General features: G+C 70.7%; 48 protein-coding genes, 9 tRNA genes and 1 riboswitch (1 of these 58 only partly in view). Of the genes, 31 read left to right on the forward strand and 26 right to left on the reverse strand.

Annotated elements, in window-relative coordinates; translation table 11 throughout:
* Positions 1-683 precede the first annotated feature (683 nt).
* Positions 684-1,049, forward strand: a complete 366-nt coding sequence (locus C8250_RS21030; RefSeq protein WP_138355794.1) for a hypothetical protein — start codon at positions 684-686, stop codon at positions 1,047-1,049.
* 148 nt (positions 1,050-1,197) lie between these two features.
* On the opposite strand, the gene C8250_RS21035 is transcribed toward C8250_RS21030, so the two are convergent.
* Entirely contained in the window at positions 1,198-2,217 is a 1,020-nt protein-coding gene (locus tag C8250_RS21035) for a M23 family metallopeptidase (protein WP_138355795.1), read from the reverse strand.
* A 12-nt stretch (positions 2,218-2,229) separates the two neighbouring features.
* A riboswitch (cyclic di-AMP (ydaO/yuaA leader) is annotated at positions 2,230-2,366 on the reverse strand.
* A gap of 283 nt (positions 2,367-2,649) precedes the next feature.
* Positions 2,650-3,882: an LPXTG cell wall anchor domain-containing protein gene (locus C8250_RS21040; RefSeq protein WP_187144930.1), complete on the reverse strand. Its 1,233-nt coding sequence runs from the start codon at positions 3,880-3,882 to the stop codon at positions 2,650-2,652.
* Between the two features lie 380 nt (positions 3,883-4,262).
* On the opposite strand from C8250_RS21040, the gene C8250_RS21045 reads away from it, so the two are divergent.
* The 11 genes from C8250_RS21045 (at position 4,263) to C8250_RS21095 (ending at position 17,675) form a co-directional block, all read left to right on the forward strand.
* Positions 4,263-4,904 carry a peptidoglycan recognition family protein gene (locus tag C8250_RS21045; protein ID WP_138355797.1) on the forward strand — a complete coding sequence of 214 codons (642 nt, stop codon included), beginning with the start codon at positions 4,263-4,265 and terminating at the stop codon, positions 4,902-4,904.
* A gap of 566 nt (positions 4,905-5,470) precedes the next feature.
* The gene (locus C8250_RS21050; protein WP_138355798.1) at positions 5,471-7,714 is read left to right on the forward strand and encodes a hypothetical protein; all 2,244 of its coding nucleotides are present in this window, start codon (positions 5,471-5,473) and stop codon (positions 7,712-7,714) included.
* A gap of 217 nt (positions 7,715-7,931) precedes the next feature.
* Complete coding sequence (locus C8250_RS21055; protein WP_138355799.1) at positions 7,932-9,455, forward strand: DUF3492 domain-containing protein; 1,524 nt, start codon at positions 7,932-7,934, stop codon at positions 9,453-9,455.
* The gene (locus tag C8250_RS21060; RefSeq protein WP_138355800.1) at positions 9,452-10,873 is read left to right on the forward strand and encodes a hypothetical protein; all 1,422 of its coding nucleotides are present in this window, start codon (positions 9,452-9,454) and stop codon (positions 10,871-10,873) included. Before C8250_RS21055 ends, C8250_RS21060 begins: the two co-directional genes overlap by 4 nt.
* 62 nt (positions 10,874-10,935) lie before the next feature.
* On the forward strand, positions 10,936-11,928 hold the full coding sequence (locus C8250_RS21065; protein ID WP_138355801.1) for an SDR family NAD(P)-dependent oxidoreductase: 993 nt from the start codon (positions 10,936-10,938) through the stop codon (positions 11,926-11,928).
* A gap of 104 nt (positions 11,929-12,032) precedes the next feature.
* Complete coding sequence (locus C8250_RS21070) at positions 12,033-12,746, forward strand: sugar phosphate nucleotidyltransferase (RefSeq protein ID WP_138355802.1); 714 nt, start codon at positions 12,033-12,035, stop codon at positions 12,744-12,746.
* A gap of 9 nt (positions 12,747-12,755) precedes the next feature.
* Positions 12,756-13,754, forward strand: a complete 999-nt coding sequence (locus tag C8250_RS21075) for an NAD-dependent epimerase/dehydratase family protein (protein ID WP_138355803.1) — start codon at positions 12,756-12,758, stop codon at positions 13,752-13,754.
* Positions 13,751-14,515: a spherulation-specific family 4 protein gene (locus C8250_RS21080; protein WP_138355804.1), complete on the forward strand. Its 765-nt coding sequence runs from the start codon at positions 13,751-13,753 to the stop codon at positions 14,513-14,515. The genes C8250_RS21075 and C8250_RS21080 overlap by 4 nt, the downstream gene beginning before the upstream one ends.
* Complete coding sequence (locus C8250_RS21085; RefSeq protein ID WP_138355805.1) at positions 14,512-15,411, forward strand: endo alpha-1,4 polygalactosaminidase; 900 nt, start codon at positions 14,512-14,514, stop codon at positions 15,409-15,411. Before C8250_RS21080 ends, C8250_RS21085 begins: the two co-directional genes overlap by 4 nt.
* 148 nt (positions 15,412-15,559) lie before the next feature.
* A complete protein-coding gene (locus C8250_RS21090; RefSeq protein WP_138355806.1) occupies positions 15,560-16,075 on the forward strand; it encodes a MarR family winged helix-turn-helix transcriptional regulator in 516 nt (171 codons plus the stop codon).
* A 247-nt stretch (positions 16,076-16,322) separates the two neighbouring features.
* Positions 16,323-17,675, forward strand: coding sequence for an MFS transporter (locus C8250_RS21095; RefSeq protein ID WP_244809836.1), 1,353 nt, complete (start codon positions 16,323-16,325; stop codon positions 17,673-17,675).
* Positions 17,676-17,680: 5 nt separating this feature from the next.
* Here C8250_RS21095 and C8250_RS21100 read toward each other — a convergent pair whose 3' ends face one another.
* The 8 genes from C8250_RS21100 to C8250_RS21135 form a co-directional block, all read right to left on the reverse strand.
* The gene (locus C8250_RS21100; protein ID WP_187144931.1) at positions 17,681-18,175 is read right to left on the reverse strand and encodes a GtrA family protein; all 495 of its coding nucleotides are present in this window, start codon (positions 18,173-18,175) and stop codon (positions 17,681-17,683) included.
* 166 nt (positions 18,176-18,341) lie between these two features.
* Entirely contained in the window at positions 18,342-18,632 is a 291-nt protein-coding gene (locus tag C8250_RS21105; protein WP_244809254.1) for a ribosomal protein L7/L12, read from the reverse strand.
* 159 nt (positions 18,633-18,791) lie between these two features.
* Positions 18,792-18,864: transfer RNA gene (locus tag C8250_RS21110), tRNA-Lys, on the reverse strand.
* A gap of 190 nt (positions 18,865-19,054) precedes the next feature.
* Positions 19,055-19,127 (reverse strand) — tRNA-Lys (locus tag C8250_RS21115).
* Between the two features lie 83 nt (positions 19,128-19,210).
* Complete coding sequence (locus C8250_RS21120; RefSeq protein ID WP_138355808.1) at positions 19,211-20,770, reverse strand: amino acid permease; 1,560 nt, start codon at positions 20,768-20,770, stop codon at positions 19,211-19,213.
* Positions 20,771-20,876: 106 nt separating this feature from the next.
* On the reverse strand, positions 20,877-23,246 hold the full coding sequence (locus C8250_RS21125) for a DEAD/DEAH box helicase (RefSeq protein ID WP_138355809.1): 2,370 nt from the start codon (positions 23,244-23,246) through the stop codon (positions 20,877-20,879).
* A 304-nt stretch (positions 23,247-23,550) separates the two neighbouring features.
* Positions 23,551-24,021, reverse strand: a complete 471-nt coding sequence (locus C8250_RS21130) for a hypothetical protein (RefSeq protein WP_138355810.1) — start codon at positions 24,019-24,021, stop codon at positions 23,551-23,553.
* A 130-nt stretch (positions 24,022-24,151) separates the two neighbouring features.
* The gene (locus C8250_RS21135) at positions 24,152-24,502 is read right to left on the reverse strand and encodes a metallopeptidase family protein (RefSeq protein ID WP_187145304.1); all 351 of its coding nucleotides are present in this window, start codon (positions 24,500-24,502) and stop codon (positions 24,152-24,154) included.
* A 209-nt stretch (positions 24,503-24,711) separates the two neighbouring features.
* On the opposite strand from C8250_RS21135, the gene C8250_RS21140 reads away from it, so the two are divergent.
* The 6 genes from C8250_RS21140 to C8250_RS43595 all read left to right on the forward strand — a co-directional run bounded on the left by C8250_RS21140 (position 24,712) and on the right by C8250_RS43595 (position 29,807).
* A tRNA-Glu gene (locus C8250_RS21140) sits at positions 24,712-24,784 on the forward strand.
* Between the two features lie 38 nt (positions 24,785-24,822).
* Positions 24,823-24,897 (forward strand) — tRNA-Asp (locus C8250_RS21145).
* 4 nt (positions 24,898-24,901) lie between these two features.
* A tRNA-Phe gene (locus tag C8250_RS21150) sits at positions 24,902-24,975 on the forward strand.
* A 313-nt stretch (positions 24,976-25,288) separates the two neighbouring features.
* Positions 25,289-29,248: an ATP-dependent RNA helicase HrpA gene (hrpA, locus tag C8250_RS21155; RefSeq protein ID WP_138355812.1), complete on the forward strand. Its 3,960-nt coding sequence runs from the start codon at positions 25,289-25,291 to the stop codon at positions 29,246-29,248.
* A gap of 161 nt (positions 29,249-29,409) precedes the next feature.
* A tRNA-Asp gene (locus tag C8250_RS21160) sits at positions 29,410-29,484 on the forward strand.
* Positions 29,485-29,624: 140 nt separating this feature from the next.
* Positions 29,625-29,807: a DUF6274 family protein gene (locus C8250_RS43595; protein WP_138355813.1), complete on the forward strand. Its 183-nt coding sequence runs from the start codon at positions 29,625-29,627 to the stop codon at positions 29,805-29,807.
* Between the two features lie 438 nt (positions 29,808-30,245).
* On the opposite strand, the gene bldC is transcribed toward C8250_RS43595, so the two are convergent.
* Both bldC and C8250_RS21170 read right to left on the reverse strand, forming a co-directional pair.
* Positions 30,246-30,452, reverse strand: a complete 207-nt coding sequence (gene bldC, locus C8250_RS21165; protein WP_003949541.1) for a developmental transcriptional regulator BldC — start codon at positions 30,450-30,452, stop codon at positions 30,246-30,248.
* Between the two features lie 480 nt (positions 30,453-30,932).
* The gene (locus C8250_RS21170) at positions 30,933-31,778 is read right to left on the reverse strand and encodes a hypothetical protein (protein WP_138355814.1); all 846 of its coding nucleotides are present in this window, start codon (positions 31,776-31,778) and stop codon (positions 30,933-30,935) included.
* Between the two features lie 386 nt (positions 31,779-32,164).
* On the opposite strand from C8250_RS21170, the gene C8250_RS21175 reads away from it, so the two are divergent.
* Complete coding sequence (locus tag C8250_RS21175; RefSeq protein ID WP_138355815.1) at positions 32,165-33,277, forward strand: Glu/Leu/Phe/Val dehydrogenase dimerization domain-containing protein; 1,113 nt, start codon at positions 32,165-32,167, stop codon at positions 33,275-33,277.
* Positions 33,278-33,655: 378 nt separating this feature from the next.
* Positions 33,656-33,913, forward strand: a complete 258-nt coding sequence (locus C8250_RS21180) for a DUF3073 domain-containing protein (protein WP_138355816.1) — start codon at positions 33,656-33,658, stop codon at positions 33,911-33,913.
* Positions 33,914-34,022: 109 nt separating this feature from the next.
* Here the strand turns inward: C8250_RS21180 and purM are convergent, their stop codons facing one another.
* The 6 genes from purM to C8250_RS21210 form a co-directional block, all read right to left on the reverse strand.
* Positions 34,023-35,090 carry a phosphoribosylformylglycinamidine cyclo-ligase gene (gene purM, locus C8250_RS21185; RefSeq protein WP_138355817.1) on the reverse strand — a complete coding sequence of 356 codons (1,068 nt, stop codon included), beginning with the start codon at positions 35,088-35,090 and terminating at the stop codon, positions 34,023-34,025.
* Positions 35,091-35,215: 125 nt separating this feature from the next.
* Positions 35,216-36,733: an amidophosphoribosyltransferase gene (gene purF, locus C8250_RS21190; RefSeq protein WP_138355818.1), complete on the reverse strand. Its 1,518-nt coding sequence runs from the start codon at positions 36,731-36,733 to the stop codon at positions 35,216-35,218.
* Between the two features lie 306 nt (positions 36,734-37,039).
* Entirely contained in the window at positions 37,040-37,843 is an 804-nt protein-coding gene (locus C8250_RS21195; protein ID WP_138355819.1) for a maleylpyruvate isomerase family mycothiol-dependent enzyme, read from the reverse strand.
* 69 nt (positions 37,844-37,912) lie between these two features.
* Entirely contained in the window at positions 37,913-38,116 is a 204-nt protein-coding gene (locus tag C8250_RS21200) for a DUF4177 domain-containing protein (RefSeq protein WP_138355820.1), read from the reverse strand.
* Positions 38,117-38,180: 64 nt separating this feature from the next.
* Positions 38,181-38,381: a DUF397 domain-containing protein gene (locus tag C8250_RS21205; protein ID WP_138355821.1), complete on the reverse strand. Its 201-nt coding sequence runs from the start codon at positions 38,379-38,381 to the stop codon at positions 38,181-38,183.
* Positions 38,382-38,392: 11 nt separating this feature from the next.
* Positions 38,393-39,271 (reverse strand): helix-turn-helix transcriptional regulator, encoded by an 879-nt coding sequence (locus C8250_RS21210; RefSeq protein WP_138355822.1) that lies wholly within the window; start codon positions 39,269-39,271, stop codon positions 38,393-38,395.
* Positions 39,272-39,505: 234 nt separating this feature from the next.
* Here C8250_RS21210 and C8250_RS21215 point away from each other — a divergent pair, with 234 nt between their 5' ends.
* Together C8250_RS21215 and C8250_RS21220 are read left to right on the forward strand one after the other, a co-directional pair.
* The gene (locus tag C8250_RS21215) at positions 39,506-39,967 is read left to right on the forward strand and encodes an ATP-binding protein (protein ID WP_138355823.1); all 462 of its coding nucleotides are present in this window, start codon (positions 39,506-39,508) and stop codon (positions 39,965-39,967) included.
* 1,047 nt (positions 39,968-41,014) lie between these two features.
* A complete protein-coding gene (locus C8250_RS21220; protein WP_138355824.1) occupies positions 41,015-41,371 on the forward strand; it encodes a hypothetical protein in 357 nt (118 codons plus the stop codon).
* Positions 41,372-41,471: 100 nt separating this feature from the next.
* On the opposite strand, the gene C8250_RS21225 is transcribed toward C8250_RS21220, so the two are convergent.
* The 4 genes from C8250_RS21225 to purS form a co-directional block, all read right to left on the reverse strand.
* Positions 41,472-42,272 carry a PIG-L family deacetylase gene (locus C8250_RS21225; protein WP_138355825.1) on the reverse strand — a complete coding sequence of 267 codons (801 nt, stop codon included), beginning with the start codon at positions 42,270-42,272 and terminating at the stop codon, positions 41,472-41,474.
* A 100-nt stretch (positions 42,273-42,372) separates the two neighbouring features.
* Positions 42,373-44,622 carry a phosphoribosylformylglycinamidine synthase subunit PurL gene (gene purL / locus C8250_RS21230; protein ID WP_138355826.1) on the reverse strand — a complete coding sequence of 750 codons (2,250 nt, stop codon included), beginning with the start codon at positions 44,620-44,622 and terminating at the stop codon, positions 42,373-42,375.
* Complete coding sequence (purQ, locus tag C8250_RS21235; RefSeq protein ID WP_138355827.1) at positions 44,619-45,299, reverse strand: phosphoribosylformylglycinamidine synthase subunit PurQ; 681 nt, start codon at positions 45,297-45,299, stop codon at positions 44,619-44,621. The genes purL and purQ overlap by 4 nt, the downstream gene beginning before the upstream one ends.
* Positions 45,296-45,541 (reverse strand): phosphoribosylformylglycinamidine synthase subunit PurS, encoded by a 246-nt coding sequence (gene purS / locus C8250_RS21240; RefSeq protein WP_138355828.1) that lies wholly within the window; start codon positions 45,539-45,541, stop codon positions 45,296-45,298. The genes purQ and purS overlap by 4 nt, the downstream gene beginning before the upstream one ends.
* Positions 45,542-45,896: 355 nt before the next feature.
* On the opposite strand from purS, the gene C8250_RS21245 reads away from it, so the two are divergent.
* The 8 genes from C8250_RS21245 (at position 45,897) to C8250_RS21280 (ending at position 50,486) form a co-directional block, all read left to right on the forward strand.
* Entirely contained in the window at positions 45,897-46,214 is a 318-nt protein-coding gene (locus tag C8250_RS21245) for an Lsr2 family protein (RefSeq protein ID WP_138355829.1), read from the forward strand.
* Between the two features lie 119 nt (positions 46,215-46,333).
* Positions 46,334-46,405, forward strand: a tRNA-Gly gene (locus C8250_RS21250).
* 58 nt (positions 46,406-46,463) lie between these two features.
* A tRNA-Gly gene (locus C8250_RS21255) sits at positions 46,464-46,536 on the forward strand.
* A gap of 154 nt (positions 46,537-46,690) precedes the next feature.
* On the forward strand, positions 46,691-47,617 hold the full coding sequence (locus tag C8250_RS21260; RefSeq protein WP_138355830.1) for an ABC transporter ATP-binding protein: 927 nt from the start codon (positions 46,691-46,693) through the stop codon (positions 47,615-47,617).
* Positions 47,614-48,438, forward strand: coding sequence for an ABC transporter permease (locus C8250_RS21265; protein ID WP_138355831.1), 825 nt, complete (start codon positions 47,614-47,616; stop codon positions 48,436-48,438). Before C8250_RS21260 ends, C8250_RS21265 begins: the two co-directional genes overlap by 4 nt.
* A gap of 20 nt (positions 48,439-48,458) precedes the next feature.
* Positions 48,459-49,739 carry a histidine kinase gene (locus C8250_RS21270; protein WP_138355832.1) on the forward strand — a complete coding sequence of 427 codons (1,281 nt, stop codon included), beginning with the start codon at positions 48,459-48,461 and terminating at the stop codon, positions 49,737-49,739.
* On the forward strand, positions 49,736-50,380 hold the full coding sequence (locus tag C8250_RS21275) for a response regulator transcription factor (RefSeq protein WP_138355833.1): 645 nt from the start codon (positions 49,736-49,738) through the stop codon (positions 50,378-50,380). Before C8250_RS21270 ends, C8250_RS21275 begins: the two co-directional genes overlap by 4 nt.
* A 33-nt stretch (positions 50,381-50,413) precedes the next feature.
* Positions 50,414-50,486, forward strand: a tRNA-Gly gene (locus C8250_RS21280).
* 125 nt (positions 50,487-50,611) lie between these two features.
* Here C8250_RS21280 and C8250_RS21285 read toward each other — a convergent pair.
* From C8250_RS21285 to purD, 4 genes are all read right to left on the reverse strand, one after another.
* The gene (locus C8250_RS21285; protein WP_138355834.1) at positions 50,612-51,511 is read right to left on the reverse strand and encodes a phosphoribosylaminoimidazolesuccinocarboxamide synthase; all 900 of its coding nucleotides are present in this window, start codon (positions 51,509-51,511) and stop codon (positions 50,612-50,614) included.
* 102 nt (positions 51,512-51,613) lie between these two features.
* Positions 51,614-53,152, reverse strand: a complete 1,539-nt coding sequence (locus C8250_RS21290; protein WP_138355835.1) for a N,N-dimethylformamidase beta subunit family domain-containing protein — start codon at positions 53,150-53,152, stop codon at positions 51,614-51,616.
* Between the two features lie 166 nt (positions 53,153-53,318).
* Positions 53,319-55,043 (reverse strand): hypothetical protein, encoded by a 1,725-nt coding sequence (locus tag C8250_RS21295; protein WP_138355836.1) that lies wholly within the window; start codon positions 55,041-55,043, stop codon positions 53,319-53,321.
* 417 nt (positions 55,044-55,460) lie between these two features.
* The gene (purD, locus tag C8250_RS21300) at positions 55,461-56,720 is read right to left on the reverse strand and encodes a phosphoribosylamine--glycine ligase (RefSeq protein ID WP_138355837.1); all 1,260 of its coding nucleotides are present in this window, start codon (positions 56,718-56,720) and stop codon (positions 55,461-55,463) included.
* Between the two features lie 208 nt (positions 56,721-56,928).
* On the opposite strand from purD, the gene C8250_RS21305 reads away from it, so the two are divergent.
* A protein-coding gene (locus tag C8250_RS21305; RefSeq protein ID WP_244809256.1) for an SLATT domain-containing protein crosses the window boundary here: on the forward strand, positions 56,929-57,671 show its 5' portion. The gene runs 1 nt beyond the window's last position; 743 of the gene's 744 nt are visible here — the first part of the coding sequence; the start codon lies at positions 56,929-56,931; only part of the stop codon is in view: it crosses the right edge, with 2 bases visible at positions 57,670-57,671.

Genomic DNA, 57,671 nt, shown 5'->3' on the forward strand with positions numbered 1-57,671 from the left:
AGCGGCGGCACGCGGAGCGCGTACAGAGGGGATGCCGTCAAGGTACGTACCACCCGGCCAGCGCCGGGTGCGGACGATCCGTACGTACGAGGCGCCCGCGATCCGGCGGGTGTTCTCGACCAGGACGGAGACGGCGGCGTGCCGCCCCGCCGTCTCCGGCACAGCGGCGGGGATCCCGTGGAGGGCGAGGGCCGCGCGGCCGGTGAGCAGGGCCGTTGGCGGGCGGCGGTTCTCGTCACCCCGCGCCGACGCATACAGAACCGCGGCCAGCAGTCGCTGGTGCGGGTCGGCTGCTCCGGTCTGGAGAAGGTGGACGTGTGGAAGGATCCGCTGCCACGGGCCGTCGGCGCGGCTGCGCTTGGACGCGGTGGTCCCGGATACGCCCACCGTAGCCAGTTGGCACAGGGTGGCGAGGTTTCGCTGACGGCGGGCGAGGGCGCGGAGGGCGGCTGCGTCGCAGGAGCTGGGATTCGGCATGCGGGCGGCGTACCCCGAGCCCACGTTTCTCCTGCGGCCAGCGCTCCGCCTGCAGCGCAATGGTGACAACTTCGCGGAGTTTCCCGGTCCGTCACGGACCTTTTTGCTCCACGGCCCCCTACGGCGGCGCCAGGGATGACAACTACGATGCAACCTCACGCCACACGAGGTGCGAGCGTGCAAGCGGAGGATGGGGGCGGTCGGTCGTGGGCTGGTACGTGTGGGCCATTGCGTGGGTCGTCCTGTCGGGCGGTGGCTGGTGGGGCAATCGGTTCCGGCACGCCATGCGCACCCGGCATGAGCGGAAGGTCGAGCTGATCTCCGCGGAGGGCGAGAAGCAGCGCGCGCTGCAGGCGGCGAACCGGCCGCCGGAGGCGATCTGCGGCTGCACGCACCATCTGGCCAAGCACGACAAGCAGGGCAAGTGCCACGAAGTGGTCCAGACGCCGACCGCGTGGGATGCCGAGAAGAAGCCCGTCTCGTACGAGGCCTGGCCGTGCAACTGCCAGCAGTACATCGGTCCGCGGCCCCTGGAGACGCTCTACGCGGAGGACATCGTCGACCTGTCATAGGCCCGAGAGTTCGTCGGACGGTCGGACGGTCGGACATGCCGACGGCCCTGGAGCGGGGGGTCACCACGGCCGTCAGGGTTTGCGGTTGGACTGTTGGGCGGCTGGACCGTTGGGCGGTTGGGCCAGTCCGCGCTGCCTGCGCCTTCGGTCAGACGTCGATGCCGCGGGCGCGCAGCCACGGCATCGGGTCGATCGGGTCGCCCGCTCCCGGGCGGACCTCGATGTGGAGGTGCGGCCCGGTGACGTTGCCGGTGGCGCCGACCCGGCCGATGGTCTCGCCCGTGGTGACCTTGCCCGAGGTCTGCACCATGGAGGAGAGGTGGCAGTACCAGATCTCGGTGCCGTCATCGAGGGTCAGGATGATGCGGTAGCCGTACGAGCCCGCCCAGGCGGCCGAGGTGATGGTGCCGCTGTGGATCGCGGACACCGGCGTACCGGTGGGCGCCGCGAAGTCCTGGCCGGTGTGGGTGTTGGCCCAGAGGGAGCTGGACTCCCCGAAGCTCGCGGTGAGCGAGTACGAGGCGACCGGCTTGGTGTACGAGGCCGCGAGTGCGGCGAGGCGGGCAGCCTCGGCCTTCGCGGCGGCGACCTCCGCGGCCTTCTTCTTGGCGGCGACCTCCGCCTTCGCCGCGGCGGCCGTGTCCCGCACCTTCTGCGCGGCGGCCTCCTTGGCGGCCGTTGCCGCCGCCTGTCCGGCGGCCGCGTCGCGCACCACCTGGTCCGCCGCGTCGCGCTGCTGGGCGACGTGTTCGAGGATGCGGGTGCGGAGCGCCTCGCCGGCGTCCGTCGCCCATGAGGTCGTGGCCGCTCCGGGCGCGGCGGTGGATGCCGTGGCCACCGGGGCGTCGTCCGCGCCCACGAGGGTGCTGATCCCCGGCATCTCGGAGAGCTTCGGAAGGTCCGGCGCGTCCGGCAGCCCGGAAAGGTCCGGGAGCGAGATCGGCACCGGCGACTTGTCGGCGGCCGCCGCCATTCCGCCCGCGCCCATCGCGGCCACGGCCGCGACGCTCAATACGGTCGAACCACGGGCTATGGAACGCGGCTTGGGGAGCCGGTGCTTGTTGCCCCTATCCGGGGCGACGGACTCCGCGGTGGGGTTCCATTCGTCCCATTCCCCGGCTTCCGGAGCCTCGGGTGATGGGGCGTAGGCAGACTGGTTCGACGCCACGGGTGGCGCTCTCCTTTCCTTCCTTCTCGCCTACCGGGTTAGCTGACGGGTTCGGAGCAGGAAGGTCTCCTACGGGCCAAAGTGCAGCCCGATTCACCCCAATGAGTGGGTCCCCGGTTCCCGCGGACGGGATTCGGCAAGCGCACGGTGCCGCCTCAACGGCGGCAGTGACGACCGCGCTGCGTTATCGAACGGTAATTGAGCCGGGGGTCTTTTCCAAGCCGAAAGGAGGAGTTGGCAGTGGCGACTAATCGGGCGGACGGGATGCTATCGGACGAAGAGGGGTGATCGGAGTGATACGACGGTGATGTGAGCGTGTGTCAGTTGTTATGCGGAGTGGGGTGGACCCACTACGGAACGTGATGAACGACGAGACCCCGGCCGGAGGATTCCGGCCGGGGTCTCGTCATACGGGGGCGTCACACCGGAGCGTCAGCCCTGCTGGCGCCGACGGCGGAGGCCGATGAAGGCCATGGCCGCGCCCAGGGCGACCAGGGCGCCCGCGCCGGCGACGAGGGTGCCGTTGCTGCCGTTGGCACCGGTGTGCGCGAGGGAGGCCTTGGTGTTGACGACGGGCGCGTCCGTGGCGGCCGGGGCCGACGGGGCGGGGCTGTTCGTGGTCGAGGACGGCGACGGGGTCGGGGTGGCCGACGGGGTGCCGGTCGGAGTGGTGACCGGGGCCGTGGGGAGAACGGTGATCTTCTCGTCGGTCTCGGCGATGATGCTGGTGTTGCCGCTGCTCAGCCCGGTCTGGGCGTTCAGCTCGAGGACCTTGGCCGTCTTGGGGGCTTTGCCCGCGGGCAGCGTGAACATGAGCTTGTAGTGGTACGTCCCCTCGGCGAAGCCGGTGGGGATGTCGGGCAGCAGCCACGTGTTGACGTGGTCCGGAGCCGCGACCTCGACCCAGCGGCCTTCGAGCCACACGAACAGGTCCAGCGCCGGGTCGCCGCCGGCGCCGAACGCGGTGAGCTGGGTGCGCAGAGGCTTGCTGAAGTGACCGCCCGCCTCGTTGACGACATCGAGCGAGAACACCGCCGACTTCGCGGCCGACACCTTGGTGGCGCCGCCGAAGTGATCCTTGATCGTGCCGATCCTGATCGAGGGGCTGGCCTGGAAGGAGATCGACGGGATCGAGTGCGAGGGATTGTCCTCGTAGTTGCCGGTGTCGAAGGTCAGGGTGAGATTTCCGTCGTTGGCGGGGAAGTCGGCATTGAGCCCGACAGTGATCTTCCAGGTGTAGGTGGTGTTGGCCGGGATCGAGAAGGGGGCGGACTTCGTGCCGTGCGGGTGGAGGTGCACCACCATCGCCATGTCCTGGCGCCCCACCTCGATGTCCGTGGCCGGCGCCGAGACCGGCACGACCGCGAGCTTCACCTCGGAGCCGTCGAGCGGGCTCGCGCCGCTGGGGATGCCGAAGACGTTCGCGTTGAACTCGACAGCCTTGTCGTTGTTGTTCGTCGCACTGACCGTGTAGGACTCGGTCGCCCCTCCCCGGGCGAGCGGGCCGGCCGGCGAAGGGGTGCCGAACTCGATGTGCAGCGGCTTGGTGGCCGGGGCGTCGGCGTACGCGGCGGCCGGCATGAGCGCGGTACCGCAGACGGCGGCCACGGCGACAGCAGCGGCGGCGGCGAGGCGTGGACGGCGCGACAAGGTGCGAGCAGACATGGTGATCCCCCCAGGGAACGTGAACGTGGATGGTGGAGCTGGATTCTGCGCCCCGCGCGGCGTTCCGTTCAGCGTTCCTGCTCGGTCCCTGCGGCTTGCGGTAGGGAGATCGTCACACGCGACCGATCCCTGGATCATGCGGGAAGCGTCACCTCCGTGTAACAGCGGAAAGCAGTGGTCCAGGACGTGCCGGGAACGATGGCGGAACGGCCTCGGAAGGGCACGTCGGCGTACTCTTCACCGGTCTGGACCACTGCCAATTCCCCTGCCCCTTGGCAGCGTTCGCGCGCGGGGCCCACGATGGTCACGCCCCACCCGATGGTCACGCCCCACCCGATGGTCATGCACCCGACCTCACCATGACGTCCCAGGGAGCCTCCATGGACCGCAGGCCCGGCACCTCCAGCACGCCCGGCAGCGCCGGCACGCCCGGCAGCCCCGCGACCTCCCGGCGCGCCCTGCTGCGCGGCGGCCTCGCCCTCGGCGCCGTGGCGGCAGCAGGCCTCGTCGGCTCGAAGCATGCCGACGCCGCGACCGTCGATTACCCGTCGGCCGTCTGGTCCCCCGCGAGCACGAGCAACTACACGGCGTCGAACCGGATCACGAGCTACCCGGTCAACCTGGTGGTCATCCACGTCACGCAGGAGACCTACGCCGACACCATCCGGGTCTTCCAGGACCCGGCGCACGCGGCGAGCGCGCATTACGTCGTCAAGTCGTCGGACGGATCGATCGGGCAGTGCGTGCGCGAGCACGACATCGCCTGGCACGCGGGCAACTGGGACTACAACACGCGCAGCATCGGCATCGAGCACGAGGGGTGGGTGGACCAGCCGGCGTACTTCACGGCCGCGATGTACCACTCCTCCGCCGCGCTCACCGCCGCGATCTGCGACAAGTACGGCATCCCCAAGGACCGCAACCACATCATCGGCCACGTCCAGGTCCCGGGCACCGACCACACCGACCCCGGGCCCAACTGGGACTGGGTGCGGTACATCCGGCTCGTCAACGGAGTCTGACGCCCCGAAGCGCAGCGCAGCGAACCCGTACCCGAACCCCGCACCCCGCACCCCGCACCCCGCACCCGCAATCGCGATTCGGCGCCGCGCCCTAAACTCCGTCCAGAACTCCGCCGCCCCCCGCTGTTACGAAATCAGAACACAGCGGAGACAAATCCTGGACAGTAACTTATCCCTGAATTCCCGCCGCCTCCCGGCGCGCACATTTATGCATCCCGATACCCCCGACCTCGGGATATTGCTTTAACATTTCCGCTGATTACTATTCGCTCACACGTACGTCAACCAGCGGAAACCCATCCCCCATCCGGTTCGCTCCCGCCCCACCAGCTGCCCCGAGAGCCAAGAACCCGCTTTCGGAAATGAACAATGCTGTGCCTTTTTCACCGCCTTCACGATTCCCCTCCACAAACCCTGCCCTTTGCTCCACGATGTGACACGGGCGACCTCAAGACGGGGAGATCTGACGGTCGCACCTATCCCACTGCAACCCAGTTCATTGGAATAGGGAGGGCCGGGGGCGCCTGAGAGGGCTGCCTTGGCGTGCCCTCCCGGGGGAGGAATCCATGGGTCGAACGACCCGCCTTGCCACCGCGTGTACTGCCGCGGCGATGCTCACCCTCACTTGGCCCGCAGCCGGCCCGAGTTCCGCGGATGCGACCGCCGCGGCCGTCACACCCAGGATCGATCTGCGGGTGCTCGTCGTCGACGACGGCGGGCCGGCCACCCAGGCCATCACCGCCGAACTCGACAGCGCGGGCACGCCGTACACCACGCTCGACCTGAACAGCGCCGCACGGCCGCAGATCACCGCGGCCTATCTGAGCGACACGGTCAGCGGACGGCCGCGCGCCAAGTTCCAGGCCGTCGTCCTGCCGAACGACAACCCGTTCGGCGCCGGATCCGCCGAGATGGCGGCACTGGCCGCGTACGAGACGGCCTTCGGCATCCCGCAGGTCGACGCGTACACCTACGCCCGGCCCGAGGTCGGGCTGAACTACGCGCAGGACCCCGGCTACATCGGCTCGCTGGACGGCGTCACCGCCGCGGTGACCGCCACCGCCGGGCCGTTCGGCTACCTCCAGGGGAACGTTCCCTTCGAGGACAACTCACCCACCGTCGGCGAGAGTTACGCCTTCCTCGCCACGCCGCTCGCGACCCAGGCCGCCGGAGCCACGTTCACCAGTTACGTGGACGCGCCGATCCAGGGAAGCACCGCCCGCGGTTCGCTCGTCGGGGAGTACAGCCACGAAGGCCGGCGCGAACTGGTCGTGACGTTCGTCTACAACCAGTACCAGCAGCAGTTCCGGCTGCTCGCCCGCGGCATGGTCGAGTGGATGACCCAGGGCATCCACCTCGGCGCCGACCGGAACTACTTCGCCCTGCACATGGACGACGTACTCCTCGGCGACGACCGCTGGAACCCCACGCTCAACTGCACCCCGGGCGACGTGGACTGCGCGGTCGGCACCGACCAGTCGGACCCGGACCCCATCCGGATGACGCCCGCGGACGCCACGTACCTCAAGCAGTGGTCGGCGGCGAACGGCTTCACGCCGGACCTGATGTACAACGGCGGCGGCAGCGAGGGCTACAAGGCGGAGCACGGCGGGACGGACCCGCTCGCGACGCAGCTCATCGCCGACAAGAACGCCTACCGCTGGGTCAACCACACCTACACCCACCCGTACCTCGGCTGCGTCCAGGACGTCTCCGTGGTGCCGTGGAAGTGCTCGACGACCGCCACCGGCGCGGTGGTGTGGACCTCCAAGGCGGACATCACCGCGCAGATCAAGGACAACACGACCTGGGCCACGCAGCACGGCCTCACCGTCAACAAGCAGGAGCTGCTCACCGGTGAGCACTCCGGCCTGAAGATCCTGCCGCAGCAGCCGCTCGACAACCCGAACCTCGCCACGTCGCTGAGCGCGACCGGGGTGACGGTGCTGGGCAGCGACAACTCGCGCGACCCGCAGCAGCGCAAGGTCGGACCGGCACTGACGGTGCCGCGCTTCCCGATGAACGTCTTCTACAACGCGGGCAAGGCGAGCGAAGAGGTCGACGAGTACAACTGGATCTACACCAGGGCGGCCGACGGCGGCAGCGGCATCTGCGAGGGCTCCGCGACGTCCACCTGCCTGGACACGCCGCTGGACACGGCGACCGGCTACGCCTCGTACATCGTTCCGCTGGAGGCGCGGACGGACCTCGGGCACGTGCTGTCCAACAACCCGCGGCCGCACTACGTGCACCAGTCGAACTTCGCCGAGGACCGGATCGCCTATCCGGTCATGGAGAAGATCCTCGGCGACTACAAGAACCTGTACGCCGCCAGCACGCCCATCGTGAACCTGCGGATGGCCGACATCTCCGCCGAGCTGGCCAGGCGCGCCGCCTGGGACACGGCCGTCAAGGCCAACAAGGTCACCGCCTACCGGATCGGTGACACCGTCACCGTCACCGGGCCGAGCGGCCTTCAGTCGACCGCGAGCATGCCCGTCGGCACCCGCCAGGCACAGCTCATCGGCACCACGGCCTTCGGCGGCGCCTACGCCGGACAGCTGTCCGGCTGGGTGGCCCCTGGATCGCTGCAGAGCTCGGTGACGCTCAAACTCACCGCCGCCGTCACACCCGCCGTCGTCACCGCGACGCCGGCCAAGGCCGCGCAGAGTGCCCAGGTCGCCAAGGCGAAGGCCCCGGCACAGGCACTGCCCGTGCCGACGGGTGCGACCGACCCGGTTCCGTACGGCCCCGGTGACACCGGCAAGCAGAAGCAGCACCGCAAGAACACCAGGGCAGCACGGCGCTAGCGCCGGCTCGGCGCCTGCTCGGCGACGGCTTCGCACCACAGCTGAGCAGCACAGGCACCACGCGCAGCACCACCGAGCAGGACCGAGCACGACCGAACGATCACGTGGAAAGGCGCTGGAGCCGCCGGCACACAGCCGGCGCTCCAGCGCCCTCCAGTGCCGCGAAGGACCGTACGCGGCGCATTCACCGACGGACCCGTGGGGGGACCGATTCGCCATGCAGACCCAGGTGACCTTGCTGACCGAGGGCACATATCCGCACAGCCACGGCGGAGTGAGCGTGTGGTGCGACCAACTCGTCCGGGGAATACCGGACTTCGACTTCCGTCTGATAGCCGTGACCGGCACGGGGCGGGAGTCCCTCGCCTGGGATCTTCCGGGCAACGTACGGGACTTCACCGAGATACCGCTGTGGGGCAAGCCGCCGACCGGCCGCGCACCCCGCGGCCGCCAGGCGCAGCTGTTCCGCGCCGGCTACGAACGCTTCCTGTTGGCCCTGCTCGACCCGGCGGCGGAAGCGGAGTTCGCTCCCCAGCTGTACGCGCTGGCGGCGCTGGCACGCGCGGGATCGCTCTCCGCGGCGCTCCGCTCCGAGGACGCCCTGCGCGTCCTCACCGACGTCTGGAACCGGCCGCATGTCGCCGCCGCGGCGGCCCGGCCCACCCTGCACGACGCGCTCACCGCCACTGACCTGCTGGAACACGCGCTGCGTCCGCTCTCCGCCGAACCCGTGCCGGGAAGCATCACGCACGCCGTCAGCGGCGGCCTGGCGACCCTTCCCGGGCTGCTGGCGCACCACGAACACGGCACACCGTTCCTGCTCACCGAGCACGGCGTCTATCTGCGCGAGCGGTATCTCGGCTACCGGACCGGCCCGTACGGCTGGCCCGTCAAGGCCGTCATGCTCGGCTTCTACCGGCTGCTCGCCGAGGAGTCGTACCGCCGCGCCGCGCTCGTCACCCCCGGCAGCCGCTACAACCGGCGCTGGGAGGAACGCGGCGGGACCGCGCCCGACCGGATCCGCACCGTGTACAACGGCGTCGACCCCGGCGCCTTCCCGATGGCCGGGCCGGAACCCGCGGTGCCCACCCTCAGCTGGGCCGGGCGCGTCGACCCGATCAAGGACCTGGAGACCCTGATCCGCGCCTTCGCCCTCGTACGGGCCGAACTCCCGCAGGCGCTGCTCCGGCTCTTCGGCGGAACGCCGAGGGGCGGCGAGGGATACCGCGACCAATGCGTCGCGCTGGCGGCCGAGTTGGGTGTCGGCGACGCGGTGACGTTCGAGGGGCGCGTCGAGGACATCCGCGACGCGTACGCGGCCGGGAACGTCGTGATGCTCTCCAGCATCAGCGAGGGCTTCCCGTTCACCCTCATCGAAGCCATGTCCTGCGCACGCGCCACCGTCTCCACGGATGTCGGGGGTGTGCGGGAGGCGGTCGGCGAAGCGGGTCTGGTGGTCCCGCCCCGCGATCCCGCCGCGATGGCGAAGGCCGCGCTCGCGCTGCTGCGCGACCCGGCGACCCGGGCGTCCATGGGATGGGACGCGCGGCTCCGGGTGATCGACCAGTTCACGCTGCGTCGGACGATCGAGACCTTCCGCGGCATCTACAGCGAACTGTCCGCCCGGAAGCCGTGGCTCGTCCTCACCCCCGTCGGGGTGGAGTGGCAGTCCCGCGACCAGTACGGCCACCACGGCCCGGCCGTCGTCGACGACACCACCGTCACGGAGGTCGCCCAGTGAGCGGCCCGCTGCGGCTCGTGCCGCACGACGGGGGTGCGCTGCCGACGGTGCCGCGGCAGCGGCAGCGCCGCCGGCCCTCCTGGGCCGAGGACCCGCTGGAGGAACTCGCCGAGCGCCTCGACGAGGTCTGCGCGGCCGCGGTGCACGCGGACGAGATCGCCGCCGTCCTGGAGTCCGACGGGCTGACGCACGAGCTCATCGTGCACCGGTACGGGCGGTCCGATCTCTTCGAGCTGGCCGAGGAGTTGCACGCCCGGGGCGCGGGCAAGCGCTGCTACCCGGCACCGGAGCCGGGCCCCGATCCCTGGGGGATCAACCCCTGGCGGTGTCTGCTGCGGGGCATCGTCTTCGGCCTGCCGGGGCTGGCGTACGTCCTGGGCGGGACGCTGCTCTCCGGTCCGCCGGACGCGTTCGGGCTGCCGGCCGGGACGGTGGCGCTGTCCGCCGCCGCGCTCGCCGGCTGGGCCTGGAACCAGGCCCTGGCGCACCGCGCCTATCTGCGGCTCGGCTCGGACGGGCGGCGGGCGACCGCCCGCTGTCTGCTCCGCGGCGCGCCGGCGGGGGCGCTGCTCGCGTCGGCGTTCGCGGTCGCCTTCGCGTCGCGGGGCAGTGAAGCCGCCTTCGCGGTGGGGCAGTCCAGCTACCTGGCAGCGGCGACGGCACTGCTGGTGCTGGGCCGGGAACGGGATCTGCTGCTCGCCCTCGCCCCGACAACGGTGGGTGCCGCGCTGCTCCTGGCGTGGGACCTGCCCCCCACGGTGCGGGCCTGTCTGGTCATCGCGACCCCCGTGGCGGCGCTGCTGGTCGCCGGCCGGCAGGTCGTACGCGGGCTGCGCACCCCGCCCGAGCTGGGCGCGCCCGCGCCCCCGCCGCTCGTCGCGTCCTTGCCGTACGGGCTGTACGGGCTGGCCAGCGCGGTGCTGGTCCTGGTGCTGGCCCTGAGCGCCGGTGTCTCGACGGTCGCGCTGACGCTGAGCATGGGCGCGGCCGAATGGCTGCTGTACCGCTTCCGCGGCCGCGGGGTCGCCGCGCTGCGGCGCAGCGTCGACGCCGGAGGCTTCAGGACCCGGTCGGCCTCCGTCCTGCTCGGGTGCCTGGCGGGGTACCTGATCGTCCTCGCGGCGCTCGCGGCGGCCCTCACCGCGCTGTGGCCGGGGGCACCGGCACCCGGCGCGCTGCGGCTGTGCGCGCTGCTGACGCTCGGCGCGGTGCTGTGGCTCTCGCTGCTGCTCCAGGCGTTCGGCGCCGCGTGGCCGGCCGCGCTGGTCTGCATGGCGGCCGCCGTGGTCGAAATCGCCTTCCTGTGCTGGGAGTTCGGTGACCATCCGGTCGTGCAGCTGGTCGCCTGCGCGAGCGCGGCGGCCGTACTGATCGCCGTCGCCTGCTCCCTGCTGGGCCGCGCCACATCGCACCGATGAGGTGCCCCGAACCGAACCTGTCCCACGTCCCCAACCCCTTTCGAGAAACCGGAGCATTCGACATGACATTGGTAGCCGTCACCGGCGCCGAAGGCTTCATCGGCTCACACCTGGTGGAGGCGCTCGTCGCCTCGGGCCACCGGGTGCGCGCGATGGCCCAGTACAACTCGTTCTCGTCCTTCGGCTGGCTGGAGACGCTGGACGCCGAGACGATGAGCCAGGTGGACGTGGTCCTGGGCGACGTCCGCGACCCCGGCTCCGTCCGGGGGCTGATGGACGGCGCCGAGGCCGTCTACCACCTGGCCGCGCTGATCGCGATCCCGTACTCGTACCAGGCACCGCACTCCTACGTGGACACCAACGTCACCGGCACGCTGAACGTGCTGGAGGCCGTCCGCCAGCTGGAGATCCCGCGGCTGGTGCACACCTCCACCAGCGAGACGTACGGCACCGCGCAGACCGTACCGATCTCCGAGGACCACCCGATCAACACCCAGTCCCCGTACGCCGCTTCGAAGGCGGGCGGCGACCGGCTCGCGGACAGCTACTTCGCGAGCTTCGGTACACCGGTGGTGACGCTGCGGCCGTTCAACACCTTCGGGCCGCGGCAGTCCATGCGTGCGGTGATCCCGACGGTGATCGGGCAGGTGGCCGCTGGGGAGCGGACCATCACGCTCGGAGACCTGCGGCCGACGCGCGACTTCACCTACGTACGGGACACCGCGCGGGCGTTCCTCGCGGTGGGGACCGCGCCCGCCGGGAGCGTGGTCGGGCGGACGTTCAACGCGGGGACGGGAGGCGAGATCTCCGTCGGTGACCTGGTGCAGCTGATCGGCAAGCTCATGGAGACCGATCTGGACGTCATCGAGGACGAGCAGCGGATCCGGCCCGCCGGCTCCGAGGTGATGCGGCTGGTCTGCGACGCCGCGCGGCTGCGTGACGCGACCGGCTGGGCGGCCGATCACAGCCTGGAGCAGGGGCTGGAAGACACCATCGCGTTCTTCCGCGACCCGGCGAACCTCGCCCGCTACAAGACCGAGCTCTACAACATCTGACTCCGGATTTCCCGGAACCGACTCTTCCGGATCTCCCGGTCCCGGATCGAACCCCGGAACCGGACGCGACGTCTGGCCGCCAGGCCAGAGGGGGGACCAACCACATGCACGCAGTCATTCTGGCCGGAGGCAAGGGCGTCCGGCTGCTGCCCTACACGACCGCCCTGCCGAAACCGCTCGTCCCGATCGGCGACCAGCACGCGATCCTGGAGATCGTGATGCGGCAGCTGGCGAACGCCGGCTTCACCACCTGCACCATCGCCATCGGCCACCTGGGCCACATCATCCGCGCCTACGTCGGCAACGGTTCGCAGTGGGGGATGCGCGTCGGCTACTCCACCGAGGACAGCCCGCTCGGCACGATGGGGCCGCTGCTCACCATGCTCGACCGGCTGCCCGAGAAGTTCCTCGTGATGAACGGCGACATCCTCACCGACCTGGACTTCGGGGACGTGCTGCGGCACCACGAGACCGCCGACAGCCCGCTCACCATCGCCACCTACGCCCGGAAGGTGAAGATCGACTTCGGGGTGCTGACCACGGACTCGGGCAACGTCGTGGCCTTCACCGAGAAGCCGAGCATCGACTACCGGGTCTCGATGGGCGTGTACGGCCTGTCCCGTTCCACGCTCCTGGACTACACACCCGGGCTGCCGCTCGGCTTCGACGAGGTGGTGCTCGACCTGCTCAACGCGAAGACCCCGCCGAGCGCCTACGAGTTCGACGGCTACTGGCTCGACATCGGACGTCCCGACGACTACGACCGGGCCAACGCCGAGTTCACCACCCACCGCGGACTGCTGCTCAAGGGGGCGTGACCCGACGCCATGCGACGCATTCTCTGTCTGGGTTCCACCGGATTCCTCGGCGCCCACGTCGCCGGGCAGCTGCGCGCCCTCCCGGGTGTGCGGGTGCTCGGCGCCGGCCGGTCCACCCCGGTCTCCCCGCCCGCCCTCCCGTCCGATTCCCCACCTGCCCTGGTGGACGGCCTGCCGATCGACCTCACCACCATCTCCGTCGACGCGCTCACCGAGGCGCTGCGGGCGCTGGGTCCACACGCCGTCGTCAACTGCGTGGGCTCGGTGGGCAACAGCCCGCTGCGGCTCGCGGAGGTGAACACCCGTGGACCCGCCGTCCTCTGCGAGGCGCTGCGGCGGGCCGCGCCCACCGCCCGTCTCGTCCACCTCGGTTCTGCCGGGGAGTACGGGGCCACGGCCCCCGGCCGGTCCATCGACGAGTCCGCACCGACCCGGCCGCCGGGGGCGTACGGGGCCACGAAACTGGCCGGCACGCTCATCGTCGCCCAATCCGCCCTGGACGCCACGGTGTTGCGGGTCTTCAACCCGATCGGCCCGGGATCGCCGGGGGCGAGCCTGCCGGGCCGGTTCGTCGCCGAACTGCGCCGGGTGCTCCCGGAGGGTGCGGAGGGCGTGATCCGCGTCGGTGATCTCTCCGCGTACCGCGACTACGTCGACGTACGGGACGTGGCGCGGGCCGCCGTCCTCGCGGCCATGGCCCCGGGGCCGCTGCCGCGGATCCTGAACATCGCGGGCGGCGGCGCCACCCCGGTGCGCGCCATCGCGGACGGGCTGGTCGCCGCGTCCGGTTTCCGGGGCCGGGTCGAGGAGAGCGGGGCCGGGTCGCACCGTTCGGCTGCGGTGTCCTGGCAGCGCGCGGACATCTCCGCGGCGGCCGCGGCCCTGGGCTGGCGGCCCCAGTTCAGCCTCGCGCAGTCGCTCGCGGACCTGTGGAACGAGGGCGCACCGGTAGCCGTTCCGCCCAGGGCACCGTCCGGTGTCACGGCCGGCGTCACGGCCGCGCCATGAGCGACGGAAAGCTCCTCGTCCCGCTCTACGTCCACCCGGCCGTCGACCCCGGCGCCTGGCGGACGCTGGTGGGGGCCGCCGACCTGCTCTACGGCGTCGTGCTCAACGTCGCCGACGGGCCGGGCACGGTCCGGGACCCCGCCTTCGTGGCGGTGGCCGAGGAGTTGCGGGCGGCGGGCGTGCGCGTCCTCGGATACGTGGACACCGCGTACGGCCGCCGCCCCACCCACGCGGTCGTCGCCGACCTGCGCCACCACCGCAAGTGGTACGGCACGGACGGCGTCTTCTTCGACCAGGCCGCGCCCGACGCCGGGCTGTTGAGTTACTACCGCTGGCTCGCGCGGACCGCGCGGACCGCGCGGGCCGGCGGTTCCCGGACGGTCGTCCTCAACCCGGGCGTGCACCCCGCGCCCGGGTACGCCGAGTTCGCCGATCTGCTGGTGACGTTCGAGGGCAGCTGGGCGACGTACCGCGCGGCGGCGGCCGTACCGGCCTGGACGAGTACCTATCCGGCGGACCGCTTCTGCCATCTCGTGTACGACGTCCCGGCCAGGCTCTGCGGCCTCGCCTCCCGTACCGCCCGGCTGCGCGGCGCGGCCGTGCACTGCGCGGTCCCGGGAAGCGGCGCCAACCCCTGGCAGGGTGTGTCTCCGGACCTCACGTCCCCGGACGTCATGTCCTCGGACCTCACGCCCCCGGACCTCACCGATGTCGCCGGGCTCCGGGGGCGGCATCGGCACCAGCAGGAGGAGAACCGTTGATCCGCAGGTCTGGCACCGGCTCCCGGCCGTCGGCGTTCCTCCCCTCGTTCCTCCCTTCGCTTCTTCTCCCGCTCCTCGTTCTGCTGCTCGCCGCCTGCGGTTCCGATCCCGATCCGGGCCCGGATCCCGGCCCGGACCACCACCGCCCCTCCCCCATCCCCTCCTCCATCCCCTCACCCATCCCCGCCCCGCCGTCCGACCGCTGGCGGCCGCCTCCCGGCACCGCCTGGCAGTGGCAGCTCAGCGGCAAGGTCGACACCAGCGTCGACGTACCCGTCTACGACATCGACGGTTTCGAGAACGACGCCGCCACCGTCGCCCGGCTGCACGCCGCCGGCCGCAAGGTGATCTGCTACGTCAACGCGGGCGCCTGGGAGAACTTCCGCCCCGACCGGGTGGCGTTCCCCACCGCCCTCCTCGGCCTCGGCAACGGCTGGAGCGGCGAGCGGTGGCTGGACATCCGCCGCCTCGACCTGCTGCGCCCCTTGATGGCGCAACGTTTCGACATGTGCCGCACCAAGGGCTTCGACGGGGTCGAGCCCGATCTCATGGACGCCTACACCAACCGGACCGGCTTCCCGCTGACCGCCGCCGACCAGCTCGCGTACAACCGCATGCTCGCCGGGCTCGCCCATGAGCGCGGTATGTCGGTCGGCCTCAAGAACGACCTGGAGCAGATCCCGGAGCTGGTCGGCGACTTCGACTTCGCCGTCAACGAGGAGTGCGCGCAGAACGACGAGTGCGACGAGCTGACCCCGTTCATCACGGCGGGCAAGGCGGTGTTCCACACCGAGTACTCCCTGGCGACGACGGAGTTCTGTCCGACCGCCCGGCGGCTCCGCCTCAGCTCGATGCTCAAGCACCTGAACCTCGACGCGTGGCGGCAGCCCTGCTAGCCCGGGGCCCTGTTGGCTCGGGGCCCTGTTGGCCCGGGGCCCTGTTGGCCCGGGGCCCTGTTGGCCCGGGGCCCTCGAAACCCCACCGGCGCCACGTCGTCCCCTACGGGACGATCCCGTACAGGACGAGTTTTGTTACCCTCGCGTCATGGCACCCACAGCGACTCCGGACGCGCACCGGCCCACCCCGCCGGTCCGCAGCGTCCCGGACCTCACGTTCCAGCTGAAGCACATCGCGCATGTGCTCACCACCGAACTGACGGCGGCGCTCGCCGAGATCGACAGCTCGCCGCGGCTGCACTGCGTACTGGCCCACGCGCTGCCGGGTGAGCTGACCCAGGCGCAGGTGGCGGAGCTCGCGGACCTCGACAAGACCACGATGGTCGTGACGATGGACGAGCTGGAGAAGGCCGGGCTCGCGGAGCGCCGCCCTTCGAGCACGGACCGCCGGGCGCGGATCATCTCGGTCACCGAAGCCGGCGTCCAGCACATCACCGACGGCCTGGCGATCATCGATCGCATCCACAGCGAGGTGCTCGGCACGCTTCCGGAGGGCGAGCGGCAGGTGTTCGCCGCCGCCCTGCAGCGGCTGACCGAGGGCCGGCTGGCCACCCCCGTGGAATCACCACGTCCGGTCCGGCGGGCCCGGGAGGCCCGGATCTAGTTCCGAAAGATATCGTCTATTACAAAACTATCTGCTAGCGTCTCTCTTGTCGGCTTCGAACGCCCGCGAACGCCGCGCATGCCTCGACCAACCCGAGCAGGGAGACGCCCTCATGCCGCTGACGAGATCCACACCGCAGACCCGGACCGGGACCCGGACCCAGCGCCCGACCCAGCAGCATCCGGATCCGCGGACCCCGCCCCACGACCGGTCCCGCTGGCTGGCCCTCGCGATCCTCTGCGCGGGGATGCTGATGGTCATCCTGGACGGCAGCATCGTGACCGTGGCGCTGCCCGCCATCCAGAGCGACCTCGGCTTCTCGCAGCCGGACCTCGCCTGGGTCGTCAACGCCTACCTGATCGCGTTCGGCGGTCTGCTGCTCCTGGCCGGACGGTTCGGCGACCTGATCGGGCGCAAGCGGATGTTCCTGGCGGGCATCACCCTCTTCACCGCCGCCTCGCTGCTGTGCGGGGTGGCCGGCTCGCCCGAGCTGCTGATCGCCGGCCGGTTCGTCCAGGGTGTCGGCGGCGCGATGGCGTCCGCGGTGAGCCTCGGGATGATCGTGACGCTCTTCCCCGAGCCGCGCGAACGGGCCAAGGCGATCGGCGCGTTCAGCTTCGTCGGTGCCGCCGGGGCCTCGATCGGCCTGGTGCTGGGCGGCGTTCTCACCCAGTCCGCGAGCTGGCACTGGATCTTCTTCATCAATCTGCCGATCGGCGTCGCCGCCGGTGTGCTGGCCGCCCGCACCCTCGTCGCCGACCGCGGCCTCGGCCTGCGCTCCGGGGCCGACGCGACGGGCGCCGCCCTCGTCACCGCCGGTCTGATGCTCGGTGTCTACACGATCGTCCAGGCCGGTGAGAACGGCTGGGCCTCGGCCCGCACCCTCGGTCTCGGCGCCCTGGCCGCCGCGCTGCTCGCCGGGTTCGTCCTCCGCCAGGCGAAGGCCGCCGCCCCGCTGCTGCCGCTGCGGGTGTTCCGCTCCCGCCAGGTGTCCGGGGCCAACGCGATCCAGGTCCTGATGATCGCCGCGCTGTTCGGCTTCCAGGTGCTCGTCGTCCTCTACATGCAGCACGTGCTCGGCTACGGTGCCGCGAAGAGCGGGCTGGCCATGCTCCCGTCCGCCGTCGTGATCGGGATCGTCTCGCTCGGCTTCTCGGCCCGGCTGACCGGCCGGTTCGGCGAACGCACGATGGTCGTGTCCGGTCTGGCGCTGCTGCTCGCGGGTCTCCTGCTGCTCAGCCGGGTCCCCGTGCACGGAAGTTACCTCGTCGACCTGCTGCCCGTGATGCTGTCGCTCGCCGGCTTCGGGCTGGCCATCCCGGCCCTGACCGGGCTCGGCATGTCCGGTGCCACCGAACGGGACGCCGGTGTCGCCTCCGGCCTGTTCAACACCACCCAGCAGATCGGCGGTGCGCTCGGCCTCGCGCTCCTCAACACCCTCGCCACCTCCCGGACCGCCCACCTGCTGAGCGCCGGACGGTCCGCCCCCGCGGCGCTGACCGGTGGCTACCACCTCGCCTTCACGGTCGGCGCCGGGCTGATCGCGGTGGCCCTGGTCCTCGCCGTGACGACCCTCCCGGCCCGGCGCCGCCGGGCCTGAGGCGACTACGCGGCGACGGTGACCGCCCGGCGGGTCAGCAGGACCTTCCTGCCGACCGGGCGGGTGCCGGCCGCGGCCTTGGAGCCGGTCGCGAAGACCATGACCTTCAGGACCACGAAGCGGCCGATGCCCGCCAGGCCGGACGCCGACAGATAGACGCTCTGCTCCAGCAGCGGCCCGGGGTTCGGGTGGACCGCGTGCAGGGCGAGCAGGGCGCCGGTGGTGAACAGGTAGCAAATGGTGGCGGTGAGGCCGGACTTCAGGTGGTCGGCCGGCCGCGCGTGTCCCGCCCGGAAGGTGAAGCGGCCGTGCAGCTCGGTGGCGAGCAGGGTGGACACGACGGTCACCACCGCGTTCGCCAGCGCGATCGGCGCATGACCGGAGACCAGCAGCAGCGCCCCGCTGGACAGCAGCCCAACTCCCCCGCCGCAGACGACGAAGCGCACGAAGGCCGCCAACGGTCCGGTGGTGACCGGGGCTGGTACCGAGGTGGCGGCCATGTCGAACTCCTTGTCAGTGGCGGGTGTCACTGACTTTGCCGCACCGGGGGACCCCCACCCATCCGGCTCATGCCCCATTGCACCTGGGGGTTATCCCTACCCCGCCCCCTAGCGGCATCCCTGACAATCTCCACCGCAGGACGCAGCGGGGGCGCTCCCCCGCAGGTCAGACGTTCCCGGGCAGCCGCTCGACCGCTTCCTTGGCTTCCTTCAGCCCGGCGCCCGTGAGCTCGCGGTAGGCCTTGATCGCCTGGATCTTCTTCCCCTGCCGCACCAGCTCGTTGATCTCCCGCAGGTCGGGGGCGTCCACCTCCTCGATACCGAGGTGACGCAGGATCAACTCCTGACGGCGCTCCATGAGCCGGATCCTCCGCTCGACCCGGTCGACCTTCCGCTCGATCGCGGAAAACAACATGCCGGCGCCGACGAGCGCGAACAACACCACTATGTAGGTCACGCCACAAGACCCTACCGAAGTGGGCAAAGGCCCCACCCGAGGCCCCACCGGACCCCCGTCGGAGCCCCTACCGGACGGGGACAGAGGCGCGCCCCGGTCGGGAAACCCGACCGGGGCGCTCTCGCAGGACGCCGGTGGCGAGACCGGTACGCCTGCGGGTAGGCCATGTGGGACTCGAACCCACAACCAATGGATTAAAAGTCCACTGCTCTAACCATTGAGCTAACGGCCCGTTGTTCCTCCCAGCATAGCCGGGCGCGGACCGGGGTCCGCGCCGCATCGCTGCCGGTCAGCCGCAGGAAGGGCCGGCGGCGGAGGTGCGGCCCCGCACGGCCGGGCCGCCGGCGCCCGCAGGACCGGATCCAGCCACCCCGACACAGAGAAACCGCAGGTCATCCGGGGACGACCTGCGGCTCTCACAGTGGGCCATGTCGGACTCGAACCGACAACCAATGGATTAAAAGTCCACTGCTCTGCCAATTGAGCTAATGGCCCGCAACCCGCAGCATAGCCCGGCGAGGGGCGCAGGTCCGAGTCTTATCGGCTGCGGATGATCTGCGCCCGGACCGCGCCCCGGATCAGCCGGTCGGCGTGTCGGCCCCGGGACCGCCACCCGTGCCGGGCCCGGCCGTGTCCCCCGTGGTGGCCGGTTTGAGGAACCAGTGACGGGCGGAGACCAGCCACCAGGCGGCGGCGAAACCGAGGACGACGAGGACCGCCACCGGTGCGTAGTTGAAGCTCTTCGCCGTGACGGGACTCACCTGCGGCAGCATGAACAGCACGGTGATCAGCGCGACCCACCCCAGCGCGAAGATCCCGATCGGCCGGCTCCAGCGCCCCAGGTGCCACGGCCCGCGCTCGAAGGCGTCGCCCTTGCGCAACCGCAGGAACGTCGGGATGACGTAGGCGATGTAGAGACCGATCACGGCGATCGACGTCACGGCCGCGTAGGCGGTGGGGTTGATCAGATACGGCAGGCCGAGCAGCATCGCGCCGAAGGCGGCGAGCCAGACGGCGTTGGTGGGCGTCCGGGTGCGCTCGTTGATGCGGTGCCAGACCCGGGAGTACGGCAGGGCGCCGTCACGCGAGAACGCGTAGATCATGCGGCTGTTGGCCGTGACGGACGCCATACCGCAGAAGAGCTGCGCGACGATCACGACGAGCAGCAGGGCCTTGCCGCCGGCCGCGCCGAGCCCGTCGATGAGGATCTGCGCGGGCGGGACGCCCGTGTCGCTGTCCAGGGCGCCGCTGTAGCTGTGGATGGAGAAGGTGAAGCCGAGCAGCAGTACGAAGCCGGCGACCCAGGACGTCCAGATGGACCGGACGATGCCGCGCGGTCCGGCGACGGACGCGTCATGGGTCTCCTCGGTCATATGGGCGGAGGCGTCGTAGCCGGTGAAGGTGTACTGCGCCATCAGCAGGCCGATCAGCACCACGTAGAGGCTGCTGTTCCAGCCCGTGTTGTTGACGAACTCGGTGAAGACGAAGGACGCCGACTGGTGGCTGTCGGGGACGATCGCGAGCGCCCCGACGATGACGACCACGCCGATCACGTGCCACCACACGCTGATGTCGTTCAGCAGGGCGACTATCCGCACCCCGAAGGTGTTGAGGACGCCGTGCAGGACGAGGATCCCGGCGAACAGGAGCATCGTGTGCCCGGGGGTGGCCGGCCAGTCGAACTGCAGCGTCAGATAGGCGTTGAGGAAGCTCGCCGCCCCGAAGTCGATGCCCGCGGTCACCGCGACCTGCCCCAGCACATTGAACCAACCGGTGAACCACGCCCAGGCGGCGGCACTGCGCTCGGGCGCCAACGCCCGTGCCCAGTAGTACAGCCCGGCCGAGGTCGGATACGCCGAACAGACCTCCGCCATGGCCAGCCCGACCACGAGCGTCATCAGCCCGACGCCCACCCAGCCCCACATGATGACCGCGGGGCCACCGGTGTTCATGCCGAACATGTACAGCGTCAGACACCCGGACAGCACCGAGATGATCGTGAACGACACCGCGAAGTTCGAGAACGCCGACATCCGCCGCGCCAGCACCTGCGTGTAGCCGAGCTGGGCGAGGCGCTCCTCATCGGATCCCTCGGGGGGATCCGGCTGGTCCTGCTGATCCTTCTGCACAGTTGTCATGCCCCCAGCAATTCCCTTGCTGGGGGCACACCATGCGCGAAAAACGGGCCCGCCCGATGCCAATGGCATCGGGCGGGCCCGTTCGGTCAGGCAGGTTCAGGCCTGGTCAGTTGGCCTTCCAGCGCGGCTTGCGGTCGATCGAGCCGGTGCCGGTCTGACCCGGGCGGCTGTCACGGCGCTCGAAGGTGCGGCCGGCCGGACGCTCGTCGCGGCGGTCGCGGTTCACGGGGCGGTCGCCGGTGCGGAAGCCGCCGCCGGTGGCCGGACGCTCTTCGCGGCGGTCACGGTTGAAGGCCGGACGGTCGGCGCCGCCGGAGCGGAAGCCGCCACCGGTGGACGGACGGTCGTCGCGGCGCTCGAAGGAACGGCCGCCGGTGGGACGGTCGCCGGTGGGACGGTCGCCGGTCGGGCGGTCGCCGCCGGAGCGGAAACCACCGGACGGACGGTCGTCACGACGCTCGAACGAACGGCCACCGGAGGGGCGCTCGTCACGGCGGTCGCGGCCCTGGTAGCCACCGGAGGACGGGCGCTCGTCGCGGCGCTCGAAGGAACGGCCGCCGGTGGGACGGTCGCCGCCGGAGCGGAAACCACCGGAGGACGGACGGTCGTCACGACGCTCGAACGAACGGCCACCGGTCGGGCGGTCGCCGCCGGAGCGGAAACCACCGGACGGACGGTCGTCACGACGCTCGAACGAACGGCCACCGGAGGGGCGCTCGTCACGGCGGTCGCGGCCCTGGTAGCCACCGGAGCCCTGACGGTCGTCACGACGGCCGTAGTTGCCCCGGTCGTCACGGCGCTGCGGCTCGGGCTGGACCGGAATGGCCGCGATCCGGACTGCCTCGGCAGCCGCGGCCTCGGCGATCTCCAGGGCCTTGGCGGCGACGGCCTCTTCCGGGTCCTCGCCACGCTCGCGGGCCGAGCGCATGGTGAGGCGGTCGGCCTCCTCGCGCAGCTCGGTGGCCCGGCGCTGCAGCTTCTCCAGCTCGCGGGTCATCTCGGCGACCTCACGCTCGGCCTGCGCCGCGGCGTTCTGTACGGAGTCGGCCTGGACGTCGGTCATCGAGCGGGCGCCGGTGATCGTGGCGACCTCCTCGTCGAAGACGCCCGAGCCGCCGATGATGTGGCGCGAGGCGTCGACGCCCGCGTCCTCCATCAGACGGAAGATGGTCTTGCGCTGGTGCGGAAGCGCCAGCGACACGACCGTGCCGGACTCACCGGCACGGGCGGTACGGCCCGAGCGGTGCAGGTAGTCCTTGTGGTCGGCGGCCGGGTCGACGTTCAGCACCAGGCCGACGCCGTCCACGTGGATACCGCGCGCGGCCACGTCGGTCGCGACGAGGACGTTGACGAGACCGCCCTTGAAGTCCTCCAGCACGCGGGTACGCGCGCCCTGCGTCATACCGCCGTGCAGCGCGTCGGCCTTGACGCCCGACTCGAGGAGCTGCTCGGCGACGCGGTCGGCACCCATCTGGGTACGGACGAAGATGATCGTGCGGCCCTTGCGGGCTGCGATGGCGGCCGTGACCGGCGCCTTGTCCTTCGGCTTCACGACGAGCACGTGGTGGGTCATGGTGGTGACCGCGCCCTGCGCCGCGTCGACCTCGTGCGTGACCGGGTCCTTCAGGTAGCGCTTGACCAGCGAGTCGATCTCGTTCTCCAGGGTGGCGGAGAACAGCAGACGCTGGCCGCCGACCGGAACCTGGTCGAGGATCTCGGTGACCTCGGGCAGGAAGCCCATGTCGGCCATCTGGTCGGCCTCGTCGAGGACCGCGATCTGGATCTTGTCGAGCGAAGCGGCGCCACGGTTCATCAGGTCGCGCAGCCGGCCCGGGGTGGCGACGAGGATGTCGACACCGCGCTCCAGCGCGTAGATCTGGTTGGACATCGAGGTACCGCCGCAGACGACCTTCATCTTGAGGCCGAGAACGTCGCCGTACGGCTGCAGCGCGTCGGCGACCTGCATGGCGAGCTCACGGGTCGGCGTCAGGATGATGCCGCGCGGGCGCTTCTTCTCGGTGTGGCCACCGGCGAGCAGCGACAGCAGCGGCAGGCCGAAGGAGAGCGTCTTGCCGGAGCCGGTACGGCCACGGCCGAGGATGTCCTTGCCGGCCAGGGCGTCCGGGATGGTCGCGGCCTGGATCGGGAACGGCTTGGTGACGCCGTTCTGCGCGAGCTTGCGGACGATGCCCTCGGCGAGACCCAGCTCTCCGAAGGTGACGCCGGTGTATTCCTCTTCCTCGGCCTCTTCGGCCTCGGCGGAAACCTCTTCGGCGGAAGCGTCGTCACCGGCGACTACGGCCTCGGCGGCCGCGTCGTCCTCGGTGACGGTGAAGTCGGTGGTGGTGTCGGCCTCGACGGCGTCGGTCTCGGTGGACTCGACGGCGGTGATCTCGGCCGTGGTGTCGATCGTGGTGTCGTCAGCCACGGAGTCGTCCATGGGCATGGCGGTACGGTCGGCGGTGTTAATGGGCATGCTAAAGCTGAACCTCTCGGAGACTCGGCACGCGCCAGCTCCGGGGTTCGCATACAACCGCCTCAATGCGGTCAGCAGCCTGGAGAAAAGGAACGCGCCACGCGGCGCTCTTCGGATTCGGCGCCGGGCATTAGGATCAAACGATCTACCAGCATACGCATCTCCGGCCCGATTGACCAATCGGGCCGGGAGCACGCTGCTAGGCCACCTACTTTACACCGGATACGGCGGATTCACCGGGGCCGGCGAGTGATGCCGGTTACACCGGTTACACCGGATGCGCTGGATGCGCTGGATGGGCCGGTTACGCCGCTGGGGCCGATTCGACGGGTGACTCCGACGGCGAGGCGGGCGTCGACGCGGGCGGAGCCGGAGGCTCGGTGGTCGCCGAAACCGTGGCGGAAGGCGTGGGGCTGGACGCCGGCGTGGTGGGGGTGGCACCGCCCGGCCCGGCGGACGGCTTGCCCGCTCCCGGGGACGGTGCCGGCTTCACGGCGGCGGGGGCACCGCCCACCGGCGGCACCCCGCCGGCGGAGGCGGACGCGGACGGCGACCCGTTCGGCTTGGCCTTGTGCCCGCCCGGCACCACCCTGGTGCCGTCCGGCAGCGTTCCATCGGGCCCCGCGCCGACCCGCGCCGACGGTGAGACCCCCTGCGGCCGCGGATCGTCCCGCGAGTCCCCGGTGCTCATACAGCCGGCCGTCAGCAGGACGGCGGTGGCGGCGAGTAGGGCTCCGGCGGTCCGCGCGGCGGCGCGGGAGGAGGAAGGGGGCACGTGCATGCACCTCGGGGAGTCAGGACGCGGCGGGCAGGGTCTCTGGTGCCCAACGCCCGTGCCACCCCCCAGGACACGCCCGGCCCGTCACGTCACCCCATGGCCGAGCGCGTGCGGCCCGCCCGTCACCTCACCCGTAGCCGAGCGCGTGCAGCCGCTCGTCGTCGATGCCGAAGTGGTGGGCGATCTCGTGAACGACCGTCACCTCGGTCTCCGCGACCACGTCCGCGCGGTTGTCGCACATCCGCAGCGTCGGCCCCCGGTAGATCGTGATCCGGTCCGGCAGGACCCCGGCGTACCACTCACCGCGCTCGGTCAGGGGTGTCCCCTCATAGAGGCCGAGCAGATCGGGGTCCTTGGGGTCGGGCTCGTCCTCGACGAATACGGCGACGTTGTCCATCAGCCGTGTCAGCTCGGCCGGAATCCGGTCGAGCGCTTCGCCGACCAGTTCCTCGAACTCCTCACGCGTCATCTCCAGCACCCGCCCATTGTCGGTCATGGGCGGCACTTTCCCCCGGCGTACGGCTCACTTCCGGGCGCCCCCTCGGCCCACCCTTCACCTGGCCCTTCACCCCACCCCTCACCCCACCCCGCGACCGGCCGGTAAACCGTTTTGGCGATACCCGGCGGCATCCCATATGCTTCTCTCGTCCCCGACGGCGCCGACAAGCGCCCAAGGCGGGCCAATTAGCCCTCATCGTCTAGTGGCCCAGGACGCCGCCCTTTCAAGGCGGTAGCACGGGTTCGAATCCCGTTGGGGGTACGCTTTACCGTGTGTGAGACTCGTCTTACACATAGCTAGGTCCTGTGGAGCAGTTTGGAGTGCTCGCCACCCTGTCAAGGTGGAGGCCGCGGGTTCAAATCCCGTCAGGACCGCTGCGGCTGGGTAGCTCAGTTGGTACGAGCGACCGCCTGAAAAGCGGTAGGTCGCCGGTTCGACCCCGGCCCCAGCCACCGCACGACGAAGGCCCCGTCTCCGGACGGGGCCTTCGTCGTTCCCCAGCAGAACTTCCCCAGCAGAACTCCTCCGCTCGGAACTCCCCCGCCCAGCTCTTCGCCGGTGTCCGATGCGTCACACTCCCCCGCACCGGAGCCCCGCCCCGCACCCCCGTCGATCCCCCGCCATTCAGGCCCGGATTCAACGACTTTTGGCGGATCTCCCGCCCCGGCCGCGCGCCGCTCCCGGTCCGGTACGGGTCGAGCCCCGCTGGCACCGCGGCGAAATGATTCGCGGACTCTTCCGGCCGGGTGAGATCCTGGGGGCCGTATGTCTACGCAGCCTGCTTCCGCCTCCAGTGCCGCCGACCAGCCCGGCCCCGCCACCCTCGCCGACCTGGGATCCCGTCTCTCCGCACTGTCGCTCCGCGACGAAGTGCGGCTCGGCCGCCGTCTTGAAGGCGCCCGCCGGATCCGCAAGACCGAAGCCCGCGCGGCGGTGCTGGCGGAGATCGCCGGCCAGATCGAGCAGGGCGAGGCGCGTGTGGAACGCCGGCGCGCCGCCGTGCCGAAGATCAGCTACCCCGAGCAGCTGCCGGTCAGCCAGAAGAAGGACGAGATCCTGGCGGCCGTCCGCGATCACCAGGTCGTGATCGTCGCGGGTGAGACCGGCTCGGGCAAGACCACCCAGATCCCCAAGATCTGTCTGGAACTGGGGCGCGGGGTGCGGGGCCTGATCGGCCATACGCAGCCCCGCCGGATCGCCGCCCGTACCGTCGCGGACCGGATCGCGGAGGAGCTGGACACCCCGCTCGGCGAGGCCGTCGGCTGGAAGGTCCGCTTCACCGACCAGGTCGGCGACCGCACCCTGGTCAAGCTGATGACCGACGGCATCATGCTCGCGGAGATCCAGACCGACCGCGAGCTGCTGCAGTACGACACGATCATCATCGACGAGGCGCACGAGCGCAGCCTCAACATCGACTTCATCCTGGGCTACCTCGCCCAACTGCTCCCCCGCCGCCCCGACCTCAAGGTGATCATCACCTCGGCCACCATCGACCCGGCGCGCTTCTCCCGGCACTTCGGGGACGCCCCGGTCGTCGAGGTGAGCGGGCGGACGTTCCCGGTGGAGGTCCGCTACCGGCCGCTGCTCGCCGAAGAGGGCGATGACGACGACCGCGACCAGGTCACCGCGATCTGCGACGCGGCGGAGGAGCTCCAGCGCGAGGGCCCGGGCGACATCCTGGTCTTCCTCTCCGGCGAACGGGAGATCCGCGACACCGCGGACGCCCTCAACAAGCTGAACCTGCGCTCCACCGAGGTGCTGCCGCTGTACGCGCGGCTCTCCTCGGCCGAGCAGCACCGGGTGTTCCAGAAGCACGCCGGCCGCCGCATCGTGCTGGCCACGAACGTCGCCGAGACGTCCCTGACCGTGCCCGGCATCCGGTACGTGATCGACCCGGGCAATGCCCGTATCTCCCGCTACAGCCACCGCACCAAGGTCCAGCGGCTGCCGATCGAGGCGATCTCGCAGGCCAGCGCCAACCAGCGCAAGGGCCGTTGCGGGCGTACCTCGGACGGCATCTGCGTACGGCTGTACTCCGAGGAGGACTTCGAGTCCCGCCCGGAGTTCACCGACGCGGAGATCCTGCGCACCAACCTTGCGTCCGTCATCCTCCAGATGACGGCGGCCGGGCTGGGCGACATCGCCAAGTTCCCCTTCATCGACCCGCCGGACAGCCGTCACATCAAGGACGGCGTCCAGCTCCTGGAGGAGCTCGGCGCGCTCGACCCGAAGGAGAAGGACCACCAGAAGCGGCTGACGCCGCTGGGCCGCAAGCTGGCCCAGCTGCCGGTCGACCCGCGGCTCGCCAGGATGGTGCTGGAGGCCGACCGCAACGGCTGTGTCCGTGAGGTCATGGTGATCGCGGCAGCGCTGTCGATCCAGGACCCGCGTGAGCGGCCCGCGGAGAAGAAGCAGCAGTCGGACGAGAAGCACCGCCGGTTCGCCGACGAGACCAGCGACTTCCTGGCGTATCTGAACCTGTGGCGCTATGTGCGCGAGCAGCAGAAGGAGCTGTCGTCCTCGGCCTTCCGCCGGATGTGCCGGTCGGAGTTCCTGAACTATCTGCGGATCCGCGAGTGGCAGGACATCTACAGCCAGCTGCGCTCGGTCGCCAAGACCATGGGCATCCATCTGGAGGAGAAGGAGAGCGACGCCGCTCCCGACTCGCAGCGGCTGCACACCTCGCTCCTCGCCGGGCTGCTGTCGCACCTCGGGCTGAAGGACACCGACAAGAACGAGTATCTGGGCGCCCGCAGCGCCAAGTTCGCGATCTTCCCCGGTTCGGCGCTGTTCAAGAAGCCGCCGCGCTGGATCATGTCGGCCGAGCTGGTGGAGACCTCGCGGCTGTGGGCGCGGGTCAACGCGAAGATCGAGCCGGAGTGGGTCGAGCCGCTCGCGCAGCACCTGGTGAAGCGCACCTACAGCGAGCCCCACTGGGAAAAAGATCAAGCCGCGGTGATGGCGTTCGAGCGGGTGACGCTGTACGGCGTGCCGATCGTCGCGCAGCGCAAGGTGAATTACGGACGGATCGACGCAGAGGTCTCGCGGGATCTGTTCATCCGTAACGCGCTGGTCGAGGGCGACTGGCGCACCCATCACCAGTTCTTCCACGACAACCGCAAGCTGCTCGGTGAGGTCGAGGAGCTCGAACACCGGGCCCGCCGCCGGGACATCATGGTCGACGACGAGACGCTCTTCGACTTCTACGATCAGAAGCTGCCACAAGACGTCGTATCCGGCGCCCACTTCGACTCCTGGTGGAAGCAGAAGCGTCGGGACGAACCCGAACTGCTCAATTTCGAGCAGTCGATGCTGATCAACGAGGCGGCCCAGACCGTCACCAAGGACGACTACCCGGACTCCTGGCGCCAGGGCCGGCTCAAGTTCAAGGTGACGTACCAGTTCGAGCCGGGCGCGGACGCGGACGGCGTGACCGTCCACATCCCGCTCCAGGTGCTCAACCAGGTCGTCCCCGACGGCTTCGACTGGCAGATCCCGGGCCTGCGCGAAGAGGTCGTCACCGAACTGATCCGGTCGCTCCCCAAGCCGATCCGCCGGCACTACGTCCCCGCGCCGAACTACGCGAAGGCGTTCCTGGACCGGGTGGTGCCCGTCCAGGAGCCGCTGCCCGACACCCTCGCCCGCGAGCTGCAGCGGATGGTCGGCGTCCGGATGGACGTCGAGGACTTCGACCTCGGCAAGGTCCCCGACCACCTCAAGATCACCTTCCGGGTGACCGACGAGCGCGGCCGCAAGCTCGCCGAGGACAAGGACCTGGAGGCGCTCACGCTGCGGCTGAAGCCGAAGACGCGTGAGGTGATCTCCAAGGCCGCCGACGCCATCGGCATCGAGCAGCGCACCGGCCTGACGCAGTGGACCATCGGGAGCCTGCCGCGCACCTTCGAGACCCGGCGCGGCGGCCAGCCGGTGAAGGCGTTCCCCGCGCTGGTCGACGAGGGCGCGAGCGTCGCCGTGCGGCTCTTCGACACCGAGGCCGAGCAGAGCGCGGCGATGTGGCGCGGCACCCGCCGGCTGATCCTGCTCAACATCCCCTCGAACCCGTCGAAGTTCGCGCAGGGCCAGCTGAACAACGAGGCCAAGCTGGCGCTCTCGCGCAATCCGCACGGCAGCATCCAGGCGCTCTTCGACGACTGTGTGACCGCCGCCGCCGACAAGCTGATCGCCGACCACGGCGGGCCGGCCTGGGACGAGGAATCGTTCCGCAAGCTCTTCGACAAGGTGCGCACCGACCTGGTCGACGTGACCGTGAAGACGGTGGCCCGGGTCCAGCAGGTGCTGGCCGCCTGGCAGGCCTGTGAGCGCCGTCTGAAGGGCACCACGAGCCTGGTACTGGTCGCCAACCTCACGGACGTCAGGGAGCAGCTGGCGGCCCTCGTGCCGGCCGGCTTCGTCACGGCCACCGGGCTGCGGCGGCTCCCGGACCTCATGCGGTACCTGGTGGCGGTCGACCGCCGGCTCCAGCAGATGCCCACGAACGTCCAGCGGGACACCATGCGCATGGAGAAGGTGCTGGAGATCCAGCGCGAGTACGCGGAGCTGCTGGCGTCCCGGCCGGCCGGGCGCCCGGTTCCGGACAAGGTTCGGGACATTCGCTGGCTGATCGAGGAGCTACGGGTGAGCTACTTCGCGCACGCGCTGGGCACCTCGCAGCCGGTCTCCGACAAGCGGATCTTCAAGGTGCTGGACGAGGCCTGGGGCTGACGGCTCCGGGTGCGGGGGCCGGCGCGGGCCGGTCCCGGGGGACGGTCCGCGAGGGGCCGTTGGCCGGTCCGCGGCCGTGCCGCCGAACGGGTTCGACCCCACCCCCTGACCTGCTGTACAGTCTCTCTCGCAGCGCAGGAAGGTTCAGCGCGGCAAAGCCTGGTCCTGTGGAGCAGTTTGGAGTGCTCGCCACCCTGTCAAGGTGGAGGCCGCGGGTTCAAATCCCGTCAGGACCGCATCATCGAAAGGCCCGGATCCCTTGTGGATCCGGGCCTTTCGCGTTGCCGGCGGCCCGCGCCGCTCCCCGTGCCCCGCCCTGCGGCCGGGGCTGTGCGCCGTCTTGACGGGTCCTGGCGGCCGCCGGTACGCCTTCGGTATGACGCCGACTCCCAGGCACGAGACGAGGGCGCTCCTGCGCGCCCACCTGGCGGCCGCTTCAGGGACCAGGCACCTCACCCGACACTGCGTCACCTGCCACCGCCTGTTGCGGCTTGCGCTTCTGAAGCCCGATTCCCCATTACCGCAAGGATCTGAGCAGCCACAAGACCCGTGCGTGTGACGGGCGTCACCCAAAGATTTCCAAGACGTGGGGAACTCGACCCCCTTCTGGGGGGTGTCAATTTAATATGTGCAATTGCACCTGTGCCCGATCTGCCCGCGATGCGCATCGGTCGGCACCGACAGGTCCGCGCAAGATGCCCACAAGACTCCGCAGCGGACCCCACAGAGGCGCGCGTACGGCCGGCCGCGCCGCCCGGCGCAACTGCCCGCGAAAGCCCCGCAACGTCCCGCAACGCCCCCTCAGTGGCCTCGTGGCGCCCCTCAAGGGCCCCTGGGAGCACAAAAAAGATCGCATCGGACCCGGCGGAGTCCGATGCGACCTTCTGTGTCCTTGTGGCGTCCCCGATGGGGGCAGGGAGCCCGTGGAGCTGGTGGAGCAGGTGACTTATGGGGTGGGGGCCCCATAAGACGGCCCTAAAGGGCATGTAAGGGCTAGTCAGGCCTCGCTGCGCTGCTGCGGAATGCCCGCCAGAAGTGCGCGGACCTCCGCCTCGCGGTAGCGGCGGTGCCCGCCGAGCGTGCGGATGGACGTGAGCTTCCCAGCCTTGGCCCACCGTGTGACCGTCTTCGGGTCCACGCGGAACATCGTGGCGACCTCAGCGGGGGTCAGCAGCGGCTCGGCATCAGGGGTGCGAGCGGTCATGAGCGGCCTCCTCGAGAGAACCGAACCAGCGCGGTTCTTCCTCTAAATTCTGCACCTTGACCCGTGTTGCCCGAAATGGCGGACGCGGGCCGAGTCGGTAATAGGACGAACGGCTTGTCCTCGGCACTACAACTACACCATCCGTCCAGCCTCGTCGGCCAAACCGATGGAATTGCCCTCTCAGGGGTTCAAGCTCTACGGAAGCCGATGGACCATGCCATAACGGACAGTCACTCCAGGGTGACGATCAGTCACAGCTGGATCACCAGCCCCATCCCCACCCTCAAGATATGCAATACCGGACAACCCGCCCATTGCTGGACGGAATAAGCTCTTCCAGGACTCGTTGTCCCATATTGGCACGACCGGTAGGGATGTCCGCAAGAGTCCAGTTACGTGCTCTCCGTCACGCTTGAGCCAATGGCCCGGATCGGGACCAACGTCCCCGGCCCTCCGGCGGCGCGTCGGCAGCCGCCGGCGTCAGCTCGCGAACTGCAGTTCGCGGATGGTCCGCCAGCGCTCGGTGAGCCGCTCGTACGCCTCGGAGGCGGCCGCTCCCGACCCGTCCTTGAGCGCGGCCAGACCCTCGGCCACATCGGCGGCCGACCGGTCCTCCGCGAGATCCGCCTCGGGGATCGCGTGCACCAGGCCGCCGTAGTCCAGCTCGACCATGGAACGCGGGTGGAACTCCTCGAGCCAGCGGCCCACGTCGATCAGGCCGTCGATCAGCGGGCCTTCCTCCAGCGCGTCCTTGAGCACCCGCAGCCCGCGCGCCACCCGGCGGCGGGCCTGCACCATCGGCGTCCGGTACCGCATCAGCGGCTCCTTGGACTCGCCGAGCCCGGCCGGCTCGTACTCCCGCTCGTCATCGCCGAACAGGGCGAACCAGCGGACCGGTACGTGCCAGGTCGCTGAGCGGATCCACGGCCGGGCGTCCGGGTTGCGCTCCCGCCATGCCTCGTGGTCCGCCTCGGCCTGCGCGCGCACCACGGCGGGCAGCACGGCGTCCAGCACGATCTCCGGAAGCTGCTCGGAGAGGGCGTCCAGCGCCAGCCAGCCGCGCAGCCGGGTACGCCAGGGGCAGATGTGCGTCACGCCGTTGACGACGGCCACGAAGGCGTCGCGGCTCTCGTGCACCGGGACGGCCACCGGCGGGACCGGCAGCAGGTCGGCCAGCGACTGCCGCAGCTCGTCCTGTGCGGTCCGCACCTCGCCCGCGGCCGCATACCGGTACCAGTGGGTGCGTTCGGGCTCGGGGAACGCCGCCAGCGGCTCGTAGACCCGCAGATACGCCGCGTACGGGACCAGCACCGACGACAAGCCCACACCCGCTCCCTCGTGACCGGCTCTCACCCGAATCGTCCCACGCTCCGGCCCGCGGTGGGGGTGATCCACAGCACTGTGCCCGTCCGGGGGGCCGGCGCCGGCCGAGGGGTCCTCCGGAGTGTCGTTCCGCACAGCTCCGGAACGCCCTCGTCCACTTTTTTCCGCGCTCTTTCCGCGTTCCCTCAGAGTGCCTTCCGGCGGCCGCGGCCCGCTACGGCGCGGCCCGGAGCGGTGCTCGGGAGGACGTACCGTGCGCAGCGGAGGCCGTTGGCGATCACCCGGCCGGGCCCTACGGCCGTACGGGCCGCCTGCGGGCAATACGCTTGCGCCAACCGGCCCTCCCCACCCGCACGGAGGGCAACCTCTGGACTGCAGGAGTCACCACCGTGACCGACGTTCTTCAGACTTCCAGCGTCGTCTCCAAACTGTTCCGGTCGGAACAGGGCGGACACGAGCAAGTCGTCTTCTGCCAGGACCGTGCCAGCGGCCTCAAGGCCGTCATCGCGCTCCACTCCACCGCTCTGGGCCCGGCCCTCGGCGGTACCCGCTTCTACGACTACGCGACCGACGAAGAGGCCGCGCTCGACGCCCTCAACCTCTCCCGCGGCATGTCGTACAAGAACGCTCTGGCCGGCCTCGACCACGGTGGCGGCAAGGCCGTGATCATCGGTGATCCGGAAGCGATCAAGAGCGAAGAACTCCTGCTCGCCTACGGCCGTTTCGTGGCCTCGCTCGGCGGCCGTTACGTCACCGCCTGCGATGTCGGCACCTACGTGGCCGACATGGACGTCGTCGCCCGCGAGAACCGCTGGACGACCGGCCGCTCCCCCGAGAACGGCGGCGCCGGCGACTCCTCCGTGCTGACCGCCTTCGGTGTCTTCCAGGGCATGCGGGCCGCCGCCCGCAGCCAGTGGGGCGAGCCCACGCTGCGCGGCCGCCGGGTCGGCATCGCCGGCGTCGGCAAGGTCGGCCACCACCTGGTGGAGCACCTGATCGAGGACGGTGCCGAGGTCGTGATCACCGACGTCCGCGCCGACGCCGTCGACCGGATCCGCGCCCGCCACCCGCAGATCAGCGCCGTCTCCGACGCCGATGTCCTGATCCGGACCCCGCTCGACGTCTACGCGCCCTGCGCGCTCGGCGGCGCGCTGAACGACGAGACCGTGCCGGCCCTCACCGCCACCATCGTGTGCGGCGCGGCCAACAACCAGCTCGCCCACCCGGGCGTCGAGAAGGACCTCGCCGACCGCGGGATCCTCTACGCGCCCGACTACGTGGTGAACGCCGGTGGCGTGATCCAGGTCGCGGATGAGCTGCACGGCTTCGACTTCGACCGGGCCAAGGCCAAGGCGACGAAGATTTTCGACACCACCGCCGCCATTTTCGACCGCGCGCGGACCGACGGCATTCCGCCGGCCGCCGCCGCGGACCGGCTCGCCGAGCAGCGCATCGCGGACCGGACCCCGGCCGCCGACTGGCTGCGTCCCGAGGCAGGCTGATTTCAGCCACTTACCCGCCGGTCACCCGCCGCTCACCTGGTGTGCGGCGGGCGGTCGCCTGTCCGGGGGCAGGCGACCGCCCGGTGATCTCCCCCGGAACGGCCCGGTGGTCCACCCGCTGACGCGGTGGGTGACCGAACGCACGACGCGATAGCAAGTTCGCGCTAGAACCGGGTAAAATCACGGCTGACCAGCCAGTACAGGGCCCACTTCGGCTCCCGCTCCGACGCGCGTCGTGCGGGCGACGTACCGTGCGGCTCCGGAAGCAGGTACCGTTGAGGGCCTACGGACCGGTCCCTCCCCGGAGAGACCGCTCCGATTCATGAACGCGTGTCAAGACTCGGGGCCATCGAGCCCCGCCGTTGAGGGGGTCGAGCCATGGGGCGCGGCCGGGCCAAGGCCAAGCAGACGAAGGTCGCCCGCCAGCTGAAGTACAACAGCGGCGGTACAGATCTGACACGTCTGGCCGACGAGCTGGGCGCATCGTCACCACTTCCGGTACTTCCGCCGGAGCCTGTTGTGGACGATGACGACGAGAACGACGACGACGATCCGTACGCACAGTACGCGAGTCGTTACAACGATGATGACGACGACGAGGACTCCGAGCCCTCGCCGCAACGTCGTCACTCTTGACGCTGCACTTCTACAGACCCGGTCCGGGGCCCGCCCCGGACCGGGTTTCGTCATGGCCCATGGTGCCTAGGGCCTGTCCGCTGGACAGACCCCAGGCGCCCGGACCTGGCTACTTCGCGTAGTCGCCGGTCAGGGTCACGGCCTCGGCGTGGTCACCGCGTTCGACGACCTCGCCACTCACCCATGCCTCCACACCGCGGTCGGCGAGAGTGGCGAGCGCCACATCCACCGAGTCCTGCGGCACGACGGCGATCATGCCGACGCCCATGTTCAGCGTCTTCTCCAGCTCCAGCCGCTCCACCCCGCCCAGCTCACCGACGGTGGTGAAGACCGGGTCCGGCCGCCAGGTCGAACGGTCGACGGTGGCGTGCAGGTGGTCCGGGATCACGCGGCCCAGGTTGTTGGCCAGACCGCCGCCGGTGATGTGCGAGAACGCGTGCACCGGGGCGAGCCGGGTGAGCGCCAGGCAGTCCAGCGAGTAGATCTTGGTCGGCTCCAGCAGCTCCTCGCCGAGGGTCCGGCCGAACTCCGGAACGTCCCGGTCCAGCTCCCAGCCGGCCCGGTCGAAGAAGACGTGGCGCACCAGCGAGTACCCGTTGGAGTGAAGTCCCGACGACTCGATCGCGATCACCGCGTCACCCGAACGGATACGATCCGCGCCCAGCACCTCGTCGGCCTCGACCACACCGGTACCGGCGCCCGCGACGTCGAAGTCGTCCGGGCCCAGCAGGCCCGGGTGCTCGGCGGTCTCGCCGCCGACCAGCGCGCAGCCGGCCAGGACACAGCCCTCGGCGATGCCCTTGACGATCGCCGCGACCCGCTCCGGGTAGACCTTGCCGACGCAGATGTAGTCGGTCATGAAGAGCGGCTCGGCGCCGCACACGACCAGGTCGTCCACGACCATGCCGACCAGGTCGTGGCCGATCGTGTCGTAGACGCCCATCCGGCGGGCGATGTCGACCTTCGTGCCGACGCCGTCCGTGGCGGAGGCGAGCAGCGGCCGCTCGTAGCGCTTGAGCGCGGAGGCGTCGAAGAGTCCGGCGAACCCGCCGAGGCCGCCCACGACCTCGGGCCGGGTGGCCTTCTTGACCCACTGCTTCATCAGGCCCACAGCGCGGTCGCCCGCTTCGATGTCCACGCCGGCGGAGGCGTAGCTGGCGCCGGTATTCTCAGGCATGGCTGGGAACTTTCACGTCGTCGAGTAGATGCGGTGCGATCGCCGGGGCGGCGATCAGGGGAGCCGGTTTCACGGGCGCCGGCTCCCGGGGTGGAGCGTCACGGCAGTAGTCCGAGTTTGCCCGACTACGGACGGCGCAGCGCGTCGGCGGCGTCGGTGCCACCGGCCAGCTCGCTCTCCAGGAGCTGCTTGCCGAGCAGCTCCGGGTCGGGCAGATCCATCGGGTAGACACCGTCGAAGCAGGCGCGGCACAGGTTCGGCTTGGCGATCGTCGTCGCCTCGACCATCGCGTCCAGCGAGATGTACGCGAGCGAGTCCGCGCCCAGCGACTTGCCGATCTCCTCGACGGACATGCCGTTGGCGATCAGTTCGGCGCGGGTCGCGAAGTCGATGCCGAAGAAGCACGGCCACTTGACCGGCGGCGACGAGATCCGGATGTGGACCTCGGCGGCCCCCGCCTCACGGAGCATCCGCACCAGCGCGCGCTGGGTGTTGCCGCGGACGATCGAGTCGTCCACGACGATCAGGCGCTTGCCGCGGATGACGTCCTTGAGCGGGTTCAGCTTGAGCCGGATACCCAGCTGCCGGATGGTCTGCGACGGCTGGATGAAGGTCCGGCCGACGTACGAGTTCTTGACCAGGCCGGTGCCGTACGGGATCCCGCTCGCCTCGGCGTAGCCGACGGCGGCCGGCGTGCCGGACTCCGGAGTCGGTATCACCAGATCGGCTTCGACGGGGGCCTCGGCGGCGAGCTTGCGGCCCATCTCCACCCGGGACAGATAGACGTTCCGGCCCGCGATGTCGGTGTCAGGGCGCGCCAGGTACACGTACTCGAAGATGCAGCCCTTGGGCTTGGCCTCCGCGAACCGGGTGGTCCGCAGACCGTTCTCGTCGATCGCGATCAGTTCGCCGGGCTCGATCTCCCGGACGAAGCTGGCACCGCAGATGTCGAGGGCGGCGGACTCCGAGGCGACGACCCAGCCGCGCTCCAGCCGGCCGAGCACCAGCGGGCGGATGCCCTGCGGGTCACGCGCCGCGTACAGCGTGTGCTCGTCCATGAAGACAAGGCTGAAAGCACCCTTGACCAGAGGCAGCACCTTGCCGGCGGCGAGTTCGACGGAGAGCGGCTTGCCGTCCTCGTCGACCTGTCCGGCCAGCAGCGCTGTCACCAGGTCGGTGTCGTTGGTGGCGGCCACCCGCGTGGCCCGGCCATTGCCCTGGGGCAGGTCGGCGACCATCTCGGCGAGCTCCGCCGTGTTGACCAGGTTGCCGTTGTGACCGAGCGCGATCGACCCGTTGGCGGTGGCACGGAAGGTGGGCTGGGCGTTCTCCCACACCGAGGCACCGGTGGTCGAGTAGCGGGCGTGACCGACGGCGATATGGCCGGTCAGAGAGCCGAGGGAGGTCTCGTCGAAGACCTGGGAAACAAGCCCCATGTCCTTGAAGACCAGGATCTGGGAGCCATTACTCACAGCGATGCCCGCGGACTCCTGTCCGCGGTGCTGCAGGGCGTACAGACCGAAATAGGTGAGCTTGGAGACCTCTTCGCCGGGGGCCCAGACACCAAAGACGCCGCAAGCGTCCTGGGGGCCCTTCTCGCCGGGGAGCAGGTCGTGGTTGAGTCGTCCATCACCACGAGGCACACAGCGAGTCTAAGGCAGATTCGACCCGCGTCCGAACGGGCGACGGACCGCGAACCCCGCGATCACGGGTGTGACCACGGGTGTCTCACCGCAGGTGAGGCGAGGATCACGTGCTTTACGGGCCCTGAGCGGACACCGTGTGAGCACCCCACTACGGGGTGGTGGGGACGGGGGTCCTGCGGACCCGCTCAGCCGAGCGCCGGTGGCGGCTCAGCCGATGACCGGGAGACCGGCGGGGTGGCTCAGCCGAGGACCGGGAGACCGGTGGGGTGGCTCAGCCGAGGACCGGGAGACCGGTGGGGTGGCTCAGCCGAGGACCGGGAGATAGGGACCGAGATCGGCCCGCTCCCCGCTCGCCGAGACGGCGGCGGCGTGGAGCGCGGTCTTCCAGTCGGTCCGGCCGGTGGCGAGCCGGATCCACGTCAGGGGATCGGTCTCGACGACGTTCGGCGGCGTGCCCCGGGTGTGCCGGGGCCCCTCCACGCACTGAACGGCCGCATACGGTGGAATGCGGACCTCGACGGAGTTCCCGGGCGCCTTGACCGCCAGCGCGTCGGCCAGCAGCCGGGTGACGGCCGCGACGGCCTGCCGGTCGTGCACCACCTCCACACCGGTGGCGCGCGCCAGATCGTCGCCGTGCACCACCAGCTCCACGAGCCGGGTGACGGTCATGTCCAGCGCCCGCATCGCCCCGAACACATGCGGAACGATCCGGTCCGCCCGGACCGCCTCGTCCAGGAACGGCTCGATCCGCTCGGCGGCCGCGTCGAGCGCGTGCTTGACGTCGGTGATGCCGGCGGCGGTCTCCCGCGTCGAAGCGTCCAGCCGGTCCGCGATGGCGGCGGTGGACACCGCCCACACCGACAACCCGGTGACCGGAGGCACCGGATCCGGCACGGGCTCACCGAGCAGCGACCCGACGGCGTCGATCTGCCGCACGATGTGCGCCACCAGCAGCCGCACATCCCACCCGGGCAGCCCGGAGGGCCTGGTCAGCTGCTCGTCCGTGAGCGATCGCACCGCCGCCCGCACCGCCCCCACCTGTGCGACGAGCGCGGCCCGCGTCCTGGCGGGGTCATAACTACGGGCACGGCGACCGGCTGACGTCATGCCTCCGAGCCTATGGGGCTCCCCCCGGGTTGTCCCCAGGCTTTCACCGCCCGGGGCCCGGCCCCGGACTCAGCCCTGGCGGGGGCGCTCGAAGGTCAGCAGCAGACCCTCGACGGCGCCGGGGCCGATGCGGCCCTTGACGTCGGCCGCGGTGATCGACTTCAGCGCCCAGCCGTCACCGGCGTGCTTGTTGAGCGTCTTCTCCAACTTGTCGCCGTCCAGCGCGTCACCGATCAGCGATTCGCGGAACGAAACAACCTTGTACTCGAACATGGCCCAGCCCCTCGTGCGTACGTACGGAATCCGTCCGCCGCCACCCAACCACGCTCCCGCGGGGTTACGGGGCGGCGGGGGCGGATCCGCCGCCCTTGAGGGTTTCGAGGAAGGCCGCGAAGCGGGCGGGGGTGGTGGAGAGGACGACGCCGGGCGCTTCGCTTTCCCGGAGGAGGACGGTTCCGTTGACGGCGGCCGCCAGCTCTACGCAGTTCTCGCCGCCGGAATCGCTGAACGAGGACTTCTGCCACTGAAGCTGAGACATGTTCGCCGCTCCTAAAGTGCGTAGGCGACGTGCTGGATCAGACCCAGCGAGTCTTTCACCAAGTGGCTTTCCGGCACTGCGCCGGGGTCGATTGGAGCCAGGGCCGCAGCAGCCAACCGTACGAACGTGTCGGCGTAGCTCTCGACGACTGTGTCTCCCCCGAGGAAAACGGTGCGTTCAGCCGGGGTATCGGCCACAACCGTTTCCAGTCCGGGCGCTTGGCCGTGCAAGAGCGAGAAGGAGGTGCTGAAGCTTCTGACCGCCCCGACGTCGAACGGGAGGATCTGCAGCGTCACATTCGGCAGACGTGCGGCCTCGATCAGCCGCATCAGCTGCTCGCGCATGACATCTGGGCCACCGACGGCAATCCTCAGCGCCGCCTCATGGACCACGGCATGCAGTGGAAGCGCGTCATCGCCGATGAGTAGGTGCTGCCGCTCCAGCCGAAACCGCACCGCCGGTTCGATGTCCGGTCGTTGTGCACTGCCGAGAATGGCCCGCATGTACCCCTCGGTCTGCAAGAGACCGGGGATGAACAGCGTCTCGTAGCTACAGGCTCGCTTAGCTCCCGCCTCAAGCTCCGCCAGGTCCAGGGCGATCGGCGATACCAACTTGCGGTGCTCGGTCCACCAGCCCTTGCCGGAATCCTCCGCCATGTCGACGAGCGCCTCGACGTAGGGCTCATCCGTGCATCCGTACGCCTCGCACAGCGCGCGGAGCCGCGAAGTGACGATGGAGGTCCGGCCGGCCTCGATGTGGCTGAGGTGGGCCGACCCCATCCCAATCACCTCGCCAGCCTCTTTCGTGACCATGCCGGACCTCTCACGGAGCTTGCGTAGTTCAGCACCCAGCCGACGCTGCCGCTCAGTGATGCTGGTGCGCAGTCCCAATGGGGCTCCTTCGAAGAAGTTCGCTCACAGTCTGCACCCGGCCGGTGACCCGGTCCATCACCTTCGACGATTGAGTTGCAATGCTGAACCCAATTCCCCTACCGTCTGTGATGTCGCCATCACAGGGCGCACGCTCGCAGTAGGACGGCAGCGCATCGCTACCCCATGCCCCGGCACGGGAAGGGCGACAGGCCACCGCATGGGGGCGTTTCCCAGAACCGTTCGGAGAGCCGCATGAACGCGAAGGACGAACCCCCTCGAACCCCGCCCGGTGAGGGCGCGGGCGCCGACGACGAGTGGGACTACTCGCTCCAGATCCCGCACGACCTGCGCGGCGCCGGCATCGCGCGCTGCACGCTCAGAGCGGTGCTCAACGCGTACGGGCTGGCGCCGATGATCGAAGTGGCGCAGCTCGTCGCGGCCGAACTCGTCGCGAACGCGCTGGAGCACTCCAGCGGGCCGGTCAGTCTGCGACTGCACTGGCGGGAGAGAAACCTGCGGCTCGGGGTGTGGGACACCAGTCCCGCGAAGCCGGAGTTCCTGACCGTCACGGACGAGGCCGAACACGGGCGCGGCATGTGGCTGGTCACCGGGCTCGCGGCGGCGTGGGGGTGCCACCTGCTCGGGGAGGAGCCCTTCGGGCTCGCGGGGAAGCTCGTGTGGGCGGACATCGCGGCGGGGTCCGCTGCCGCGTAACCGGAACGGGCGGGCGGTGGCTGAGGTCAGAGCAGTGCGAAGTGCTCTTCTGCGGCGCTGCGCACCTTGACCGGGCGGAGGGGAGGCCCCGGCGCTGCGCGCCTGCCAGGGAAGCGGTCCGTTGCGCGGCCCGGCGAGGCGGAGGGATTCCGGTCCGCTGCGCTCCGGGCGGGGTGGAGGGGAGCTGCGGCCGACGAGGCAGCACGGCCCGGCGGGTTGGGGCGCACCCCGCCTCTCGAACTCCGGCCGCTCTCAAAGGGAACGAACTGTGTGGCCGCAGCCCCGGCATGTTGAGTTTTGACCGCCCTTAGTGATCCACATCAACTCAAAAACCACCTCACAGGTCCCACGGAACACCATGTGTCACAGCCACCCCACTTCGCCGGGAGAAGAGCGGATCAGAACGTCAACCGGAGGCGCACCGCACGGCCCACCACCCCGCCCGGGGCGCGAAGCGAGCCCGGCACCGTCCGAGAGCCCGCCAACTGCGGCGCGCCTGAATCCACCACGCCCCCATGCGCCATGCCCGGGGCGCGAAGCGAACCCGGCCCCCTGCGAAGGCCCCTCAAACGCCCCACCCCCAGGGCACCTCCGGCCGCGACCGGCCCACCACCCGCCAAGGGGAGCGCAGCGGACCGCCTCGCTGGCAGGCGCGCAGCGCCGGGCTTCCCCCTCCGCCCGGTCAAGGTGCGCAGCGCCGCAGAGGAGCACTCCGTATCTGACCTCAGCCACCCACCCGCCGTGCCACGAAGAACCGCCGGAGCAATACGCACTGCCGTCGCCAGCAGGCACGCCCTTCCCCACCCCTTCGTTCTCTCCCCACGCACAGACCGAGCCGCGCCGTCCGGGTCTCAACCAGTCGTTCGTGGCCCGGGTTCAGGCTCTGGAGTGCTTTTCCTTCGGGGTAACGTCGCCGAAAATCGTGCGGCGAGCTGAGCGTGACCGGTACAACCTTGGAGTCCGAGGCTCCTCACGGAGGCGACGGTTCCTCCCGCTCCGACGATTCTGGCTGGCGTACCGTGGCTCGTGCGACCCGAGGAGACGACCATGAGTACGCAGCCCGAGCACCCTGGCGGAGAGCTGATCCCCAGGCCCGAGCGAACCCCTGACGCTCTACGGGTCGCCCTCGCCCGGATCGCACCGCACCGGCTGGAGGAGATGGAGCGCCAGAAGAACGAAGCGTTCTCCATGGCTGCCCAGCACGACGCGCTCGGCCCTATTCGGATGTGGCTGCTGATCTGGTCAGGCGAAGTCGAAATCGAGCGTCGCCCGGACCTCTCCGAGCGGCGGCGCAAGGCGGAGCGAGCGGCTCAGACTCTCCCCAGAGAAGATCCAGCCTGGCGTGCGGCCATGGACGAAATCGTCGCCTTGACCGAAGAGGCACGCGCGGCAGTGGCCGGATGAATTGGTGCTGGGAGTACGACCCGAACGAAGAACACGTCATCGGTGGGGCACCGCCCGCCCTGGTTGCCGCCGTGGAAAAGCACTCGGTATCGCTCTGACCTCAGCCCCTACCGGCCCCCAACAGGTCCCCGCTCCTCCCCGGCCCCGGCGGCGCCCCCGCCTCGACGAACCACTCTCTCCCCAACACCAGTCCGAAGATCGGTGCCGGGAGGCGGATCAGTAGGCGGAACAGTGCCGACGAGCGGCCTTTGCCCTCTCCCGCTTGGGATCGGTGGGCGGCGAGGGCGGCGCGCTTTTGCTGGGCGTAGGGGCGGACGTTGATGCTGTGGGTGATCGCCGCTCGCGGGGTGAAGGACGTGCGCATCACCTCCGGGTCGTAGCGGACCGGCACCCGGAGGAGGCGCAGCGCACGGAACACCCGGTCGATGGGCTCGCGCGGCAGCGTCGCCTCCAGGACGCGGGTGCCCGTCAACCGGGCCGCCCGCGCGCCCACTTCGTGGACCCGGACGTGGTCGCGGTGGCCGTAGCCGCCCTGGGCGTCGTAGCTGAGCAGGACGTCGGCCCGCTCCTCACTCAACAGCTCCGCGAGCTTCGACGCGGCCTCGTCCACGTCCGCGCGGGCGAAGCGCACGCGGTCCGGTGGGTCCGGGAACAGCAGGGGGCCGTGGCCGCTGTCGGCGTATCCGAGGTGCACCACGCGGGCGACGCCCAGCAGCGCGGCGCTCGCCCGCAGTTCGTCCAGGCGCAGGGTGCCGTCCGGGCGGGTCGCCTCGCCCATGATCCCGTCGCAGGCGACGGCCACGACCACCCGGTGACCCTCCGCGGCCAGCCGCGCCAGCGTGCCGCCGGTGAGCAGCACCTCGTCGTCCGGATGGGCATGGAACGCGAGAATCGTCGTCATCCCGGCCATCCTGACAGGCCCTGGCAGGCGCCGGCAGGCATGCGAACGGCTCGGCCCCGGCTCCTCGGAAGAGGAGCCGGGGCCGAGCCGAGAGGCGGTCTCAGGCCAGCAGAGCCGGGATCGTCGCCTCGTGCGCCTGCTTCAGCTCACTCAGCGGGATCGTGAACTGGTCCTGGATCTCGATCGTCTCGCCGTCCACGACACCGATGCGCGCGGCCGGGAGGCCTCGCGCGCCGCACATGTCGTTGAAGCGGAGCTCCTCGCTGCGCGGGACGGCGACGACCGCGCGGCCGGCCGACTCGCTGAAGAGGAAGACGAACGGGTCGAGGTCGTCCGGGACGACGATCCGGGCGCCCTTGCCGCCGCGCAGGCACGACTCGGTGACGGCCTGGATGAGGCCACCGTCCGAGAGGTCGTGCGCTGCGTCGATCATGCCGTCGCGGGAGCCGGCGATGAGGATCTCGCCGAGCAGCCGCTCGCGCTCCAGGTCCACCGCGGGCGGCAGGCCGCCGAGGTGGCTGTGGACGACCTCGGACCAGGCGGAACCGCCCAGTTCTTCCTTGGTGTCACCGAGGAGGTAGAGGAGCTGGCCCTCTTCCGCGAACGCCATCGGCGTACGGCGGTTGACGTCGTCGATGACGCCGAGCACCGCGACCACGGGGGTCGGGTGGATGGCGACGTCACCGGTCTGGTTGTAGAGCGAGACGTTGCCGCCGGTGACCGGGGTGCCCAGGATCAGACAGCCGTCGGCCAGACCGCGGGTGGCCTCGGCGAACTGCCACATGACGTCCGGGTCCTCGGGGGAACCGAAGTTGAGGCAGTCCGAGATGGCGAGCGGCTTGGCGCCGGTGGCGGCGACGTTGCGGTACGCCTCCGCCAGCGCGAGCTGCGCGCCGGTGTACGGGTCGAGCTTGGTGAAGCGGCCGTTGCCGTCGGTGGCGATGGCGACGCCGAGGTTGGTGTCCTCGTCGATGCGGACCATGCCCGAGTCCTCGGGGTGCGACAGCACCGTGTTGCCCTGCACGAACCGGTCGTACTGGTCCGTGATCCAGGACTTCGACGCCTGGTTCGGCGACGAGACGAGGGCCAGCACCTGGCGGCGCAGTTCGTCACCGCCCGCCGGGCGGGCGAGCTTGTTCGCGTCGTCGGCCTGGAGGGCGTCCTGCCAGGACGGACGGGCGTACGGGCGGTCGTAGACCGGGCCCTCGTGGGCGACGGTGCGCGGCGGGACGTCGACGATCTGCTCGCCGTGCCAGAAGATCTCCAGCCGCTCGCCGTCGGTGACCTCACCGATGACGGTGGCGATGACGTCCCACTTCTCGCAGATCTCGAGGAAGCGCGCGACCTTGCCGGGCTCGACGATCGCGCACATGCGCTCCTGGGACTCACTCATGAGGATTTCCTCGGGCGAGAGGGAGGAGTCGCGCAGGTGGACGGTGTCGAGTTCGACGCGCATGCCGCCGGAGCCGGCCGAGGCCAGCTCGGAGGTGGCGCAGGACAGGCCCGCGCCGCCGAGGTCCTGGATGCCGTCGACGAGGTCGGCCTTGAAGATCTCCAGGGTGCACTCGATGAGGAGCTTCTCCTGGAACGGGTCGCCGACCTGGACGGCGGGGCGCTTGCTGGGCTTGGCGTCGTCGAAGGTCTCCGAGGCGAGGACCGAGACGCCGCCGATGCCGTCGCCGCCGGTGCGGGCGCCGTAGAGGATGACCTTGTTGCCGGCGCCGGACGCCTTGGCGAGGTGGATGTCCTCGTGCTTCATGACGCCGACGCAGAGCGCGTTGACGAGCGGGTTGCCCTGGTAGCAGGCGTCGAAGACGACCTCGCCACCGATGTTCGGCAGGCCCAGACAGTTGCCGTAGCTGCCGATGCCGGACACGACGCCGGGCAGTACGCGCTTGGTGTCGGGGTGGTCCGCGGCACCGAAGCGCAGCGGGTCCATGACCGCGACCGGCCGGGCACCCATCGCGAGGATGTCGCGGACGATGCCGCCGATGCCGGTGGCCGCGCCCTGGTGGGGCTCGATGTACGAGGGGTGGTTGTGCGACTCGACCTTGAAGGTGACCGCGTAGCCCTGGCCGACGTCGACGACGCCGGCGTTCTCGCCGATGCCGACGAGCATGGCGTCGTTCTCGGGGGCCTTCTCGCCGAACTGCTTCAGGTGGACCTTGCTGCTCTTGTACGAGCAGTGCTCGGACCACATGACGGAGTACATCGCGAGTTCGGCGCCGGTCGGGCGGCGGCCGAGGATCTCGCGGATGCGCGCGTACTCGTCGGGCTTGAGGCCGAGTTCGGCCCAGGGCTGGTCGGCCTCGGGGGTCTTTTCGGCGTTCGTGACGGTATCGAGGGTCATGCGGTGACCAGCTTCTTCAGGATCGAGGTGAAGAATCCCAGACCGTCGGTGCGACCGGTGCCGATCAGCGGCTCGACGGCGTGCTCGGGGTGCGGCATGAGGCCGACGACGTTTCCCGCGGCGTTGGAGATGCCGGCGATGTCGCGCAGCGAGCCGTTGGGATTGACGTCGAGGTAGCGGAAGACCACGCGGCCCTCGGCTTCCAGTTCGTCCAGCGTCCGCTCGTCGGCCACATAGCGGCCGTCGATGTTCTTCAGCGGGATGGAGATCTCCTGGCCGGCCGAGTAATCGGCGGTCCAGGCGGTGTCCGCGTTCTCCACCCGCAGCTTCTGGTCGCGGCAGATGAAGTGCAGGTGGTTGTTGCGGAGCATCGCGCCGGGCAGCAGGTGCGATTCGGTCAGCACCTGGAAGCCGTTGCAGATGCCGAGGACCGGAAGACCGTCCCTGGCGCCCGCGATGACCGACTCCATGACGGGGGAGAAGCGCGAGATCGCGCCGGCCCGCAGGTAGTCGCCGTAGGAGAAACCGCCGGGCAGGACGACCGCGTCGACCTGGTGGAGGTCCTTGTCGCGGTGCCACAGCGGCACCGGCTCGGCACCGGCGACGCGGATCGCGCGCTGGGTGTCGCGGTCGTCGAGCGTTCCGGGGAAGGTGACGACGCCGACGCGTGCGGTCACGACTCCACCTTCACGGAGAAGTCCTCGATGACGGTGTTGGCAAGGAAGGTTTCGGCCATCTCCCGGATGCGGGCGAGGGCGGCGTCGTCGACCGGCCCCTCGACCTCGAGTTCAAAGCGCTTTCCCTGGCGGACGTCCGCGATCCCTTCGAACCCGAGACGCGGCAGTGCACGGTGCACCGCCTGGCCCTGGGGGTCGAGGATCTCCGGCTTGAGCATGACGTCGACTACGACGCGTGCCACTGGCACTCCCGGTGTTGTGGTGGTGCGTGAAGTGACTTCAGCGTACCCGTCGCAAAAATCTACGCGGGTAGATATCCTGTTCTCCGCCGGTTGACGCTCATCACGTTTAAGTATCGGCCGTGCGATTCTCTAGGGGATGCGTTTCAAGAAACGTAGGGTCCCGATTGCGACGGGACACGCGGAGGAATAATCCTCCGGCTTCCCGACGTAATGCATGGCATCGTACAAATGAAAACTTATTGTCCCCGACTTGTCGGCTTCATCGCATCGACCCAGCTCAGCCGCAGATCAGTCGTTGATCAGTGGTAGCCAGGAGGCCGGCAGAAGCCGATTCCGCACGAAAGGACCGACACCCATGGCGCAGCGCGTAGTGGTCAGCCTCTCCGACGATCTCGACGGCGGCGAGGCAGCGGAGACGATCGTTTTCGGGATCGACGGAAAGTCCTTCGAGATCGACCTGTCGGCGGTCAATGCCGACAAGCTGCGGAGCGCCCTGTCGCCGTATGTCGGCGCCGGCCGGAAGCACGCCCGCTCGGGAAAGGTCTACAAGCGCACGGCCGTCGCGCCCGACCCGGCCGCGGTGCGCGCGTGGGCCCGGTCCAACGGCTTCGACGTGCCGCCGCGCGGCCGCATCCCGAAGAAGGTCTACGAGGCGTTCAACGAAGCGAGTTGAGCCGGAGGGCGTCCGTCCGTGATCTTGCGCCCTACCGACTGGACAGGCACCCCCTGTGTTCCGCTACTGTTTGGAGCACGCCGAGGGCAGGGTCGAAAGACCAGGTCGTCGATAGTCACGCGGGTGTAGCTCAGTAGTAGAGCGCCCCCCTTCCAGGGGGGAGGCGCAGTGTGCGATCCCTGTCACCCGCTCTGACTGTTCTGACCGGTCCAATGGATCGGGTAGAGTAGTCTTGCGCAACAGCGCGGTGCGGACGTAGCTCAGTTGGTAGAGCGCAACCTTGCCAAGGTTGAGGTCGCCAGTTCGAACCTGGTCGTCCGCTCAGTTCAATGAAGTCCCCGGTCGGATCTCCGACCGGGGACTTCATTGTTTCAGCCTTCTTCGCGTCGGCGACACGGGCGCTTCATGACATTCGTCATCAATGCCGATGACACCGCGCACTGCCCGCACGTCCCGGCCGGCGGAACGCTGGATATATGGACACGTACAGCGGGGACACGCACGAGAAGGTGATCGATGTCGCCGGATTGCGCCGCCGATATGACGGTCAATTCGAGGCGGTACGCGGAGTGACGTTCACGGTGGCGCGCGGCGAGCTCTTCGCGCTGCTGGGGACCAACGGGGCGGGCAAGACCTCCACCGTCGAGGTGCTGGAGGGGCTGGCCAGGCCGAGCGGCGGGCAGGTCAGGGTGCTGGGGCACGATCCCTACCGGGAGCGGGCGCTGGTGCGGCCGCGGATGGGCGTAATGCTCCAGGAGGGCGGGTTTCCTTCCGACCTGACGGTGGCCGAAACCGCCCGTATGTGGGCCGGCTGCACGACCGGGGCCCGGCCGGTCGGCGAGGCGCTGGAGATGGTGGGCCTCGGCACCCGCCACAAGGTGCGCGTCAAACAGCTGTCGGGCGGTGAACGGCGGCGCCTGGACCTGTCGATGGCGCTGCTCGGCCGTCCCGAAGTGCTCTTCCTGGACGAGCCGACCACCGGGCTCGACGCGGAGGGCCGCCATGAGACCCAGCAACTGGTGCGCGAGCTGCGGGACCGGGGCACGACCGTCCTGCTCACCACGCACTACCTGGAGGAGGCCGAGGGCCTCGCCGACCGGCTGGCGATCATGCGCGGCGGACAGATCGTCGCGACCGGCACCCCCGCCGAGGTGACGGCGGCCCGGCCGGCCCGGATCCACTTCACTCTGCCGGAGGGCGTGACGCCGGACCGGCTGCCGCTGTCCGTCCCGTCGGCCGCCGACGGGCGCCGGATCGAGGTGCGGACCGAACGGCTGCAGGAGGACCTGCTGGAACTGCTGACGTGGGCGCGCGACAGGGACGTACAGCTCCTCGGACTCGACGCGCGGCACGCATCGCTGGAAGAGGCGTTCATGGACATCGCGAAGGGGGACGCACGATGAGCACGACGCGTACGGGAACGCTGAAGGGAACGGGCACGGTGCCGGCGACGGGCCCACGGACCCGGAGCCGTACGCGGCTGGTGGCGCTCGGCCGGGCCGAGCTCACCTTGCTGTGGCGCAACCGGACGGCGATGTACACCGCGCTGCTGCTACCGGTCGGCATGGTCTGGGCGACGCGTTCCGTGGTCCCGACCCACGACCTCAGGGAAGCCGGACTGACCCGCAACGCCCAGACGATGAGCGGCGGCATCGGCGTCATCCTGCTCCTCGTCGTCTACTACAACCTGGTGACCGCCTATGTGGCGCGGCGCGAGGAGCTGGTGCTCAAGCGGCTGCGGACCGGGGAACCGTCGGATCTGGAGATCCTGGCCGGGACGGCCCTCCCGGCGGCCGCCGTGGCGCTCGCGCAGTGCACGGCGCTGATCGCCACCGGTGCGCTGCTGCTGGACCTGCCGGCTCCCCGGCGGCCGGAACTACTCGTCGCGGGCGTGTTGCTGGGGGTGCTGCTGCTGGCCGCGCTGGCGGCCGTCTCGACCGTCTTCACCCGGAGTGTGGAGGTGGCGCAGTTGACCACCCTGCCGCTGTTCATGGTGTCGCTCATCGGATCCGGGCTCTTCGTACCGGTGGAACTGCTGCCCGGCTGGGCCCACGATCTGTGCCGGCTGCTGCCCGTAACGCCCGTCACCGACCTCGTACGGTTCGGCTGGCTGGGCGGCGCCGGGGCGGGCGAAATCCTGCGCACGCTGGGGCTCGCGGTGGCCTGGACCGCGCTCGCGGTGTTTGCTGTACGCCGGTGGTTCCGCTGGGAACCGCGTCGCTGACCAGGCCCAGGGGGACGACCGTGCCGAAGCTGACGGGATGGTGGGAGCGGCGCAGCGATCCGGCCCGCTTCGAGCTCTACACGCGGTGGTCGCTGTACTCCTTCGCGTTGATCGAGGTGTTCCTGGTCCTCGGCGCGGTCCAGCGCTCCGACAGTCCGATCGGTGCGCGCGTCGTCCTGTGGGCGCTGCTGGGGCAGGCCGTGCTGTGCGCGGTGCTGGTGTCCCGGGTGCTGGACTGGGCGCTGGGCCGGCGCGAGCGGCCGACCCGGCTGCTCGCCGCCGCCGGCGCCACGACGGCCCTCGCGGTGCTGGTCGTCGTGGTCCTGCGGGCGCGCGGCACCCTGCTCCCCGGGGGCGAGGCGGTCCAGATCGTCTCCGGCTTCACCGCCTTCGCGATCGGCCCCGCGGTGCTGAACATCCGCCGACCGCGCCGGATCGTGCTGCTCGTGATGGGTACGGCCGCACTGGTGGCGGTGTGCTCGGCGGCGGCGGGACTGCCGACGGGTGAGACCACCGGCTACGCCGTCGCGGTGGCGGCGGGGGGCGCCGCCATGGCGTTCACCTACCGCGGCTCCGCCTGGATCCTGGTCGTCGTGTGGGAGCTGGACCGGGCACGGGAGGCGCAGTCGCGGCTGGCGGTCGCGGAGGAGCGGCTGCGGTTCGGACGGGATCTGCACGATGTGATGGGACGCAATCTCTCGGTGATCGCGCTCAAGAGCGAACTCGCCGTCCAACTCGCCCAGCGGGGGCGGCCCGAGGCCATCGACCAGATGGTGGAGGTGCAGCGCATCGCGCGGGAGTCGCAGCGCGACGTGCGCGAGGTCGTCCGCGGCTACCGGTCGGTGGACCTTCAGGTGGAGCTGGCGGGCGCGCTGTCGGTGCTGCGGGCCGCGGGCGTCGACTGCCGGGCCGAGGGCGACGACGGGGCGACGCTGTCGCCCGCCGTCCAGTCCGTGATCGCCTGGGTGGTCCGAGAGGGCACCACCAACGTGCTGCGGCACGGGGACGCGCGCAGCTGCGTCATCCGGCTGCTGGTCGAGCCGGCCGGCTCGGCCGTACTGACCATGGAGAACGACGGAGCGGTGACCGTCCCCGCCGTGGCCGCTCCGACGACGCCGGGGACCGGGCTGACCGGGCTGCGCGAGCGCGTCGGCGCGCTGGGCGGCACGCTGACCGCGGAGCCGGACACGGGCGGGGTGTTCCGGCTGACGGCGTGCGTGCCGCTGCAACGCCGGGAAGCCGCTTCCAGTGCCCCCGGTACCACCTCCGTAGGTTCGCAGAGCACGGAAGGAGCCGCATGACGCATCCGATCGGGACCGGTGAGGCCGGCGAGGCGCGCGTCCGCGTTCTGCTCGCCGACGACGAGCACCTCATCCGCGGCGCGCTCGCCGCGCTGCTGTCCTACGAGGACGACATCCTCGTCGTCGCCGAGGCCGCCTCCGGGCCCGAGGCACTCGCGATGGCACGGGCGCACCGGCCGGATGTCGCGGTCCTGGATCTGGAGATGCCGGGCGCCGACGGTGTGGCGGTCGCCACATCCCTGCGGGCCGAGCTGCCCGGCTGCCGGACCATGATCGTGACCGGTCACGGTCGTCCAGGACACCTGAAGCGGGCCCTGACGGCGGGCGTCAGGGGCTTCGTTCCCAAGACCGTCTCGGCGCAGCGGCTGGCCGAGATCATCCGCACCGTGCACGCCGGGGGCCGTTACGTGGACCCGGAGTTGGCGGCCGACGCGATCAGCGCCGGGGACTCCCCGCTGACCGTCCGCGAGGCCGAGGTCCTCGATCTGGCGGCCGACGGCGCGCCGATCGCGGAGATCGCCCGGCGGGCCGCGCTGTCCCAGGGAACGGTGCGCAACTACCTCTCCTCGGCCGCCACGAAACTGTCCGCGGAGAACCGTCATGAGGCCGCGCGCATCGCCCGGGAGCGCGGTTGGGTATAGTGGCTCTCGCGCAAAGCACACAGCACGCGCGATGCGGACGTAGCTCAGTTGGTAGAGCGCAACCTTGCCAAGGTTGAGGTCGCCAGTTCGAACCTGGTCGTCCGCTCAGCAGAACGAAGGCCCCGGTGGATTTCTCCATCGGGGCCTTCGTCGTACGCGGCCTTCGTCGTACACGGCTGCCCGGGTGCCCGGCCGCGGGGTGCGCGGCCGGGCACTTGGGGCAGCCGGCCGCTAGGACCAGGTCGTGCCGGTGAGGCGCTCGTAGGCCTCGATGTACTTGGCGCGGGACTGCTCGATGATCTCGGGCGGCAGCGGCGGCGGGGGCAGTTCGCTGTTCTTGTCCCAGCCGGAGGCGGGGGACGTCAGCCAGTTGCGGATGAACTGCTTGTCGAAGGACGGCTGGGTCCGGCCGGGCTTCCACTGGTCGGCCGGCCAGAAGCGCGAGGAGTCCGGAGTGAGCACCTCGTCGCCGATGACGAGCTCGTCACCGTCGAAGCCGAACTCGAACTTGGTGTCCGCCAGGATGATGCCGCGGTCCCGGGCGACATCGCGGGCCCGGCTGTAGACCGCGAGGGTCGTCTGGCGCAGCAGGGCCGCGGTCTCGGCGCCGACCTGACGGGCCGCCTCCTCGTAGGAGACGTTCTCGTCGTGCTCACCGACCTCGGCCTTGGTGGCGGGCGTGAAGATCGGCGCGGGCAGCTCCGAGCCGTCGACGAGGCCCTCGGGGAGCGCGAGGCCGCAGACGGTGCGGTGCGCGTCGTACTCGACGAGGCCGGAGCCGGTGAGGTAGCCGCGGGCCACGCACTCGACCGGGATCATCCGCAGCGACTTGCAGACCATGGTGCGGCCGGCCCAGTCGGCGGGGGCGCCGGCCGGGACGTCGGTGGAGATGACGTGGTTGGGGACCAGGTCGGCGAGCTGGTCGAACCACCACAGCGACAGCTGGGTGAGGATCCGGCCCTTGTCGGGGACCTCGGTGGGCACCACCCAGTCGTACACGGACGTACGGTCGCTGGCCACCATCACCAGTTCACCGGCCGCGTTCCGGTACAGGTCGCGGACCTTACCGGTGTGCAGGTGCACCAGTCCCGGCACCTGGACGGGTACGGGTTTCTCAACGAATCCGGACATGGGTCCTCCCCACTCGGCGGCTCAGCTCCCGATTCTCCCGCACGAGGGAGGGTGCAACCCGACAGGGTCCGGCCGAGCGGGCAGGTCGGAACCCATCGGAACCTAATCGTGCTTGCAGATCCGGTCCAGGAGGTTGGCCGTGGCGCGCTGGATCCGGGGGTCCACATAGTGCGGACGGTCCAGCGCCGGGGACCAGGCGAAGGTGCCGGAGGCGAAGACATAGGCGCCGCTCGGTGCCCGGTACAGCGACGTCTCCTGATGGCGGCGGCGGCCGTCGGCGTCCTCGTACGGCGAGTGCGCGAGCAGGATCCGGTCGGTGGACTCGGGCAGCGCGGTGCGCGGGAAGTAGCGGTCCGCCTCACCCGCGACCAGGCCCTCGATCTCGTCCCCCTCGGCCGCGCCGGTGGCCTCCCACAGCCAGTGGTCGGCGTTGCGGACGACGAGCGGGGCGGGTTCGGGGACGCGGCCGGCGTACTGCACGCCCAGCAGCAGCTGTTCCGGCTCGCCCAGGTCCCGCCACAGGGCGCTGCGGCCGCGGGCGTCGCCGCGGCGCTTGCGGCAGGTCAGCAGCCGGTCGGGCTCACCGGCCGGCGAGGGGCCCAGTTCGACCTGCCAGTACATGGAGTTGGCGGAGAGGAACACCAGCGAGGTGCCGCCGTCCCTGGCGGCCTCGGCGGCGCGGCGCATCGGGACCGACCAGTACTCGTCGTGCCCGGGGAAGACCAGGCCGCGGTACCGGGAGGGGTCGACGCGGCCGGCGTGCAGATCGCGGGCGTCCGCGTAGGCCAGGTCGTAGCCGTACCGCTCCGCCCAGCGGATGAAGTCGTAGGCGTGGCCGACGTGCAGCGGCAGCCCCGCGCCCGCGTAGGGACGGTCGAAGGAGACCGTGGCGGGCGCCTCCTCCTCGCCGAGCAGCCGGCCTTCGGCGTCCCACGCGTGATAGAGGCTGGCGCCGGTCCTGCCGTCCTCCGGGTACAGGTTGTACGCCTGCCAGGTGACGTCGGGCATCACCAGCAGCAGGTCCGCGTCGAGCGCGGGGGCGTGCGGCGGCTCCTGGGTCGGGTACCGGCGCGGGGTCGGCGGGCGTGCGTCACGGACGGTGAACGGGATATGGCTGCGGTACCCGTCGGCGGTGGTGAGCACCGCCACATAGGCGCCGGTCTTCCAGTACCCCGGCACCTGCAGCCGCCAGGACTGCCACCAGTGATGGCAGGAGACGGTGCGGCCGGCGGCGAGCGGGGCCGACTGGACGATGCCGGAGAGCCGCGGGCTGGCCGTCATGTGGCACGCGCCGTCACCGCCGTAGTGGCCGATGCGGTAGATGTCGACGGTGAACTGCTGGGGCGGGTCCACGGTCACCCGGAAGTCGATGGCCGCGCCCGGGGCGACCGCGCCGGCCGAGGCGAAGCCCTTGACCTGGCAGCGCACGTCATCGGCGGTGCGCGGGCCCGGTACCTGCGGGCGGGCCGGTGCCTCGCCACGGCTCACGGAGAGGTCGACGTACCAGGGGACCACGTTCCCCTCGTCGTCCAGATACTGCTCGGCGCCGCGCAGCCACGGTAACGGGCCCTGTCCGAACGGGTCGGTCACCCCATGCGCGAGCGCTCCCGACTGCCAGCGCCGGATCTGCTCCGTCCCCACGTGTGCCCCCCTTCTTCGCCACGCCCCCGGGTCGAGTCCCACGCGTCCGAACCCAGCACATCACATAACGCACTCCCCTGGTTACTGTTCGTGGCGAATAATCGGAACAGTTTCGCTCCGAGTGGGGCAGAAACTGTCATCCGGCGGGTGCGGCGTGGCCCCTGTGTCAGACGAGGCGGACGGGCTTCTCCAGCCGGACGCCGACCGCGGTGAGCCAGGAGCGCAGCGGAGCCGCGTCACCGTTCTCCACGAGGCGCAGCACCGGCCACGCGAGGTCCGCCCGGCGGGAGCCGTTGACGAGCAGGGCGGGCCCGTCCAGCCAGTCGAGACCGGCCGTGGCGCCCGCGGTGTCGACGGCGGCGCAGCAGACCATCGCGGTGACGTGTTCGGTGAGCAGCTCGCGGCCGGTGCGGGGCGGGAGCAGTTGGTAGACCGGGGCGAGGGAGGTGCCGGTGGCGGGGGTCCGGTTGGCGTCGCGGGCCGCTTCCTCGCGGGCGACATGGCCGGTGATCCGGGCCGCCAGCTCCTCGCTGCCGCCCCGGGAGAGCCGGTCGATCACCCGGGCGATGGTGGCCCGGCCGGGCTCGTCGGGAAAGTCCACGGAGCCGGCCACGGCCGCCTGGCGGGCGGCCTGGGCGCCCATCAGCAGCCCGGCACCGGCGCGGCTCTCCGCGGTGTGCTCGGCGGTCTGCACGGTGATGACCGCGGGCCGGTCGCGCTCGGGGCGCGGTACGGCGCTGCCCGGCTCGTCCAGCACCCTGATCAGCAGGGCGGCCTCGGAACGCCATATGCGGTCCACGACCTCCTCGGGGTACGAGTCCCAGTCGACCGGCGACCAGTCCGGGCCGTGGCCCTCGGGGCCGCCGTGGAAGAGCCGGGCCGCCAGCAGGGAGGCCGCCTCGTCGACGGTGCCGGGCTCTTCGAGCAGATCGCAGGCGGGGCGCTCGCCCAGCCGTGACTCGAAGCCCTCGGCCAGCCGGTCGCGGCGGGACAGATCGGTGAGCGCGGCCACCACTCCGGCGTCGAGCCGGGACGGCCAGCGGCCCATCCGCCAGGCGGGCAGCGCGACCCTCGTCAGCAGCCGGTCCCAGCCCGCGTAGGCGAGGCCGACCTGCTCCTGGGCGACGATCCGCAGCCCGTAGTCCACCGCCTGGGCGCGCTCCGAGGCGGACGCGGCCACTCCGCGCTCCATCTCGGCGGCATGCGCCCGGCAGCCGCGCAGCAGCAGCCGCGCGACCCAGCCGAGGAAGGCGTACGCGGGCCACACGAGACCGCGTGAACGCGCCGAGGCGACGCCGGCTGCGGCGTCCAGACCCCGGATGAAGCGCCGGGCCGCGGCTATGTCCGGGTCGGCGGACGGTCCGGTGCCGGCCACGACGGGGGCGAGCAGGGCACGCAGCTCGGCGACCCGCATCCACCACATGAAGGGCGAGCCGATCACCAGCACCGGCGCGGCCGGCTCCCGGCGGCGGCCCCAGCGGCCCGCGCCCGCTCCGTCCGGGCGGCGGTCCTCCAGCCAGCTGTCGCAGTCCGGGGTGAGCTCTATCGAGGAGGGCGTGGGGACCTGGAGGCGGACCGCGAGGTCATGGACCATCCGGTACAGGTCGGGGGCCGACGATTCGGCGACCGGGACCGTCGGGCTGACCGCGGGGCGGGCCCGGACGACGACGGCGGCGACGGCGCCCGCGAGCACCAGCACCACCAGCGCTCCGCCGACCACCGACCACCGCAGCGCGTCCCAGCTGTCGCCGATCCGCCCGGTGGCGCCGCCCACGAGCAGGACGACGGCGGCGGCGGCGGGCAGCAGCGCCACGGCGAGCGCGGTGCTGCGGATCCGCAGCACCGCCAGCGCACGGGAGCGTGCGACTCCCTCACCTGTTTCTCCAGCCATCGGGCGGCTCACCCCCGTCTCACTGTCAGGACCGCCGTCGGCGGCTTATCCCACTGTCGCACCGCCCACGGACATCGCAATGTCTGTACGGCTACTTGCCGCACAGCACCACGCCGTCCGGCAGTGCGCTTCCGGGGCACAGTAGTTGGGGACCGCTGCCACGTCAGCCGGATGGGGAAGCCATCACTCCTTGGGGTGGCTTTGGGTAACGACCTGCCCCGCGGTATGGAGTGGATCAGGCAGCGGCGCCCTGTGGCTTCGATTGCAAGGCGGAGGAGGGAGTCCATGCGGTGGGGCACCTCCCAGCGGTAGCTGGGGGCCATCGGCGACCGACGACAACGCCGCAAGCGAAGTCGCAGGGCGCCGCGAGCCCGCTCCGTACCGCGGGGCAGGTCGTGAGCCACCCCAAGGGCTGATTCAGGACTGGCCGGTTCCCGCCGCCTTGGCCGCGATGTCGGTCCGGTGGTGCGAGCCGTCGAGCCGCACCCGGGCGACCGCGCGGTACGCCCGTTCCCGGGCCTTGGCCAGGTCAGCGCCGGTGGCGGTGACGGACAGCACCCGGCCGCCCGCGCTCACCACGCGGCCCTCGTCGTCGATCCTGGTGCCTGCGTGCAGCACGTACGCGTGCTCGTCCTGCTCCACGACGTCCGCCAGACCGGTGATCGGGTCGCCGGTGCGCGGGGTGTCCGGATAGTTGTACGAGGCGATGACGACGGTCACGGCCGCGCCCTCGCTCCAGCGCAGCGGCTCCACCTCGGAGAGGCGGCCCGTCGCGGCGGCCCGCAGCAGACCGGCCAGCGGGGTCTTGAGACGGGCGAGGACGACCTGGGTCTCGGGGTCGCCGAAGCGCGCGTTGAACTCGATCACGCGCACCCCGCGCGAGGTCATCGCCAGACCCGCGTAGAGCAGCCCGGCGAACGGGGTGCCGCGGCGGCGCAGCTCGTCCACGGTGGGCTGCAGAACGGTCCGCTCGACCTCGTCGACCAGCTTGGGGTCGGCCCACGGGAGCGGCGAGTACGCGCCCATACCGCCGGTGTTGGGGCCCTCGTCGGCGTCCAGCGCGCGCTTGAAGTCCTGGGCGGGCTGCAGCGGGACGACCGTCACACCGTCGGTGACGGCGAACAGCGAGACCTCGGGGCCGTCGAGGAACTCCTCGATGACGACGCGGTCGCAGGCCAGCGCGTGCGCGCGGGCGGTGGCGAGGTCATCGGTGACGACGACGCCCTTGCCCGCGGCCAGTCCGTCGTCCTTGACGACGTACGGGGCGCCGAAGGCGTCCAGCGCCACGTCGATCTGCTCGGCGGTGGTGCAGACGTAGGAGCGGGCGGTGGGCACCCCCGCGCCGGCCATGATCTCCTTGGCGAACGCCTTGGAGCCTTCCAGCTGCGCGGCTTCCGCGGACGGGCCGAAGCAGTCGACACCGCGGGCCCGGACCGCGTCGGCGACGCCCGCCACCAGCGGGGCCTCCGGACCGACGATCACGAAGTCCGCGCCGATCGAGACGGCGAGGTCGGCGACGGCGGCGCCGTCGAGGGCGACGACCGGGTGCAGCTCGGCGACCTCCGCGATCCCGGCGTTGCCGGGGGCGCAGTGCAGCGAGGTGACATCGGGGTCGAGGGACAGTGAGCGGCACAGGGCGTGTTCGCGGGCGCCGCCGCCGATGACAAGGACCTTCACGTGCCCAAGGGTAGTGGCCCCGTGCGGAGCCCCGTGCCGCGCGCGGCGGCTCACTCTTTCGAGTGGGACGGATGTTCGGCCCATACCTGACCACGCGGCCTTTAAGGGATGAAATCCAAAAATCCTTCCCCCATGGTCAGCCGTTCGGCGGTAAGAAGGGAGCTTCGTCGTGTCGGAAGACGAGCGCCGGAATGCGAGGGAGCGCGCAGTGAGCCAGCCGGACATGTATCCCGAGGAGGCTCCCCGGGAGGAGCCCGTTCAACGGGCTCTGCATAGCCAGGAGGACCTGCGGGCGCTGCCTTTTCCGCTCGGCGACTGGGGCGAGCCCGCCGAACGCCTGGAGGAGCTCTACCGCTGGGCCGAGTCCGGGGCGCTCAACACCACCGACTGGTACCTCGCCGACCGGGTCTGGAAGCGGCACGGGGCGCGCGGGCTGCGGCTGGCCGCCGCGTTCTTCGGCACCGTGGGCGTGGGGCTGCCGCTGATCGAGCTGACCGGGGCCGCGGCCGGCGCCGCGCGCTGGGGTTATGTGGCACTGCTCCTCGCCGCGGCCTGTGTCGGCATCGACCGCTGCTTCGGGCTGACGTCCGGCTGGATGCGGGACGTCGCCACCGCGCAGGCGGTGCAGCGGCGGCTGGAGGCGCTGCGCTTCGACTGGGCGTCGGAGAGCGTCCGCGAGGTGCTGGGCCCCACCGAGGGCACGGCGGCCGAGGCGGCCGAACGCTGTCTGGCGGTGCTGCGCCGGTTCTGCGAGGACGTCTCGGACCTGGTCAGGATGGAGACGGCGGACTGGATGACGGAGTTCGGGACGCGGACCGCGCCGCTGCGCGCGCAGGCCACCGTGCCGTGGGCCGCGCGCACCGAGGGGGTCCCCGCCGGCCGCTTCCCGATGGCACCCGGCGGCCGTCCGAACATGCCGCGCCAGCGGCCCCCGGAGGGGCCGGCCCGCTG

Origin of the sequence: Streptomyces sp. So13.3 (genome assembly GCF_005860785.2) — a bacterium.
GTDB lineage: Bacteria > Actinomycetota > Actinomycetes > Streptomycetales > Streptomycetaceae > Actinacidiphila > Actinacidiphila fildesensis.

What these genes read in the sequence shown, in the direction of transcription:
- C8250_RS21075 (WP_138355803.1), top strand. Translation starts at nt 12,756, where the DNA reads ATGCGACGCATTCTCTGTCTGGGTTCCACCGGATTCCTCGGCGCCCAC.
- C8250_RS21275 (WP_138355833.1), top strand. Translation starts at nt 49,736, where the DNA reads ATGACGCATCCGATCGGGACCGGTGAGGCCGGCGAGGCGCGCGTCCGC.
- C8250_RS21090 (WP_138355806.1), top strand. Translation starts at nt 15,560, where the DNA reads ATGGCACCCACAGCGACTCCGGACGCGCACCGGCCCACCCCGCCGGTC.
- C8250_RS21120 (WP_138355808.1), bottom strand. Translation starts at nt 20,770, where the DNA reads ATGACAACTGTGCAGAAGGATCAGCAGGACCAGCCGGATCCCCCCGAG.
- C8250_RS21220 (WP_138355824.1), top strand. Translation starts at nt 41,015, where the DNA reads ATGAGTACGCAGCCCGAGCACCCTGGCGGAGAGCTGATCCCCAGGCCC.
- C8250_RS21055 (WP_138355799.1), top strand. Translation starts at nt 7,932, where the DNA reads ATGCAGACCCAGGTGACCTTGCTGACCGAGGGCACATATCCGCACAGC.
- C8250_RS43595 (WP_138355813.1), top strand. Translation starts at nt 29,625, where the DNA reads ATGACGCCGACTCCCAGGCACGAGACGAGGGCGCTCCTGCGCGCCCAC.
- C8250_RS21260 (WP_138355830.1), top strand. Translation starts at nt 46,691, where the DNA reads ATGGACACGTACAGCGGGGACACGCACGAGAAGGTGATCGATGTCGCC.
- C8250_RS21200 (WP_138355820.1), bottom strand. Translation starts at nt 38,116, where the DNA reads ATGTTCGAGTACAAGGTTGTTTCGTTCCGCGAATCGCTGATCGGTGAC.
- C8250_RS21040 (WP_187144930.1), bottom strand. Translation starts at nt 3,882, where the DNA reads ATGTCTGCTCGCACCTTGTCGCGCCGTCCACGCCTCGCCGCCGCCGCT.
- C8250_RS21245 (WP_138355829.1), top strand. Translation starts at nt 45,897, where the DNA reads ATGGCGCAGCGCGTAGTGGTCAGCCTCTCCGACGATCTCGACGGCGGC.
- C8250_RS21050 (WP_138355798.1), top strand. Translation starts at nt 5,471, where the DNA reads ATGGGTCGAACGACCCGCCTTGCCACCGCGTGTACTGCCGCGGCGATG.
- purL (WP_138355826.1), bottom strand. Translation starts at nt 44,622, where the DNA reads ATGACCCTCGATACCGTCACGAACGCCGAAAAGACCCCCGAGGCCGAC.
- bldC (WP_003949541.1), bottom strand. Translation starts at nt 30,452, where the DNA reads ATGACCGCTCGCACCCCTGATGCCGAGCCGCTGCTGACCCCCGCTGAG.
- C8250_RS21095 (WP_244809836.1), top strand. Translation starts at nt 16,323, where the DNA reads ATGCTGATGGTCATCCTGGACGGCAGCATCGTGACCGTGGCGCTGCCC.
- C8250_RS21285 (WP_138355834.1), bottom strand. Translation starts at nt 51,511, where the DNA reads ATGTCCGGATTCGTTGAGAAACCCGTACCCGTCCAGGTGCCGGGACTG.
- C8250_RS21125 (WP_138355809.1), bottom strand. Translation starts at nt 23,246, where the DNA reads ATGCCCATTAACACCGCCGACCGTACCGCCATGCCCATGGACGACTCC.
- C8250_RS21205 (WP_138355821.1), bottom strand. Translation starts at nt 38,381, where the DNA reads ATGTCTCAGCTTCAGTGGCAGAAGTCCTCGTTCAGCGATTCCGGCGGC.
- C8250_RS21045 (WP_138355797.1), top strand. Translation starts at nt 4,263, where the DNA reads ATGGACCGCAGGCCCGGCACCTCCAGCACGCCCGGCAGCGCCGGCACG.
- C8250_RS21070 (WP_138355802.1), top strand. Translation starts at nt 12,033, where the DNA reads ATGCACGCAGTCATTCTGGCCGGAGGCAAGGGCGTCCGGCTGCTGCCC.
- C8250_RS21195 (WP_138355819.1), bottom strand. Translation starts at nt 37,843, where the DNA reads ATGACGTCAGCCGGTCGCCGTGCCCGTAGTTATGACCCCGCCAGGACG.
- C8250_RS21100 (WP_187144931.1), bottom strand. Translation starts at nt 18,175, where the DNA reads ATGGCCGCCACCTCGGTACCAGCCCCGGTCACCACCGGACCGTTGGCG.
- C8250_RS21080 (WP_138355804.1), top strand. Translation starts at nt 13,751, where the DNA reads ATGAGCGACGGAAAGCTCCTCGTCCCGCTCTACGTCCACCCGGCCGTC.
- C8250_RS21065 (WP_138355801.1), top strand. Translation starts at nt 10,936, where the DNA reads ATGACATTGGTAGCCGTCACCGGCGCCGAAGGCTTCATCGGCTCACAC.
- purM (WP_138355817.1), bottom strand. Translation starts at nt 35,090, where the DNA reads ATGCCTGAGAATACCGGCGCCAGCTACGCCTCCGCCGGCGTGGACATC.
- C8250_RS21265 (WP_138355831.1), top strand. Translation starts at nt 47,614, where the DNA reads ATGAGCACGACGCGTACGGGAACGCTGAAGGGAACGGGCACGGTGCCG.
- C8250_RS21225 (WP_138355825.1), bottom strand. Translation starts at nt 42,272, where the DNA reads ATGACGACGATTCTCGCGTTCCATGCCCATCCGGACGACGAGGTGCTG.
- C8250_RS21295 (WP_138355836.1), bottom strand. Translation starts at nt 55,043, where the DNA reads ATGGCTGGAGAAACAGGTGAGGGAGTCGCACGCTCCCGTGCGCTGGCG.
- C8250_RS21215 (WP_138355823.1), top strand. Translation starts at nt 39,506, where the DNA reads ATGAACGCGAAGGACGAACCCCCTCGAACCCCGCCCGGTGAGGGCGCG.
- hrpA (WP_138355812.1), top strand. Translation starts at nt 25,289, where the DNA reads ATGTCTACGCAGCCTGCTTCCGCCTCCAGTGCCGCCGACCAGCCCGGC.
- C8250_RS21180 (WP_138355816.1), top strand. Translation starts at nt 33,656, where the DNA reads ATGGGGCGCGGCCGGGCCAAGGCCAAGCAGACGAAGGTCGCCCGCCAG.